At 38.2% G+C, this 57,671-nt stretch carries 50 protein-coding genes, 1 riboswitch and 1 other annotated feature (1 of these 52 only partly in view); of the genes, 33 read left to right on the top strand and 17 right to left on the bottom strand.

Annotation, left to right across the window (positions count from 1 at the left end):
* The 3 genes in view from NV349_RS17165 to NV349_RS17155 are tightly spaced (at most 24 nt apart) and all read right to left on the bottom strand, a layout consistent with a single transcriptional unit that may run on beyond the window.
* Positions 1 to 493: the 5' portion of an acetoin utilization protein AcuC gene (locus NV349_RS17165; protein ID WP_036118833.1), read on the bottom strand. 668 nt of this gene lie to the left of the window's left edge; only the first 493 of its 1,161 coding nucleotides appear in the window; its start codon is at positions 491 to 493; its stop codon lies beyond the left edge, outside the window.
* Entirely contained in the window at positions 493 to 1,140 is a 648-nt protein-coding gene (locus NV349_RS17160; protein WP_058843409.1) for an acetoin utilization AcuB family protein, read from the bottom strand. Before NV349_RS17160 ends, NV349_RS17165 begins: the two co-directional genes overlap by 1 nt.
* A 24-nt stretch (positions 1,141 to 1,164) precedes the next feature.
* Positions 1,165 to 1,797 (bottom strand): GNAT family N-acetyltransferase, encoded by a 633-nt coding sequence (locus NV349_RS17155; RefSeq protein WP_036118837.1) that lies wholly within the window; start codon positions 1,795 to 1,797, stop codon positions 1,165 to 1,167.
* Positions 1,798 to 2,118: 321 nt separating this feature from the next.
* Between NV349_RS17155 and acsA the strand changes: the two genes are divergently transcribed.
* The 5 genes from acsA (at position 2,119) to NV349_RS17130 (ending at position 8,358) form a co-directional block, all read left to right on the top strand.
* On the top strand, positions 2,119 to 3,846 hold the full coding sequence (acsA, locus tag NV349_RS17150; RefSeq protein ID WP_371327990.1) for an acetate--CoA ligase: 1,728 nt from the start codon (positions 2,119 to 2,121) through the stop codon (positions 3,844 to 3,846).
* A 235-nt stretch (positions 3,847 to 4,081) separates the two neighbouring features.
* Positions 4,082 to 5,116 carry an N-acetyl-gamma-glutamyl-phosphate reductase gene (gene argC / locus NV349_RS17145; RefSeq protein WP_271910723.1) on the top strand — a complete coding sequence of 345 codons (1,035 nt, stop codon included), beginning with the start codon at positions 4,082 to 4,084 and terminating at the stop codon, positions 5,114 to 5,116.
* A gap of 57 nt (positions 5,117 to 5,173) precedes the next feature.
* Complete coding sequence (gene argJ / locus NV349_RS17140; protein WP_271910721.1) at positions 5,174 to 6,406, top strand: bifunctional glutamate N-acetyltransferase/amino-acid acetyltransferase ArgJ; 1,233 nt, start codon at positions 5,174 to 5,176, stop codon at positions 6,404 to 6,406.
* Positions 6,369 to 7,154 (top strand): acetylglutamate kinase, encoded by a 786-nt coding sequence (argB, locus tag NV349_RS17135; RefSeq protein WP_271910719.1) that lies wholly within the window; start codon positions 6,369 to 6,371, stop codon positions 7,152 to 7,154. The genes argJ and argB overlap by 38 nt, the downstream gene beginning before the upstream one ends.
* A 73-nt stretch (positions 7,155 to 7,227) precedes the next feature.
* Complete coding sequence (locus NV349_RS17130; protein WP_271910718.1) at positions 7,228 to 8,358, top strand: acetylornithine transaminase; 1,131 nt, start codon at positions 7,228 to 7,230, stop codon at positions 8,356 to 8,358.
* A gap of 171 nt (positions 8,359 to 8,529) precedes the next feature.
* On the opposite strand, the gene NV349_RS17125 is transcribed toward NV349_RS17130, so the two are convergent.
* Positions 8,530 to 9,411, bottom strand: coding sequence for an NAD-dependent epimerase/dehydratase family protein (locus NV349_RS17125; protein WP_036118853.1), 882 nt, complete (start codon positions 9,409 to 9,411; stop codon positions 8,530 to 8,532).
* A gap of 137 nt (positions 9,412 to 9,548) precedes the next feature.
* Positions 9,549 to 12,557, bottom strand: coding sequence for a transglycosylase domain-containing protein (locus tag NV349_RS17120; RefSeq protein WP_271910716.1), 3,009 nt, complete (start codon positions 12,555 to 12,557; stop codon positions 9,549 to 9,551).
* Between the two features lie 102 nt (positions 12,558 to 12,659).
* Positions 12,660 to 12,868, top strand: a binding site (T-box leader).
* Between the two features lie 84 nt (positions 12,869 to 12,952).
* Here NV349_RS17120 and tyrS point away from each other — a divergent pair.
* Complete coding sequence (tyrS, locus tag NV349_RS17115; RefSeq protein ID WP_036118855.1) at positions 12,953 to 14,221, top strand: tyrosine--tRNA ligase; 1,269 nt, start codon at positions 12,953 to 12,955, stop codon at positions 14,219 to 14,221.
* Between the two features lie 57 nt (positions 14,222 to 14,278).
* On the opposite strand, the gene NV349_RS17110 is transcribed toward tyrS, so the two are convergent.
* Entirely contained in the window at positions 14,279 to 15,082 is an 804-nt protein-coding gene (locus tag NV349_RS17110) for a cobalamin-binding protein (RefSeq protein WP_036118857.1), read from the bottom strand.
* A gap of 144 nt (positions 15,083 to 15,226) precedes the next feature.
* A complete protein-coding gene (locus NV349_RS17105) occupies positions 15,227 to 16,432 on the bottom strand; it encodes an iron-containing alcohol dehydrogenase (protein ID WP_036118859.1) in 1,206 nt (401 codons plus the stop codon).
* A 540-nt stretch (positions 16,433 to 16,972) separates the two neighbouring features.
* On the opposite strand from NV349_RS17105, the gene NV349_RS17100 reads away from it, so the two are divergent.
* Both NV349_RS17100 and NV349_RS17095 read left to right on the top strand, forming a co-directional pair.
* Positions 16,973 to 17,521 (top strand): MarR family winged helix-turn-helix transcriptional regulator, encoded by a 549-nt coding sequence (locus NV349_RS17100; protein ID WP_058843400.1) that lies wholly within the window; start codon positions 16,973 to 16,975, stop codon positions 17,519 to 17,521.
* Positions 17,522 to 17,611: 90 nt separating this feature from the next.
* Complete coding sequence (locus tag NV349_RS17095) at positions 17,612 to 18,808, top strand: MFS transporter (protein ID WP_271910713.1); 1,197 nt, start codon at positions 17,612 to 17,614, stop codon at positions 18,806 to 18,808.
* A gap of 119 nt (positions 18,809 to 18,927) precedes the next feature.
* Here the strand turns inward: NV349_RS17095 and rpsD are convergent, their stop codons facing one another.
* A complete protein-coding gene (gene rpsD, locus NV349_RS17090) occupies positions 18,928 to 19,530 on the bottom strand; it encodes a 30S ribosomal protein S4 (RefSeq protein WP_036118865.1) in 603 nt (200 codons plus the stop codon).
* 473 nt (positions 19,531 to 20,003) lie between these two features.
* Here rpsD and NV349_RS17085 point away from each other — a divergent pair, with 473 nt between their 5' ends.
* Positions 20,004 to 21,887: a sensor domain-containing diguanylate cyclase gene (locus NV349_RS17085; protein WP_141904662.1), complete on the top strand. Its 1,884-nt coding sequence runs from the start codon at positions 20,004 to 20,006 to the stop codon at positions 21,885 to 21,887.
* 86 nt (positions 21,888 to 21,973) lie between these two features.
* On the opposite strand, the gene NV349_RS17080 is transcribed toward NV349_RS17085, so the two are convergent.
* The gene (locus tag NV349_RS17080; protein ID WP_036118867.1) at positions 21,974 to 22,453 is read right to left on the bottom strand and encodes a GAF domain-containing protein; all 480 of its coding nucleotides are present in this window, start codon (positions 22,451 to 22,453) and stop codon (positions 21,974 to 21,976) included.
* A gap of 24 nt (positions 22,454 to 22,477) precedes the next feature.
* Positions 22,478 to 23,272, bottom strand: a complete 795-nt coding sequence (hisJ, locus tag NV349_RS17075; protein ID WP_271910712.1) for a histidinol-phosphatase HisJ — start codon at positions 23,270 to 23,272, stop codon at positions 22,478 to 22,480.
* A gap of 163 nt (positions 23,273 to 23,435) precedes the next feature.
* Between hisJ and ezrA the strand changes: the two genes are divergently transcribed.
* The 5 genes from ezrA (at position 23,436) to NV349_RS17050 (ending at position 28,523) form a co-directional block, all read left to right on the top strand.
* On the top strand, positions 23,436 to 25,136 hold the full coding sequence (ezrA, locus tag NV349_RS17070) for a septation ring formation regulator EzrA (RefSeq protein WP_036118869.1): 1,701 nt from the start codon (positions 23,436 to 23,438) through the stop codon (positions 25,134 to 25,136).
* An 87-nt stretch (positions 25,137 to 25,223) separates the two neighbouring features.
* Positions 25,224 to 25,691, top strand: a complete 468-nt coding sequence (locus NV349_RS17065) for a GNAT family N-acetyltransferase (protein WP_089934181.1) — start codon at positions 25,224 to 25,226, stop codon at positions 25,689 to 25,691.
* A gap of 106 nt (positions 25,692 to 25,797) precedes the next feature.
* Positions 25,798 to 26,952, top strand: a complete 1,155-nt coding sequence (locus NV349_RS17060; RefSeq protein WP_036118871.1) for a cysteine desulfurase family protein — start codon at positions 25,798 to 25,800, stop codon at positions 26,950 to 26,952.
* Positions 26,952 to 28,163 (top strand): tRNA uracil 4-sulfurtransferase ThiI, encoded by a 1,212-nt coding sequence (thiI, locus tag NV349_RS17055; protein ID WP_036118873.1) that lies wholly within the window; start codon positions 26,952 to 26,954, stop codon positions 28,161 to 28,163. Before NV349_RS17060 ends, thiI begins: the two co-directional genes overlap by 1 nt.
* 144 nt (positions 28,164 to 28,307) lie before the next feature.
* Positions 28,308 to 28,523: an alpha/beta-type small acid-soluble spore protein gene (locus tag NV349_RS17050; RefSeq protein WP_036118875.1), complete on the top strand. Its 216-nt coding sequence runs from the start codon at positions 28,308 to 28,310 to the stop codon at positions 28,521 to 28,523.
* 70 nt (positions 28,524 to 28,593) lie between these two features.
* Here the strand turns inward: NV349_RS17050 and thiE are convergent, their stop codons facing one another.
* The 3 genes from thiE to thiM are packed head-to-tail and all read right to left on the bottom strand — an operon-like array spanning position 28,594 to position 30,804.
* The gene (thiE, locus tag NV349_RS17045) at positions 28,594 to 29,235 is read right to left on the bottom strand and encodes a thiamine phosphate synthase (RefSeq protein WP_036118877.1); all 642 of its coding nucleotides are present in this window, start codon (positions 29,233 to 29,235) and stop codon (positions 28,594 to 28,596) included.
* The gene (gene thiD / locus NV349_RS17040) at positions 29,225 to 30,049 is read right to left on the bottom strand and encodes a bifunctional hydroxymethylpyrimidine kinase/phosphomethylpyrimidine kinase (RefSeq protein ID WP_036118890.1); all 825 of its coding nucleotides are present in this window, start codon (positions 30,047 to 30,049) and stop codon (positions 29,225 to 29,227) included. Before thiD ends, thiE begins: the two co-directional genes overlap by 11 nt.
* Entirely contained in the window at positions 30,037 to 30,804 is a 768-nt protein-coding gene (gene thiM, locus NV349_RS17035) for a hydroxyethylthiazole kinase (RefSeq protein ID WP_036118892.1), read from the bottom strand. Before thiM ends, thiD begins: the two co-directional genes overlap by 13 nt.
* A gap of 92 nt (positions 30,805 to 30,896) precedes the next feature.
* A riboswitch (TPP riboswitch) is annotated at positions 30,897 to 30,994 on the bottom strand.
* Positions 30,995 to 31,184: 190 nt separating this feature from the next.
* Between thiM and mbcS the strand changes: the two genes are divergently transcribed.
* The 5 genes from mbcS (at position 31,185) to NV349_RS17010 (ending at position 36,263) form a co-directional block, all read left to right on the top strand.
* Positions 31,185 to 32,786, top strand: a complete 1,602-nt coding sequence (mbcS, locus tag NV349_RS17030; RefSeq protein WP_036118894.1) for an acyl-CoA synthetase MbcS — start codon at positions 31,185 to 31,187, stop codon at positions 32,784 to 32,786.
* Positions 32,787 to 32,952: 166 nt separating this feature from the next.
* Positions 32,953 to 33,966: a signal peptide peptidase SppA gene (sppA, locus tag NV349_RS17025; protein WP_036118896.1), complete on the top strand. Its 1,014-nt coding sequence runs from the start codon at positions 32,953 to 32,955 to the stop codon at positions 33,964 to 33,966.
* A 12-nt stretch (positions 33,967 to 33,978) separates the two neighbouring features.
* The gene (locus NV349_RS17020) at positions 33,979 to 34,605 is read left to right on the top strand and encodes an RDD family protein (RefSeq protein ID WP_271910711.1); all 627 of its coding nucleotides are present in this window, start codon (positions 33,979 to 33,981) and stop codon (positions 34,603 to 34,605) included.
* 134 nt (positions 34,606 to 34,739) lie between these two features.
* Positions 34,740 to 35,243: a thiol peroxidase gene (gene tpx, locus NV349_RS17015; RefSeq protein WP_004226187.1), complete on the top strand. Its 504-nt coding sequence runs from the start codon at positions 34,740 to 34,742 to the stop codon at positions 35,241 to 35,243.
* A gap of 90 nt (positions 35,244 to 35,333) precedes the next feature.
* Positions 35,334 to 36,263, top strand: coding sequence for a class I SAM-dependent methyltransferase (locus NV349_RS17010; protein ID WP_271910709.1), 930 nt, complete (start codon positions 35,334 to 35,336; stop codon positions 36,261 to 36,263).
* A 209-nt stretch (positions 36,264 to 36,472) separates the two neighbouring features.
* Here the strand turns inward: NV349_RS17010 and NV349_RS17005 are convergent, their stop codons facing one another.
* On the bottom strand, positions 36,473 to 36,922 hold the full coding sequence (locus NV349_RS17005) for a universal stress protein (RefSeq protein ID WP_036118901.1): 450 nt from the start codon (positions 36,920 to 36,922) through the stop codon (positions 36,473 to 36,475).
* 425 nt (positions 36,923 to 37,347) lie between these two features.
* Between NV349_RS17005 and ald the strand changes: the two genes are divergently transcribed.
* The gene (gene ald, locus NV349_RS17000) at positions 37,348 to 38,463 is read left to right on the top strand and encodes an alanine dehydrogenase (RefSeq protein ID WP_036118902.1); all 1,116 of its coding nucleotides are present in this window, start codon (positions 37,348 to 37,350) and stop codon (positions 38,461 to 38,463) included.
* A gap of 48 nt (positions 38,464 to 38,511) precedes the next feature.
* Here ald and NV349_RS16995 read toward each other — a convergent pair whose 3' ends face one another.
* The gene (locus NV349_RS16995; protein WP_271910706.1) at positions 38,512 to 39,600 is read right to left on the bottom strand and encodes a M24 family metallopeptidase; all 1,089 of its coding nucleotides are present in this window, start codon (positions 39,598 to 39,600) and stop codon (positions 38,512 to 38,514) included.
* 233 nt (positions 39,601 to 39,833) lie between these two features.
* Here NV349_RS16995 and NV349_RS16990 point away from each other — a divergent pair, with 233 nt between their 5' ends.
* Positions 39,834 to 40,517 (top strand): metal-dependent hydrolase, encoded by a 684-nt coding sequence (locus NV349_RS16990; RefSeq protein WP_089934174.1) that lies wholly within the window; start codon positions 39,834 to 39,836, stop codon positions 40,515 to 40,517.
* A 152-nt stretch (positions 40,518 to 40,669) separates the two neighbouring features.
* On the top strand, positions 40,670 to 41,977 hold the full coding sequence (locus tag NV349_RS16985) for a DRTGG domain-containing protein (protein WP_036118907.1): 1,308 nt from the start codon (positions 40,670 to 40,672) through the stop codon (positions 41,975 to 41,977).
* Positions 41,978 to 42,033: 56 nt separating this feature from the next.
* Here NV349_RS16985 and NV349_RS16980 read toward each other — a convergent pair whose 3' ends face one another.
* Positions 42,034 to 42,339, bottom strand: coding sequence for a YtpI family protein (locus NV349_RS16980; protein WP_036118909.1), 306 nt, complete (start codon positions 42,337 to 42,339; stop codon positions 42,034 to 42,036).
* Between the two features lie 90 nt (positions 42,340 to 42,429).
* On the opposite strand from NV349_RS16980, the gene NV349_RS16975 reads away from it, so the two are divergent.
* The 8 genes from NV349_RS16975 to NV349_RS16940 all read left to right on the top strand — a co-directional run bounded on the left by NV349_RS16975 (position 42,430) and on the right by NV349_RS16940 (position 52,745).
* Positions 42,430 to 43,374, top strand: coding sequence for a DHH family phosphoesterase (locus tag NV349_RS16975; RefSeq protein ID WP_036118911.1), 945 nt, complete (start codon positions 42,430 to 42,432; stop codon positions 43,372 to 43,374).
* A 22-nt stretch (positions 43,375 to 43,396) separates the two neighbouring features.
* Positions 43,397 to 46,480 carry a DNA polymerase III subunit alpha gene (gene dnaE / locus NV349_RS16970; RefSeq protein WP_271910705.1) on the top strand — a complete coding sequence of 1,028 codons (3,084 nt, stop codon included), beginning with the start codon at positions 43,397 to 43,399 and terminating at the stop codon, positions 46,478 to 46,480.
* Between the two features lie 131 nt (positions 46,481 to 46,611).
* The gene (locus NV349_RS16965; RefSeq protein ID WP_036118914.1) at positions 46,612 to 47,253 is read left to right on the top strand and encodes a FadR/GntR family transcriptional regulator; all 642 of its coding nucleotides are present in this window, start codon (positions 46,612 to 46,614) and stop codon (positions 47,251 to 47,253) included.
* A 24-nt stretch (positions 47,254 to 47,277) separates the two neighbouring features.
* On the top strand, positions 47,278 to 48,135 hold the full coding sequence (gene accD / locus NV349_RS16960) for an acetyl-CoA carboxylase, carboxyltransferase subunit beta (protein ID WP_036118916.1): 858 nt from the start codon (positions 47,278 to 47,280) through the stop codon (positions 48,133 to 48,135).
* Positions 48,128 to 49,084: an acetyl-CoA carboxylase carboxyltransferase subunit alpha gene (locus NV349_RS16955; RefSeq protein WP_036118918.1), complete on the top strand. Its 957-nt coding sequence runs from the start codon at positions 48,128 to 48,130 to the stop codon at positions 49,082 to 49,084. Before accD ends, NV349_RS16955 begins: the two co-directional genes overlap by 8 nt.
* A 323-nt stretch (positions 49,085 to 49,407) precedes the next feature.
* Positions 49,408 to 50,367: a 6-phosphofructokinase gene (pfkA, locus tag NV349_RS16950; RefSeq protein ID WP_036118919.1), complete on the top strand. Its 960-nt coding sequence runs from the start codon at positions 49,408 to 49,410 to the stop codon at positions 50,365 to 50,367.
* A 26-nt stretch (positions 50,368 to 50,393) separates the two neighbouring features.
* Complete coding sequence (gene pyk, locus NV349_RS16945; protein ID WP_271910704.1) at positions 50,394 to 52,154, top strand: pyruvate kinase; 1,761 nt, start codon at positions 50,394 to 50,396, stop codon at positions 52,152 to 52,154.
* Positions 52,155 to 52,355: 201 nt separating this feature from the next.
* Positions 52,356 to 52,745: an FxsA family protein gene (locus NV349_RS16940; protein WP_051891590.1), complete on the top strand. Its 390-nt coding sequence runs from the start codon at positions 52,356 to 52,358 to the stop codon at positions 52,743 to 52,745.
* On the opposite strand, the gene NV349_RS16935 is transcribed toward NV349_RS16940, so the two are convergent.
* Complete coding sequence (locus NV349_RS16935; RefSeq protein WP_082673687.1) at positions 52,729 to 53,694, bottom strand: AI-2E family transporter; 966 nt, start codon at positions 53,692 to 53,694, stop codon at positions 52,729 to 52,731. The genes NV349_RS16940 and NV349_RS16935 overlap by 17 nt on opposite strands.
* Positions 53,695 to 53,944: 250 nt before the next feature.
* Here NV349_RS16935 and citZ point away from each other — a divergent pair, with 250 nt between their 5' ends.
* The 3 genes from citZ to mdh all read left to right on the top strand — a co-directional run bounded on the left by citZ (position 53,945) and on the right by mdh (position 57,520).
* Positions 53,945 to 55,060: a citrate synthase gene (citZ, locus tag NV349_RS16930; RefSeq protein ID WP_036118926.1), complete on the top strand. Its 1,116-nt coding sequence runs from the start codon at positions 53,945 to 53,947 to the stop codon at positions 55,058 to 55,060.
* Positions 55,061 to 55,139: 79 nt separating this feature from the next.
* Positions 55,140 to 56,402: an NADP-dependent isocitrate dehydrogenase gene (gene icd, locus NV349_RS16925; RefSeq protein ID WP_036118927.1), complete on the top strand. Its 1,263-nt coding sequence runs from the start codon at positions 55,140 to 55,142 to the stop codon at positions 56,400 to 56,402.
* 179 nt (positions 56,403 to 56,581) lie between these two features.
* Positions 56,582 to 57,520 carry a malate dehydrogenase gene (gene mdh / locus NV349_RS16920; RefSeq protein ID WP_036118928.1) on the top strand — a complete coding sequence of 313 codons (939 nt, stop codon included), beginning with the start codon at positions 56,582 to 56,584 and terminating at the stop codon, positions 57,518 to 57,520.
* The last annotated feature ends 151 nt before the right edge of the window (positions 57,521 to 57,671 follow it).

Below are 57,671 nucleotides of genomic sequence, written 5' to 3'. Positions count from 1 at the left end.
AAAGTACACGAGCATTGTATTTTTCCTGCAAGTAACGAATAGCAACCGTACTATCATTGTAAATACAAAATCCTGATGCACGACCACGGAAACCATGATGTAGCCCTCCGCCAAGGTTGAGGGCATGTTCGGCTTTACCTTCCATTACATAATCAACAGCGGTTAACGTTCCACCAACGAGCTGTGCACTTGCTTCATGCATATTGGCAAAAATAGGTGTATCTTCAGTGCCAATACCATAGCTTTCACATTGTGCTTCCGATAATTCACCATGTCCAGCTCTTTTCACGATGTCTATATATTTTGGATCATGTGCAAGCAATAACTCTTCTTCCGTTGCAACACGAGCAGGCACAATATCCACATCATCAAGAGCATTGATATTTTTTAATAAATCCATAGTTAGCGTCAAGCGTTTATGATTGAAAGGATGTGTATCTGAAAATTTATATCCGAGTTGTTCAGGCGAGTAAACGAATACGGCCTTTTTCATTATAATGAAACACCTGGTAAATTGGGCCAGAGAACATCAAAGCCCTCTTTGCGAAGGTCTTCAATCATGGCTAAAGGATTCAGTGTTTTTACTCGGACACTTAAAATTTTATTTTGTGTATTTTCAGAATCAGGATAAACTAAGACGCTTTGGACATTGGCATGATGTTGATGAAATATTTTGGTGATTTCAAATAAAACCCCTGGCGTATCTGATACTCGGATCTCGATTTTTGAGCCAGGCTCCGTAGCACCGGTCAGCTCTATATATGTATAGAGTAAGTCTGTTGTTGTCACAATCCCTACTAATTTTCCACCAGAGACAATCGGTAAACAGCCTATTTTCGTTTCATAAAATGTAAGAGCTACCTCTTCAACGAAATCTAGTGGATGACCGATAAGCGGGTCTTTCACCATAATTTCCTCTACTTTTGCATTAAAAACAGGAGAGTGAGGTTCATCCTGTAATGATGACGGTAAAACCTCTTTAATATCTCGTTCAGTAATTACACCTAAAACATGACGTTCCTCATCTATAACTGGTAAATGACGAACTTTTTTTTCACGCATTAGTTTTAGTGCTTCATGCACGGTATTAGTAGGCGCTAATGTGTAAGGCTCATCATTCATAATTTCTTCTACGATCATATACGCATCCCCTTTGTGTTGGTTTTAATACATGAAACGATTTCTAAAACGAAGCCTATCAAATCTTTCCATTGTCTCAGGAGGCACACGTTTTCCTTCACGTGCCATAAGGCAATTTGCTGGATGTGAAGTAATTTCGGGATCATCCGTAGCGAAATATTCAAAGCCGACGGAGCTCATCATTTTCTCCATCATTTTGCGGTAGTCCCAAACATTTAAACCCGTTCCTTTTAAATCCCAATGCCAATAATACTCGGTAGTAATCACCAGATAGTCTTCCATTTCATCTCCCATAAATGAAACGGCTAGCAGAGCCTTACCTGAACCCGTTCCACGATAGTCTGGAATGACTTCAATGGCTCCCAATTCAATCATGTCATCGATTCGATCTTCTGCCCATCGTTCAAGTGGATCAGGATAAAGATAGGTAACATAGCCTACGATAATATCTTCGTTTCGAATAATAATAATACGACCTTCTGGGAGCCCTGCAATTTCGATGATGGCCTGCTGCTGCTGTTTTGGAGGTCTGAAGGCAACCAAGCCCTCATGGAATGAATATGTAGCTAATTTTTCTGGAGGTACAGGTCCTTCCACATACACAGTACCATGCTTAGTTTCCTTTGTGACAGAAAAAAAAGTTTTTTTATGTTCCATAATTACACCACCTGAGTTTAATAATTCCATTATAGCTGATTTCTTGCGGAAAAACGCTTATTTTTGCAAAATATACCTGTATTTTTTGAAAAGTGAAAATATTAAGACAATCCATCAAAATTCGTGTAAAATAAAAATATAATGCTTCTGTTATTTAACAGATGAAAGTAGTGTGATTAAGAATTCTATCATTATTACAGTAGTAAACTGTTATATAACAAAGGCTGTATATCAAATTTGCTTTTACGATTATTTCTACATTTCAACAGGGGGGATTGTTGAAATTTAGACAAATGCAAAAGCAAAGAAAGGGGTAGTTTTATGGGGATGAAAATGAAGGAGAAGCTAATGGCTTTACCTGGTCAACACCATTTAACGAATTACGAAGAAGTAGCAAAGTCTCATAATTGGACGAATACGGAAAAGGCATTTAGCTGGTACGAAACAGGTTTAGTAAATATGGCGTATGAGGCAATTGATCGTCATACAGAAACACAACGTAAAAATAAGGTGGCACTTTATTTTAATGATGGTAAACGAAAAGAGGCTTACTCTTTTAATGAAATGAAGAGATTAACAAATAAAGCGGCAAACGTTTTTAAATCAGCTACTAGCCTGCAAAAGGGTGATCGTTTATTTATTTTTATGCCACGTTCACCTGAGCTTTACTTTTCATTGTTAGGTGCACTGAAAATGGGTGTTATTGTTGGACCATTGTTTGAAGCTTTTATGGAAGGAGCTGTGTATGATCGTCTGGCAGATAGTGAGGCGAAAGTATTAGTCACAACACCAGCGTTGCTTGAACGTGTGCCATTAGCCAAATTGCCTCAGCTAGAACATGTTTTTTTAGTTGGGGAGGATATTGAGGAAACAGCTCAAATTCTAGACTTTAATAAACATTTAAAAGAGGCTTCGGCACGATTTGAAGTGGAGTGGGTTGAGAGAGAAGATGGGATGATTCTTCATTATACTTCAGGTTCAACAGGTGCTCCAAAGGGTGTGTTGCATGTCCATAATGCAATGATTCAGCAATATCAATCAACACAGTGGGTGCTTGATTTACGGGAAGACGATATCTATTGGTGTACAGCCGATCCTGGATGGGTTACTGGAACAGCCTATGGTATTTTTGGGCCTTGGTTAAACGGTGTGACAATGCTAATTGTTGGCGGAAGATTTTCACCGCAAGCATGGTATCAAGCCATTGAGGATTATGGTGTAACAGTTTGGTATAGTGCGCCAACTGCGTTCCGTATGCTCATGGGGGCAGGTAGTGGTTTACTCGAAAGCTATGATTTATCCTCTTTACGACATGTGTTATCTGTCGGTGAGCCTTTGAATCCAGAAGTTATTCGTTGGGGAATGGAGGAATTAGGACATCGTATACATGACACATGGTGGATGACCGAGACAGGAGCTCATATGATTTGTAATTATCCTTCGATGGATATTAAGCCGGGTTCGATGGGGAAACCTCTTCCAGGTATTCATGCAACGATTGTTGATGATGCTGGCAATGAAGTGCCACCCTTTACAATGGGTAATCTAGCTATTCAACGTGGTTGGCCAGCCATGATGCGCCAAATTTGGGGCAACCCAGAGCGCTATGAATCTTATTTCCTAAAAGGACAATGGTATGTATCCGGTGATTCGGCTTATATGGATGATGATGGTTACTTCTGGTTTCAAGGACGTGTGGATGATGTCATCATGACAGCTGGTGAACGTGTAGGACCGTTTGAAGTAGAAAGCAAGCTACTTGAGCATCCAGATGTAATCGAAGCAGGTGTTATCGGGAAGCCAGACCCAGTGCGGGGGGAAATCATTAAAGCCTTTGTATCTTTACGAGAAGGGGTTGAACCTTCTGATGCATTGATTGAAGATATCCGTGATTTTGTTAAGAAAGGTTTATCTGCACATGCAGCACCGCGTGAAATTGAATTTAAGGATAAATTGCCAAAAACACGTAGTGGTAAAATTATGCGTCGCGTATTGAAAGCATGGGAATTAAATTTGCCAACTGGTGATTTATCGACGATGGAAGATTAAACAAGTAAGCTAACAACAATTGATATTTATACAACATATGCATAAAAGGAAGGCAAGGATTCATTCGATGAACGAAAGGATTCTTGCCTTCTTTTTTCTGACTTTACAATGTTACATAAGCATTCTAAAGATGAAGTAAAGTCTACAGAGAAAATATATAATTTTATAAAAATTCAGTTGACTTAATAAATATGCAGACGTATACTATTTTTAACTTATTTCAGAGGTGAGTGCATTGAAAGTAGGTATTGTTGGAGCAACTGGATATGGTGGACTAGAGCTTATTCGATTTTTACATAACCATCCGGCTGTGGATCAGATTGATTTATTTACCTCATCAGAAGAGGGTGTACTTTTTTCTTCAAAATTTGGTCATCTTATTACGATAGTAGATACGCCATTACAAAAAATAGAGTATGACACTTTAGAAAAATTTGATGTTTTGTTTACGAGTACACCATCTGGGGTGACTAGTGAGCTTTTACCGCCATTGATTGGAAAAGGACCAAGATTAATCGATTTATCTGGTGATTATCGCTTAAAAAATCTCGCAAGCTATGAAGCATGGTATGGCAAAAAAGCGGCACCATCCCATAGTGTGCAACAGAGTGTGTATGGCTTAACGGAATGGAATACAGAACTTATCCAGCAAGCAACACTTATTGCTAATCCAGGCTGTTACCCAACAGCGGTTTTGTTATCCTTATTGCCACTTGTAAAAGAGCGGTTGATTGATCCGAGCTTTTTAGTGATTGATGCTAAGAGCGGTATTTCGGGAGCTGGCAATAAGCCATCACAAACGACCCACTTTAGTGAGGCGAATGAGAGCTTTTCAATCTATAAAGTAAATACACATCAGCATATACCAGAAATCGAACAGGCACTTTCCATGTTTGCTCATGTAGATACAACGATTACTTTTAATACGCATTTGGTGCCAATGACACGGGGGATTTTGGCGACATCCTATGCACCTGTTATGCCTGGCATTACAGAGGCACAATTGATCACTTGTTTACAGACAACCTATGAAAAGCATCCATTTGTTCGAGTAGTTACGGATGCAAACGGTTTAGGGACAAATCGTGTGAAAGGATCAAACTATTGTGATATTTTGGTAAAAGTTGATTCCCGTACGAATCGTGCCACGATTGTCAGTGTAATTGACAATCTTGTCAAAGGGGCAGCAGGGCAAGCCATTCAAAATATGAATGTGCAATTTGATTTACCACAAACGACAGGGCTAGATGTTGTACCGTTCTTTATTTAACAGCATGCAGGGAACTGTATGCTTGTCTTATTTTATCCATCAAAGGAGGAATTTCAAATGACAGTCACTACGTTAACAACTGTAATGAAGAAATTATCAAGTAAAAATATCGTTTCACCAAAAGGCTTTAAAGCGGCAGGATTACATTGCGGTTTAAAGCATAAGAAAAAAGACTTAGCACTTTTAGTAAGCGAAGTACCCGCAAGTGTAGCTGGTGTTTTTACAACAAACGCTGTCCAAGCAGCACCATTAAAAGTCACGAAAGAAGTTGTCTATACAACAAAGAAAATGCAAGCAATCGTTGTGAATTCTGGCAATGCGAATGCCTGCACTGGTAAACAAGGGGTTAAGGATGCCCAAACGATGCAGGCGTTAGCTGCTGAAAAGCTAGGAATTGCACCGAATTTGATAGGTGTTTGTTCAACGGGTGTTATTGGCGAAATAATGAAATTGGAGCCAGTTGCTAATGGTATTCAACAGCTAGAGCCAAAGGATAATTTAGAAAATGCCATTGACTTTGCACAAGCTATTTTGACGACAGATACGGTTATGAAAAACACAAGCTATAGTACAACGGTGGATGGCAAGGAAGTCATTATCGCTGGTGTTGCAAAAGGTTCAGGCATGATCGAACCGAATATGGCAACAATGCTTGGTTTTATTACAACTGATGCCAACATTGAATCTGATGTGTTACAAGCGGCTTTTTCAGCTATTACAAATTTGACATTTAACGCTATTACAGTGGATGGGGATACATCCACTAATGACACAGTGGTTGTATTGGCAAACGGTTTAGCGGGAAATGATACTCTAACGCCTGAGCATCCAGACTGGCAAAATTTTTATTACACGTTGCAAACAGTGGCGGAAGATTTAGCAAAAATGATTGCCAAAGATGGAGAAGGGGCAACAAAGCTCATAGAAGTGGAAGTTGTTGGGGCAATTTCAGATGAAGAGGCACGAAAAATTGCTAAAACTGTCGTGGGTTCACCACTTGTGAAGACGGCCGTTTTTGGCTGTGATGCTAACTGGGGGCGTATTATTGCTGCGGTAGGGTATAGTGGAGCAACTATAGATCCAGATAAAATTACTATTCAAATTGGTGGTGCCATAATGGTTGAAAACGGTGAGCCAATTGCTTTCTCTGAAGATGCGTTAATTCAAATATTAAAAATGCATGAAGTAAAAATCTATGTGTCTCTTGGTCTGGGTGAAGGCAAGGGGCATGCTTGGGGATGTGACTTAACATATGACTACGTCCAAATCAATGCCTCATACCGCTCGTAAACGTATGGTGATTAAGCTTGGAGGCAGTACACTGGAAGGGTTAAATGAAGCTTTCTTTGATAATTTTAAAAGGTTACAAGAAAGTGGGGTAGAACTGATTATCACCCATGGTGGTGGTCCAGCCATTAATCGTGAACTGGCTGCTCGAGGTATACAATCACATACATTAAATGGCATACGTGTTACGAATGAGACGGCTATGAAAGTTGTCCAATCGACTTTAATCGGTCAAGTGAATCCTGCGCTAGTTCATGAATTAACACATGCAGGTATAGCTGCTCTTGGGTTAAATGGCTTTGATGGTCAATTGATGGTCGCAGACTTTTTAGATCAAGCTATTTATGGCTATGTTGGAGCTATCAAAACCATCAATACATCATTATTGGAAATGTTAATGAGTGGGGGCATTGTTCCAGTTATTGCTTGTGTAGGTGCTAACGAAGCAGGTCAGGCTCTCAATATAAATGGTGATACAGTGGCAAGTGAAATTGCGCTAGCGATAGGGGCAGATAGCTTATTACTCGTAACGGATGTGAGTGGTATTCGTATTCAGGATGAATATCAATCAATAGCTACACCTGCTCTCATCGATCAGTGGACAGAGCAGGGGCATATATACGGAGGAATGATTCCGAAAGTACAAGGGGCTATTGACGGTTTACGTGCAGGTATTCCTTCTGTGCAAATTGTGGGAGAAACATTAATAGGGACAACGATTATCGCTTCGAGTAAACTTCATTCGCCCTAGAGTTCTAATAAGATAATGTGATAAGTATAGTTGTTGAAAGAAGACTATTTCTAATGATAGTGGAGATGATAACATGAGTGCTTTATTTGGGAACTACGGTAAGCGCCGCGCACAAATTGTCAAAGGACATGGGACCGTTGTGGAAGATTCTACAGGGAAACAATATTTAGATTTTACTAGTGGAATTGCTGTAGTGAGCCTTGGTCATGCCCATCCAGCCATTGTGCAGGCACTGCAAGAGCAAAGTGAAAAGCTGTGGCATATATCAAACCTTTTTGATATATCGGGTCAGGAGAAGGTAGCACAAAAATTAATCGCCCATACGCACTTTGCTCATGCCTTTTTCTGTAATAGTGGAGCAGAGGCTAATGAGGCGGCTATTAAATTAGCGCGGAAGCATACAGGAAAACATCATATTATTACATTTGAAAAATCCTTTCATGGTCGTACCTTTGGCGCCATGTCTGCAACAGGTCAAGGCAAAGTACATAATGGCTTTGGACCACTCGTAGAAAAGTTTACGATTTTGCCATTCAATGACGTGGCCGCACTTGAAGCAACCATTGATGATTCGGTAGCAGCTATTATGCTGGAAATGATTCAGGGAGAGGGCGGTGTCAATAGCGTATCAGCAGAATTTGCAGCAGCTATTACAAAAGCTTGTGATGACAAAGGGATACTGCTAATTATTGATGAAGTACAAACAGGTATTGGACGAACGGGCACACGCTATGCCTTTGAACAAACGGTATTAAAACCACATATTATGACATTGGCAAAAGGATTAGGCGGTGGTTTCCCTGTTGGCGCCATGCTAGGAACTGCCGAGCTTCATGCGACATTTAGCCCTGGAACACATGGTACAACGTTTGGTGGAAACCCTCTTGCAATGAATGTAGCACAAGCTGTTTTGAGCCATGTATTTGAGCCGGAATTTTTACAGCAGGTACGAGAAGTATCGGCTTATTTTGTGGCTCAGCTAAAAGCAAATTTACCTTCTAGCTATACCATTCAGGGACAGGGTCTGTTGTTAGGGATTGGTTGTGGTAATACAGAGGTAGCACCTTATATTGCCGCAGCAGAAGAGCGTGGTCTTTTATTAGTGGGGGCAGGACCAACTGTTATTCGCCTCTTGCCACCATTAACGGTCACAAAGGAAGAGATAGACAAAGCAGTAGCTATTTTAAAGACGATTTTACATTGAACGAATAGAGGATGGGTTATAATTAATTGTCCATGATGAAGGCTAGACATTTTCTTATATAAATAGATAACCCGAACTATTACGAAACACTAGATGAGCGTTTCGTTAAATAGTTTGGGTTTTTCATTGGATAAAATCCTTTTGTACCAGCCGCCTTGTGTTGTTAAAGAGTTATTGGAGCTGTTTTACTAAAGTGCTCACTAATTCGGGTAGCCACTTTTCAAGCTGACTAAATGTAAATCCTGCTTTCTCTGCTTTCTCATTCGACATATACCAGTCTGCAGGAACTCCGTAGGGTGACTGTGATTCCTCATTTCCGCCAATAAGTGAAATTTTTGCACGCTTACCACTTATCTCTTCAATCATAGCTATTAGATCCTTAAGTGATATAGTACCAGACGCAGTAGCGTTGTATGGACCTTCTATAGGAGTAACACCAGTAAAATATAAAAATGCAGCTGCTTCCTCATCTGTAATATAGCTCATTTTTGCATCTATGTTTGGTAGAGTGATCGGTTGATCCTGTAAAATACGTTCAACATGGAAATGTAAACGATGTGTATAGTCATGTTCCCCCATCACAATCGGAAAACGTACAGCGACAACTGGGAACGAAGCCTCTTTAAATAAGACAGCCTCTGCTTGTCGTTTGCCCTCGCCATAAGAAAATTCCTCTTGTTGACCCATGCGAATTTGATACTGGAATGGGTCAAAGTCTTCTTCCTTTTTCATCTTTCCATCTACTTCATAGGTTGAAAGAGTAGAGGTGAAAACCAGTTTTTTAGTTTTCCCCTTTAATAGCTCACAAATTGCTTGTGCCTCGTTGGGAGAATAGCAAATATTATCATAAACAATATCCCATGTAGTATTAGCTAGTGCCTGTGCTAAAGCGTCACGATCATTACGATTGGCCACTAATTGCTTAACATTTGTACCAAAGGGATTACCGCTTTGACCACGTGTTAAAATCGTTACATCATGTCCATTTTGAATACAAAGTTCCACCAGCTTTTTACCAAAAAAACGTGTGCCTCCTAAAACTAATATGTTCATATTTTTCCACCCCTTCAAAATAGTAGTCCTCTTTATAATGACAAAAAAACAGACTTACTACAATTCATAAGTAATGATGTAGTAAGTCTGTTTAGCTAGATTGTTTTATTCGATTGCTTTATGCTAAGCAACATAGATTAGCGTCTTGTTGTTGATGTGTCAGGAGGAGGGGTGTTGCCATTGTCTCCTCCATTTGAGCCATCTTCCGGGTTTTCAGTTCCATTGCCATTGTTACCAGAGCCCTCGCCGTTATTAGAGCCGTTGCCGTTATTACCAGAGCCGTTGCCATTATTAGAGCCATTCCCATTATTAGAACCATTACCGTTACTACCAGAGCCATTGCCATTTGTAGGTGGCGTTGTTGGTGGAATTGGTTCTTGCTCGTTTTCCTCTGGGTCAGGTTCATTTTCGCTACCACCAGTAGAAACAACATTAGACTGTGGTGATGTTAGACCTGTAATGTCTACAGCGACCACAACATATGCTTGTCCACTAGCAACAGAGATACTTTGTGTTGACTCTAGCACAGACGTTACAAGTGTGTTACCACCATTCGTAACGTTGTAGATACGATAACCAACAACATCATTTGATGACTCTGACCATGATAATGTCGAGCCATTTACTGTAGCTGTTACAGCTGCTGGTGGGCTATCGTCCGCTGGGAAATCAACTGCTGATACAGATGAATTCGACAATGTTGAATTCTTTGGTAATAGACTAGCTGGGTTACCACCAAGTCTTCCTAGCATTCGTTTGATAAATGCTTGATTAATGCCTGCACCACCTGATTTAACAAATTCTGCTGGTGTATTTGGCAGAGCATTATAGGTTTTTCCTTTAATCGTTACAACACTTGAAGATGCTAAGCTATCATCAGGTTGTGACGGTAGAAATACTTTCGCATTAAATAAATCTGAACGTACAAGACCTGCGTTTGCACAAGCGGCAGAAGGTGCCATACCTGAAATACCACAGAATGAAGCAGTCACAACATTTTTAGGCGCCTTAAAGCTTGTCGGCGGATCAATTAATTGAGGGTCTGCATCATAAACAGCATTCATTAAAGTGCCCCATAGCTTATTGACACGAACACTTGGCTGTAAATACGTATTGTTAAATGCATAAAGTGTACGAGGCTGATCGTACCCCATCCAAACACCAAGGGATACATTTGGATTATAGCCAACTAACCAAACATCTTTATACTCTTGAGAAGTCCCTGTTTTTGCAGCGAAATCAGAAGAGAATTTTAACGTATTTCGTGCCATTGTCCCTGTTCCCTTCGTTAGAACATCACGTAACATATCTGTCACGATATAAGATGTTTCGGGACTGAACACTTGGACAGGTTCCACTTCATGTTGATAAACAATATTTCCTTCTTGGTCTTCAATTCGATCAATCATATAAGCATCAATGAATTGTCCACCATTTGCAAAAGTTGCAAAGGCATTTGTGTTTTCTTCAACAGTAGTCCCTTCACTTAAAGCACCGATACCCGTTGCTAAGTTTGTAAAATCATCAGGATGTAATTTTGTGAATCCCATTTTTACTAATAAATCAGCAGGGCGTCTATTAATAATGTCATTATATAAACGGAGCGCTGAAATATTTTGAGAGTCTGCTAATGCCTCACGAGCTGGAATAAGACCTCGTTCATCACTCGTAATATAGTTACTTGGACTCCAGGAACCAATCGAGAATTTCACATCAACGAGTGGGCTACCTGCACCGATTACCCCATATTCTATAGCAGGAGCGTAAACAAGTAATGGCTTCATAGTAGAACCGTTAGAGCGAAAAGCCTGTGTAGCGTGGTTTACTTGTGTTGTTTTAAAGTCTCGACCACCGACAAAGCTTAAAATTTTCCCTGTAGTATTTTCTATTAAAATACTGCCCACTTGTACAGGCATCTCAATATCTATTTCTTCACCAGTGACAGGATCTTTTCCTTTACCAGTATACGTATGACCGTAATACTGGAAGTCCTTCGCGGCCTTTTGCATGGAATCATACATATCTTTATTAATGGTTGAGTAAATACGATAGCCCTTTGAACGAACATCACGATCTGCTAAAATTGTGTATTTATCCTTTAGTTTTTTTTCTGCTTTTAATCGTTCTGGGTCAACCCCATCTTCTTTTGCTAGTTTCTCTGCAATAATTTCTTTTGCACGAGCTTCAAGCTCATATGTTAGCCATGGGTAACGATCCTCCGCACGCATTTCTGGTCCGCGGAAATCTGCCGCTATCTCATAATCTAAAGCTTCTTTGTATTGCGCGTCGTCAATATAACCAGCTTCTTTCATACGATATAGTACCGTTTTCATACGATCAATACCCGGTTTTAAAGCTTCTTCACTTTTCAGTTCACCTGTATTCGTAAAAGGTGTGTAGGCAAATGGTGCCTGTGGAATACCAGCTATGTAAGCAGCTTGTGGAAGAGATAATTCTTTAGCTTTCACACCAAAAATCCCTTCAGCGGCTGTTTCAACACCAGCAATATTTCGACCTGAAGAGTTACGACCGTACGGAATAATATTTAAGTAAGCCTCTAATATTTCTTCCTTCGTCATAAAATGTTCTAAACGCATTGCCAGTAAGATTTCCTTAGCTTTACGTTCATAGGATACTTCGTTTGTTAGTACTTGGTTTTTAATAAGCTGTTGAGTAAGGGTAGATCCACCTGTTTGCGTAGCAGAGTTAGTGACATCTTGTAATAAACCACGAACAACCGCCTTTGGTACTATGCCGTTATGATCGCGGAAATATTCATCTTCTGTTGCTAGAACAGCATTCACAACATCTGGTGCTACATTGCTAAGTGATGTTTCACGGCGATCCAAATCTGTCCGTAACTTCCCAATATAAATATCGTTGGCAAAATAAATTTCACTGGTTTCTTCATAACTAAAAATTTGATTGCGCAACTCTTCTTTTGAGCGTAATGGCTCTTCTTTTACGAGAGAAGCGAAATACCCAGCTCCAACTGATCCGACAAATACAGTGCCCACCAATGCAAAGACTAAAAATAGTAAAAATAAGTTCCAGGTAACACTACCTGAAATACGTAATTTCTTCATCCATTTTTGTTCAAGTAATTCATCGATCTTCGCATTGATTTTTTCAATCCAATCTTTCAATGTATCGACCTCCTAAAATCTTGTCTATTATAGCACATAATGTTTTAGCTCGAACATAGTTATTGACTTTGAAATAGATTCATATAGAATTATGTTTATAGTTTTCTAGTGATGAAGAGTTTGCAGTAGTATCTATATTCCCTGTTTAGAGAGCCAGTGGTTGGTGAAAACTGGTCATAGTGTAGAGACGAATTACGTGCTTGGAGCTTAGACGTGCGCGCCTGCGATAAAGGCGGTTGAATGAAGTGGAAGATGGATGACATCTTCAAGCCGGGTGGTACCGCGTTAGTTTGTAACTTAACGTCCCTGCATGCAATTATTTGCGTGTAGGGACTTTTTTATTTAAATAAGCCCATACACGTAACGCATTTCAACCATTTTTAGGAGGAATTAATATGACAAACGAATTATTACAAGATTTAGAATGGCGTGGTTTGCTATACCAACAAACAGATGCAGAAGGCATGGCAAAATTATTAGATGAGCAATCAGTATCCTTGTACTGTGGAGTAGATCCAACAGCAGACTCCATGCATATAGGACATATTGTTCCATTGTTAACACTTCGTCGATTCCAAAAAGCTGGTCACCGTCCAATTTTACTTGTTGGTGGTGCAACAGGGATGATAGGTGACCCATCTGGTCGTTCAGAAGAGCGCCAATTACAAACAGTAGAGCAAATCGATAAAAATGTCCAAGGAATCCGTAGCCAATTAGAACGTATTTTTGATTTTGCAGAAGATGGCAACGGTGCACAGCTTGTGAACAACCGCGACTGGATTGGCAATATCAATACAATTGAATTTTTACGTGATTACGGTAAATTAATTAACGTAAACTACATGTTAGCAAAGGATACGATTGCTTCTCGTCTAGACACAGGAATCTCTTTTACAGAGTTTGCATACACGTTAATCCAAGGTATTGATTACAATCATTTATACAATCACTACAATTGTCGTATACAAGTAGGTGGCTCTGACCAATGGGGTAATATTACAACAGGCTTAGAAGTTATTCGTAAAACACATGAGGAAGAAACGAAAGCATTCGGGATTACGATTCCTTTAGTAACGAAAGCAGACGGCACAAAATTCGGTAAAACAGCAGGTGGTGCTGTATGGTTAGATAGTAAGAAAACATCTCCATATGAGTTCTACCAATTCTGGATCAATGCTGCTGATGCAGATGTGATCAAATACTTAAAAATCTTTACGTTCCTTTCTCGTGAAGAAATTGAAGCATTAGCAGTCTCTGTAGAAGAAGAACCACATTTACGTAAGGCTCAAAAAGCACTTGCAGAAGAAATGACTCGTTTAATTCATGGTCAAGAGGCATTAGAGCAAGCCATTCGTATTACAGCAGCTTTATTCTCAGGGGATTTAAAAGCACTTTCAGCTGAAGAAATGAAGGATGCATTTAAAGATGTTCCTTCTATTGAAATGGCTAAAGAGGACAAAAATATTGTAGACCTTCTTGTGGAAGCGGGGATCTCATCCTCAAAACGTCAAGCCCGTGAGGACGTATCGAATGGTGCGATTAGTGTAAATGGTGAGAAGGTGACGGACTTAGAATATGTATTCGATGCCAAGGACCGTTTAGAGGATGCATTCAGCATTGTGCGTCGTGGGAAGAAAAAATATCATATGGTGAAGTTCGTTTAATTTCTATAAATGAAAAAGCAACATCCTCTTGTTCAGGGGGATATTGCTTTTTTTCATTTATAAGAAACTTGGAGGTTTTATCTGTTTATATTCTTTAGGATGCAATAGGTTCGCAAGCTTTATGGCACCTTCGATCAGCCGTGGAGAGGGGCGGCAATACAGCCATTCTTCCATTACGTGAAGCTGTTTCATTTGAACGGCATGTAGCTCTTTAGCATGTGGACGTTTTAATAAATTAGCAGGCTGTATACGCTCAAATGCTACACCTACCCAAGCCATCATAATGTAGTCGGGCTTTCGCTCAACGACATCTGCCCAATCCGTTTGAACACTGGCAAGATCTACATCTTGAAATAAATTAACCCCACCTGCAATAGCACTAATTTCCGTAAGCCAGTTTATTTTTCCTGGTGTAAAAATAGGATTGGGCCACCATTCCCAATAAAGAGTAGGTTTCTTTTGGATAGTCTGTGCAATGGAACGCATCTTTTCGATAGAATCCATGTATTGTTCGGCGATGGCCTGTGCATGTTTTTCCACATGACAAGCTCTTCCAAGTGTCAGAAGGTCCTGAGCAATCTCCTCTAGTGAGTTTGCATTAAAAATGATGTGGGGAATCTTTCTTTCTTTCAATGCTTCAATATTTCTTTCCATCCCAGGCACACTTAAGGAAGCTAGGACAAGATCAGGCTGTAATGCCTCTAATGCATCCATATTAATGGATAAATCTGGTCCAAGCTGTGGTAAATCTTTAACCGTAGCTGGCCAATCAGAAAAATCATCGACACCAACGAGCTGGTCTGTCAGCCCTAAATAAGCGACTAATTCTGTATTGCTAGGACAAATTGAAATTAAACGCATATCGTTTTTCTCCTATTCTTTTTAAGAAAAGTATAGCGAGAGTTTCTAGTATAGACAATGTATGTATACTGAACCTATAAAAAAGTGGAGAAAACAAGCGTTTTCTCCATCTATTGTCATGGTAGGCTTATATGAATTCCTCGATTAAGAAAGGACAACCGCTTCGAGTGACTCCTCTTTTTTCGCAAGAGGCCCCATTGCATTAGTAATGATTTGTTTAATATCCTCTAGTGTTGCTTTACGAGGGTTGGTCTCAGCACAAACATCCAACATTGCATTTTTCGCTAAGATTTCGATATCCTCATCTTTTGCACCCAATGCACGGAAGCCGCTAGGAATATTTAAATCTTGTGATAGCTTTTCAATAGCTGTAATAGCCTTTTCAGCGGCATCACGTTTACTTAATCCTTCCACATTCTCTCCTAATAATTCAGCGATACGAGCAAAGCGTTCTGTACGTGCTGTTACATTGTAGCGGCAAACATGTGGCAATAAAATAGCATTGCACACGCCATGTGGTAAATTATAGTAGCCACCTAATTGATGAGCAATCGCATGCACGTAGCCAAGCGATGCATTATTAAAGGCCATTCCTGCTAAAAATTGAGCATACACCATTTGCTCCCGCGCTTCTAAATCAGCACCGTTCGCATAAGCACGCGGTAAAAATTCAGGAACGAGTTGAAGTACCTTTTCAGCACATGCATCTGTAATTGGCGTAGCATTAGTAGAAACAAAGGATTCAATCGCATGTGTTAATGCATCTACGCCAGTAGCCGCAGTTAGAGCCGGTGGTAAGCCAATCATAAGCTCGGGGTCATTAATGGATAATAACGGTGTTACATGTTTGTCAACAATGGCCATTTTCACTTTACGTGCTGTATCTGTAATAATTGTGAATCGAGTCATTTCACTTGCTGTCCCAGCAGTTGTATTGATCGCAATTAATGGCACCAATGGATTTTGTGATTTGTCAACGCCTTCATAGTCATGAATGCGTCCACCATTCGAAGCAATAAGTCCGATACCTTTTGCTGCATCGTGTGCGCTGCCTCCTCCAAGAGAAACAATGGAATCGCAGTTTTCAGCATGATATACTGCTACACCATCTTCAATATTCTGATCTGTTGGATTTGGTTCTGCTTTAGGGAAAATTGCTACATCGATTCCAGCAGCTGTAATGATGTTTGCAATTTGTTCTGAGAGACCTAATTTGTGTAATCCCTCATCTGTTACGATTAATGTCTTTTTCACTTCTAAATCGTTTAAGCGTTTACCAACTTCTTGAATTGCTCCAGGTCCAAATAAGTTTGTTTTCGGCATAACAAATTGCTTTAGAACGTCTGACATATTTCCAACCCCTTTTAAAAAATTATTATTGCTTGAATGATGGTGAACCACCTTTCGGAATTCATCGTATTCTATTTTTTGTAAAAGTTCAACTCGTATTTTTATTAAAATTGTTCATTTTATTCATGTTATTATTTCACAAAAAAGTTAAGGTGTTGAAAGGGTGTTTAGAAAGTAGTTTTGTATAAGAATATTGAATTTAATGTAGTTTGAAAAATATTTTACTATGAAAGTAAAATATATTTTTTAGAAAATGGTTCTATTTTTATGAGTAGTTGAATAGTAAATAACTGATATTTTGTTTTTATTATTAAGGTAGTGATTATGTTATTTTGAAACGGTGTAATTACTATTTTAAAGTACATAAGATTGTCATCATATGAGAGGGGAATAATTATTGTTCGTTATAATGAAATACGTCTGCGCTAAAAAATAGTGGCTTTATTTTGAAGAAATTTGTGGAAATAAAAGTGCTTGCATTAGATTAATTTTATAGTTAGAATGGTTAATAGTTAGATAATCTAATTAAAAGGTGATTCAATGACAAAACTTAAGAAAACGTACACGAATGAAGATGATTTACCAGTGTTAGGGGTAGAGCCATATATTGAACTGATTCAGGCGTCCTCTTCAAGTGAGACAAATCAAGAAGATGCAAAATTGGGATTAATGTTGTTATGGTTAAGTGATCATGTTTTAGATGTAACAGACAATGAGTTAGCTCCTTTTGGAATTACAGAAAGTAAATTGGACTTATTACTATTGCTGACACTACATGAAGAGAGACGTGCGACTCCGTCTGCTTTAGCTAAACGATTGGGAATTACGAGGGCATCAGCAACATCAATGCTGGATTGGCTAGAAAAGAGAAATCTTGTTGTACGGAATCATAGTAAAGAAGATCGGAGGAAGATCTATGTAAGTTTAACTGATGAAGGGCGTACTTTTATCGCTGAGGTTTTACCGACTTATTGGTCGTCATGTGCTTCTAATTTAATCGATTTGGAACCTGATGAACGAAAAGTATTCGAGAAATTAGTGAGTAAATTATTAAAATCTATACAAAGAAAACTAAAGGTGGAACGTTAAACTGTAGCTATATTGATACAGTTTAATTTTTAGTTGTTTAATTAGATTATCTAACTATAAGCTAATCAAACTAAAAGGGTGATTTATTTAATGAACATTGTAATTTCAGGAAATCGCGCAAATTATACTTTAATGACAACTATTTTAGCCTGGACAGGTATGGTGGTGATGTCGAGCCTCTATTTAACAATACCTCTTATTAGTTTATTCAGTGATTATTTTCATATTTCATTGTCTAAAGCAGGTTTTACATCAAGTGTTTTTTCACTTGGATTTGCGCTAGGGTGTTTTTTCTATGGTGCAATATCAGAAAAATATGGACGTAAAAATGTCATCGTATTTGGGCTTTTTTCATTAAGTGTGATAACGTTACTTCTAGGTTTAGTTAATGATTTTTCTTTTATTCTTCTAATGAGAGGATTACAAGGGCTTGCGGCAGCTACATTTTCACCAGTAGCGCTTGCTTATACTCTTGAGGTTTTTCCAAATGATCGAAAAGTTGGGACAGTTGGTTTTATTAGTACGGGATTTCTTGTAGCGGGTATAGTTGGTCAGGTATTTAGTGGATATGTAAGTGAACATAGTCATTGGCACGTCATCTTTTATGTGCTTGCAGTAGTGTATGCTATGACTGCTTTGTTAGTCGTGTGGATCTTACCGAAGGGAATCGTTCACAATGAAACCAAAAATATATGGGCTCCCTTGAAGAGAATTGGTAGTATTTTCACCAATAGAAATTTGATATTTAGTTATATCATTGCATTTGTTTTATTAATGTCATTTGTCAGTATGTACATTATTTTGGGGGCATATTTAACGAGTGATTCCTTTGGTATGAAAAGTCAGAACCTCATTTACATTCGTGCCTTTGGGATAGTAGGAATGGTGATGTCACCATTTGCAGGTAAATTAGCAAAGCGCTTTAATGAGCTGTTTGTACTGAAAATGGCCTTGTCATTTTCGATTATCGCACTAATCATGATGAGCTTTCTTTCAACCATAGCTGGTTTAACGATCGTTAGTATTTTATTTGTTAGTGGGATTGCTCTTGCGGTTCCTTCATTAGTGACAATTGTTAGCCAGTTAGGCTGGAATATGGGAGGGATTGCAATCTCTATGTATACAGTCATTTTATTTGCTGGAACAAGTGTTGCGCCATTCATATCTGTTTATTTGATACAATCTGGTAGCTTTGCTGTAGCCTTTCTTCTTCTAGCTATCACACTTAGTATCGGATTCGTTTCCGCACTAATGATTACAATTGGAAACAACAAAAGTTTAAATTGATTGTTTAGGGGTGTTAGGATGAAGCTCTAAGTAAAAATTATTATTACAATTATATGGTGAAGACAATAAAAAGGCCCTGAAACCTTGATATACAAGGGATTTCAGGGCTTTTGTTGTCATTAACGAGAGTAGTACTCTACGATGAATGATTCGTTGATTTCAGCTGATAATTCAGAACGCTCAGGAAGGCGAGTGAATGTACCTTCTTTTTTGTCAGCGTCGAATGTTAAGTAGTCAGGTACGAAGTTGTTTACTTCGATAGCTTCTGCTACAACAGCAAGGTTTTGAGATTTTTCACGAAGAGAAATCGTTTGACCTGGTTTTACGCTGTATGATGGGATATCAACGCGTTTGCCATCTACTAAAATGTGACCATGGTTAACTAATTGACGAGAACCACGACGAGTACGAGCTAAACCTAAACGGTAAACTAAGTTGTCAAGGCGAGTTTCAAGAAGGATCATGAAGTTTTCACCGTGAACACCTTTCATTTTACCAGCACGGTCAAATAGTGTACGGAATTGACGTTCGTTCATACCATACATATGACGAAGTTTTTGCTTCTCTTGAAGTTGTAAACCGTATTCTGATAATTTTTTACGTTGGTTTGGACCGTGTTGACCTGGTGCGTAAGGGCGTTTTTCGATTTCTTTACCTGTACCGCTTAGTGAGATACCAAGACGACGTGATAATTTCCAAGATGGACCTGTATAACGAGACATATTGTTGTCTCCTCCTTTAAATTTGGTTTTTTTGTTGTAAAACAAAAACCAGTAGTACCCATTCTTACACGCATTTTATTTTCATGTATTTTCGCCTATGCAGCCGTTAGGTTACGCAATACACCATCTAATTTCCGTTGCTAGAAGAATCTAAGTAGTTGTACATATGAAAATAGAGGAATAAAATACAGTTATAAGCTTATACCACTGCTGCGTTTATTTTACACAAACTCCATTGTAACTGCTCAGGACAAGGACGTCAATTATTAACATATAAAATTTCATCATGAGTTTTCATAGTAGGAAATTCCTTAAGACCTATTTCAAATGATGTGAAAATAGTTAATGATACGCTGTGTAATGTAAAATGTAAAAGTAAGGGATAATTACATAGTCAAAATGACACAAATTATGTATAATATATTATAAGTTAATAGTAATTGATTTGGACGTTATATAGAAAAGGTGATTTCATGACAGACCATTTACAAACGCTAAAATATATAAAATCTGATGTTTTGAGCTTTTGGGTGAGTTCTAATGAAGAACAAGCTAGTTTTAATGGGTATTTTTATTCATTAAAACAGTGTCTAAAGAAGCACTTGAAAATTGATAATGCAGCTTTTCTCAGCTTTGAAGGTAATTCATTAATACCTATTGAGGAGATGGCTTCATTAACAATTGAAACAAAGCTAAATGCTGTGTCATGGCTGATGATCGAAGCTAGTTTTTATCAACAAAAAGTAGTGAAAATTCCTTATATAATAAAAGCAAGACAGGCCTATTCAATGATGACAGATATGGTGCTTTTCCAAGCAGAGGGCAAACATCCCATTGGTGTATTACTTGTGGAGGCATCAGAGTCTTGGAATGACTTTATGACCTCGGATTATGGTGAAGAGTGTATAGAAATACTTTCGAAAGTTCTTCAAATGATGAGGGACAATTTAGATGTCAAAATAAACGAAGATCAATATAGAAAACTCTATAATATGACTGATTTATTTCATTCAACAATGGATATTGATTTAATTTTAGAAAATGTATTGAAAAATATAAGGGATAATTTCCCTGAGTTTAATGTAGAGCTTATATTATCGAATGATCAAGATCGACATACGACCATCGATATTAAGCTTTTTGATTATTTATCAGAAAGACCTGCTACAATTGAGGCTTTTGTATCAGGAGAGTTAACAACAGAACTAGCAAGTGATTTAAATTGTCGATTGTTAAATGCGCCGATAAAGGGCAGGCAAGCTATCTATGGCATCTTGCAAGTAAGTGCACCAACGACTTATCTTTTTTCAACGACTGAAAAAGACTTCGTACGAATGCTTGCACAAGCGTCAGGAAATGCACTTGAAAATGCAAAATTATATCATCAATCGCATCGTCTTGTAAGCGATTTACAACTCATCAATGAAACATCACATCGTTTAAATATGCGGATTGACATTCATGAAATGTTACTTTTCCTACAAAAGCAGTTACTGAAATCTTTTCAACCAATGGAAGTTTGTTTCGCATTTAAAAAAAATGATACGTTTGAAGTGACGGGCGCAAGTACATCTTTGTTCAATGCAGAAGAGGGGCAGACCTATATAAAACATGTTGAGCAGCATTTTGCTCAAACGAATGATCCACTGTTTATTGCCGATTTCAGTCGTTTAACAACGAATCAAATTGAGTACCGTTCCATTATGGCGATCCCTATATTAATGGAAGAAAAGATCAATGGTTTTAGTATTGTCTTACATAAAGAGCCATATTTCTTTTCGTTCGATAGTTTTAAATTAATGCAATCGTTAATTCATCACTCCTCTTTAGCCATTGCAAATTCAATTTTACGAACACAACTTCAGGAAATGGTCGATTTGGATCATTTGACAAAACTATATGCACGCAGTTATCTCGATCAATTTGTAGAAAAGTCGCTTGAATACGACCAGTCTGGGATGTTCTTATTAATTGACATTGATAATTTTAAGCGCATCAATGACACGTACGGTCACCAAGTAGGGGATAAAATTCTTGTGCAAATTGCACTCCAATTGAAAGAGACGATTGGTAGTCGTGGGATTTGTGCAAGATGGGGCGGAGAAGAGATGTCTGTTTATGTACCAAATATTAAGGAGCAGGAAGCATTAGAATTAGCATCCGCCATTGTGGAGGTTATTCCGAGTACTACAGATCCACAAGTAACTATTTCTGCGGGCCTCATAACATGGGATGAACGAGACCGACCAGCATTCCAATCTGTTTTTTTACATGCTGATACAGCCTTATATGAAGCGAAAAATAGTGGGAAAAATCGTTTTTGCATTCATGACGGCTCTTATCAAACTAATGTATAGGCGAATAAGGCGAAATGTCTATGGCTGTACAAATAATTTGCCCTGAAATGACAATATAAAACATTTCAGGGCAATTTTTTAATATTTTATAAATGAAGAAGTAATGTTTGGACAAATTGTTCTAAGCCATTGCGGTCTTCCTCTGAAAAACGGCTCACAATGGGGCTATCAATGTCAAGGACACCAATGATCTTGCCTTGTTTTATCAATGGAATCACAATTTCGGACTGTGAAGCAGCATCACAGGCAATATGTCCTGGAAATTCGTGCACATCTTTGACAACAATCGTTTCTTTCGTTGCCACGGATGTTCCACAAACGCCACGACCAATGGGGATTCTCACGCAGGCTGGAAGACCTTGAAATGGTCCGAGTACAAGCTCATTTTCTTGTAGGATATAAAAGCCAACCCAGTTAATGTCAGTTAAAAACTGATTTAAAAGTGCTGAGGCATTACTTAAATTGGCGATCAAATCTGTTTCGCCAGTCAGTAGTGCATCTAATTGTTTGGATAATGTCAGATATTGGCCAGCAATTGATCCTTCGTAATTAATTTTTGTAAACATATAAGCACCTCGTTTAAAAATTATTTATATTGGTAATATAACATTATGATGTTGATGTAAGTCCGTTGTGCTATGTGCATCCGAACCAAATACATATGGCAGTTCAATAGCTTGACTATACTTGATAAAAGTAAATGGAGGGTAAGGCTCCTGACAATATTGTTTGCTTAAACCAGCACTATTTATATCTAGCTCATAGCCCCCACATTTCATGCTGTCTAATACTTCTTTGATGCGTGAGGCATCATTGATTTTTTCATTATGCACTAGCTGAAATTTATGAACAAGAGATGGATGCCCAATCCGCTTCGGCTTGTATGGACCAAGATCGGCCTTAATGGATTGTAGGACAGTATCATAATATAAATCATAAACCTGTTTAACAGAGCCAACTTTTTTTGAAAAATCAATAAAGCACTCAGGAGAAAAGTCGATACATACAAAGGAATCTTGCCATTGTAAAAAATGGACAGACAAGATCGCATCATCTAAAAAATGTCCATATGTATCAAGGAATTGCCGAGTTTCTTGTTCAAAACCTTGGATATAGTCAACTTCTAACCCAATTCGGATGCGAATATCTTGTGCATACTGTTTTTGTAGGTGTTGCAATTCCTCAAAGTAGGGCATGAGATCATGTGGATTCATTCCGCTATCTTTTTGCGGGGTAGGATCGACAAAATTTTTTGGTAATGGGGCATGTTCAGTAAAGGTGATATCAGTGAAATGGTGAGAAATTGCTTTTTCAATATATTGCACGAAAGAGTCTGAACTGCCATGTGGACAAAAAGGACTATGTATATGCCCATCACGTTTCATAATTTACCACTCCTTTAGCTCTATAGATGCGCTATTTAAGTATTTCACAATAGCGAAAATACAGTTTTCTGAAAAACACTTAAATTTTAGTACAAAAGGCGAAAACATAGTATATAATAAAGACAACTAGCCAATTCGTTTATTGTAGAATAGGAGGCTTACGATGGAGTATATCATCATTCCGATTATCCTACTATTAATTTTAGCCATAGTAGGATTTATGATGCGAAGAAAACATGTTGCAATCATTGCAAAACTTGAAAATGAAAAATTACAAATTCAACATAATCCTATAAATGAAGAAATTTCAAAAGTAAAATCTTTAAACATGAACGGTGAAACGGAAGAAATGTTTGAACGATGGCGCAATACTTGGGATGAGGTCATCGATGTACATATGACTAAAATTGATTCATTGCTATTTGATGCTGAGGATCAAATTAATCGACTTCGTTTTAAAAAAGCGACGTTTATAGAACGTGAAATTGAAGATTATATTGAGAAATGCGAACAAGATAAAGATAAAATTTTAGAAGAACTGAATGAATTAATTGGCAGCGAAGAAAAAAATCGAATTGAAATTGAACAATTAAAGGAATATTATCGCTCAGCAAGAAAGACTTTGCTTGCTCACCAACATTCATTTGGTGTAGCGTTACCTGCACTTGAGAAAAAGCTAGAAACATTTGTACAAAAGTTTGAAGAGTTTGATGTATTGACAAATGATGGGAATTATTTGCAAGCACGCGAAATTGTCATTAGTTTAAATCAAGAATCACAGCAGACCTTTGAATTTATTAATGATGTCCCAACTATTTTAACGGAATTACAAGTGAAGCTACCAGGAGCGGTTCAGGAATTGCGGAATGGTCAACGTGAAATGGAAGATCAATCTTACTATTTACAGCATTTAGAATTGACTGAGGCATTAAATAAGTATGAAAAAGAGTTTGATGAATTAAAAAAAGACTTAGCAGCGCTTAATTTAACAGTAGTTAAACCTCGTGTGACAGAAATAAATGAAGAAATCGATCATTTTTATGATTTACTTGAAAAAGAGGTTATTGCTAAAAATTACGTTGATCAAAATTGTGAGCGTCTATTAAGCTCCATCACTAATGTTATTTCTTCAACAAAATTAGTGAATGATGAAGCGACCTATGTGCAGCAAAGTTATCATTTGAACGAAAAGGATGCAGAAATTCCGAAAGCTGCATTAAAGCAATTGGAAGCATTACAACGTCGCTACGACTTATTAGCTATGCGTGTGAGAGAAGAAAAATCGGCTTATTCTAGTTTACAGGAAGAATTAATCGAAATTAGTGAAGAGCTTGAACGAATTCATGAGGAGCAAGGACATTTATCAAATACAATGAAGAAGCTTCGAATTGATGAAAATAAAGCCCGCGCTCAAGTTGAAAATTTAAAGAAAATATTACAAGATACAGATCGCTTATTGAACAAGGCCAATATCCCAGGAATCCCTGAGGAAATGGATGCACGTCTTGATGAGGCTGCAGAGCACATCTACATTGTTATGCAAAGCCTGCAAGAAGTACCATTAAATATGGGGACTGTTCATAATAATTTAAATGCTGCCACACTGTGCGTAGAGGATGTAAAAGTCAAAGCACATGAGTTAATAGAAAATGTTATGCTTATTGAACGTATTATTCAGTATGGAAATCGTCATCGTGCTTCGAATCCAACATTGAATGCGCGTTTAAAAGAAGCTGAAGAGGCATTCCATCAATTCCGTTATGCGAAAGCATTAGAAGAAGCAGGAACAGCTGTTGAAGAGATGGAGCCAGGTGCTTTAAAACGTATTCAAGAAATGGTTGCAGAAGAGTCTATGTCAAATTAATTCAAATAACTGTTAGCTGTCTAAAAAGTATAGCGATTACTTTTTAGACAGCTTTCTTTATTAAATAGAGGGAAAGGTGTGATACGGTTGAAGCTGTCGCTACGAGAAATGAATGAGAAGTATGCGAGTGAAATTTTACAATGGCATTATGCAGCACCATACGATTTTTATAATAATGATTTATCAGATGAAACCTTACAAGAAATGCTCGAAAATCCCTACTATGCTATCTTTAATGAGCGGGAGGAGTTAATCGGCTATTATTGCACAGGAACAGCCGCACAAGTACCGAAAGGACATGACATTGGGGCATATGCAGAATGCTATGTAGATATCGGCATCGGTATGAAGCCCAATCTAACTGGTCAAGGCTTAGGGACGGCATTTTTTTCGTTTATTGTCAAAACAATTCAACAAGAGCATCAACTACCGCTTCGTTTAACTGTGGCCCGATTTAATAAGAGAGCCATTTGTCTTTATGAAAAATTCGGCTTTGTCAAAGATAGTGAATTTAGTACACCAACAGTCTTTATTACAATGTTGAAAAAAGTGTAATATGCTATTTAAAATTTGAAGAATCGTGAAAGTTAGTGGTCAATCGCCAAAGATTGCGTTATGATAAATACCGTTAAATCAACGTTTTGAAAGTGTGTGAAAAGTGATGGTTAAGACAATTTATTTAGATAATAGTGCAACAACAAAACCTTTAACAGAGGTTATGCAGACATTTATGGTAGTGAATGAGCAGTATTATGCCAATCCTGCATCCATCCATGCCATGGGAGTTGAAGCAAATGATTTATTAATGCGTGCACGTGAGCAAGTAGCAGATATTTTGCAGACAGAGGCAAAAAATGTGCTATTTACTTCAGGTGGGACCGAGTCAAATAATGCAGCTATTTTTGGTATAGCACGTAGTAATACACATATAGGAAAGCATATTTTAACGACTGAAATAGAACATCCATCGGTTTTAGAAACAGTTAAACAGCTTACAAAAGAGGGCTATGAGGTTGACTATCTTCGAGTTGATCAACATGGAGTCATTTCTTTAGAGGAGCTGCGTGCTAAAATACGTAAAGATACAATTTTAGTCAGCATTATGCATGTGAATAATGAAATGGGTGCTATCCAGCCTATTAAGGAAGCAGCAGCAATGATTCATGAAATGAGTAGAGCAGCTCTTCATGTTGATGCTGTTCAAAGCTTTGGGAAATTAGCTGTGTCCTTTAATGGAGAAGAAGGTCCAGACAGTATTGCTATTTCTGGTCATAAAATTCATGGCTTTAAAGGCTCAGGTGTATTAGCCTTTCGTAAAAGCATGAGATGGCAGCCTTATGCACTTGGTGGAGGTCAGGAATTTGGTTTGCGAAGTGGTACTGTAGCGGTACCGCAAGCAGCTGCATTAGCAAAAGCGGCTCGATTAGCAGTAGAAACATTGAATGACCGTGCAATGAAATACCGTCAATGGCAAGATGAAATTCGTACGCAACTAAAAGGATACGGAGAGGCAGTGCATATTTTATCGACTCCACAAGGAGCTGCACATATTTTATCGTTCAGTGTTCGTGATTTAAAAGGGGAAGTCATTATTAATGCTATGCAAAAACGTGGCATCATCGTGTCAACATCAAGTGCTTGTTCATCGAAGCAAACGAAAACAAGCCATGTTGTCGAGGCTCTGCACCTCGATGAGCATTATAAAAAAGGTGTAATTCGTATGAGCTTTGGTGCGCATAACACAGCACAAGATATAGAAAAGTTTAAACAAGTACTAGCAGAAGTCATGCTGGAACTCAAAGGAGAAATTAAGTAATGATTTGGAAAGAAATTTTAATTCGATATGGTGAGCTTTCTACAAAAGGTCGCAACAAAATGGATTTTATCCGTCGCTTACGTGAAAATATTCGTCATGCTTTTGCCGATCTAGGACAGCTGCATATTCGTACAGAGCGTGATCGTATGTTTATTGCTATAGAAAACGAAACACAAATGCAGGCACTCGTAACAGGCTTACCTAAAATTTTTGGTATTCAATCTTTTAGCCCTGTGGCTGCATGTGAAAAAGATATAGAAAGTATGAAGAAACTTGCCATCACTATAATGGAGACATTTAAAGATGAGCAGCATACATTTAAAGTAGAAGTGAAACGTACCGATAAAACATTTCCTTTAGAATCTCATGCCATCCAACGTGAGATTGGTGGCTATGTTTTACCGCAATTTCAAAATTTATCAGTCAAAGTGAAGCAGCCTGATATTGAACTACGTGTAGAAGTTCGTCATGATGCAACATATATGATGGCACAAGTTATTCCTGGCGCAGGTGGAATGCCTGTAGGGTCTAATGGAAAATCTTTATTAATGTTATCTGGTGGTATTGATAGCCCTGTTGCAGGTTATTTAATGATGAAGCGAGGCGTGCGATTAGAAGCGATTCACTTCTTTAGTCCACCATATACAAGCGAAAATTCATTAGAAAAAGTAAAGGTACTTGCCAATGAACTAACGAAATTTGGTGCTAGTATTCGTTTACATGTCATTCCATTTACTGAAATACAAGTTCTTATTAAAGAGAAAGTGCCTTCTAATGTATCGATGACAACAACACGCCGTATGATGTTGAAAGTAGCTGATCAGGTGCGTGAGGAAATTGGGGCACTTGCCATTGTAACAGGTGAAAGTCTTGGGCAGGTAGCGAGTCAAACGCTTGAAAGTTTAACAGCGATTAATGCTGTAACGAATACACCTATTTTGCGTCCGTTAATTTCATCAGATAAACTCGAAATCATTGATATTGCAGAAAAAATCGGCACATACGAAACATCTATTCAGCCATTTGAAGATTGCTGTACGATTTTTACACCTACAAGTCCAAAAACAAAGCCGAAGCTTGAAAAGGTCGAGCATTATGAAAGCTTCTCTGATTTTGATGAGCTAATCGAGCGAGCAGTAAAAAATCGAGAGGTCTATATTTTCCCTAAGAAAGAAGAGCAACAACAAGATAAGTTTGCAGAACTATTATAAGGATTCAAAGCCGTCTCAAAGTCCATTTTGAGACGGCTTTTTTATATTACTGGCTAGATGCCATTAGAGGTACAATTTACCTTTAAAATTTTCGTATTAAAAATCGAATATCGCACATTCTATATTCACAAGGAGGTGAGACACATGACTTCAAACAACAACCGCAGTTCAAACAAGCTTGCAGTACCTGGTGTACAACAAGCACTAGATCAAATGAAATACGAAATTGCACAAGAATTTGGTGTTCAATTAGGAGCTGAAGCTTCAGCTCGTGCTAACGGTTCCGTTGGTGGTGAAATCACTAAACGTCTTGTACAAATGGCAGAATCTCAATTAAAAGGTATGCCAAACAACCAATAAATGCTGACTAAGCATTTATAAACTTAAAACCAGTGACCGTAAAAGGCACTGGTTTTAGTTTGTTTATAGATCATTTTTTTATGCGAGATAATGACGTAAATGTAGATACAGTGTGTGCAATGTCTTGACTTTCACAGATAGCAGAAATAACGGCAACACCATCAGCACCTGCTTGAAAAACAGAATGTGCATTTGTACAAGTAATCCCACCAATCGCTACAATCGGTAATTCAGGATAAAGATGATAAGCTTGCTGTAAAAAATTTGTACCGCATGGTGGTTGTGCATCACTTTTAGATGTTGTTGCAAAGATTGGACCAATTCCTACATAATCAGCATGATGGTCTATAGCTGTTTGTAATTCTTCCTGTGAATGTACAGAAACACCAAGTATCATGTTCCCGATTTTTTTACGTGCTATTTCAACATCTAAATCATCTTGTCCAATATGAACGCCATCGGCACCAATTCGCAAAGCGAGCTCTATATCATCGTTAACGATAAACGGTACATTATACTGCTGACAAAGTTTTTGACATTGGCGTGCAAATTGTTCATAGGCTAATCCAGTTAAGGCAAGAGACCCTTTCTCGCGAAATTGAAACATCGTAATGCCAGCTTGCAATGCCTTTTCGAGGAGATGGATGGGATTTTGTTGAAAAACATTGCCTGTCCCCATAATAAAATAAAGCTGTAAATCCTCACGTTTCATGAATAATTACCTCACAGGCTTCCTTATGCTGTTGATAAGCGAAATGATTTGTAGGTCCGTGCCCGTTGCCGATGGCTAAATCATGCATAATCGCTAATTGAATAAATTTTTTAGCTTCGATAATAGCCTCTTCCATCGCTAAACCTCGTCCAAGAAAAGCAGTGAGTGCTGCTGAAAATGTACAGCCAGTACCATGTGTATTTTTGGTTTGGATTCGTGGAGACTGCATCGAAAAAGATTGTCCATTTTTGAAAAATACATAATCAATGGCATAAAGTGGTTCTGCTAAATGCCCACCCTTTACAATGACGCATTGTACACCTAGCTGTAAAAAGCTTTGAGCCACTTGTTTCATATCCTCAAAATGGCGAATGGTTCTCCCCGTGAGAGCCTCTGCTTCGGGTATATTTGGCGTAACAATCGTAGCTAGTGGTAGTAAAGATGAGCGTAACGCCTCAATAGCTTCTTGCTGTAATAAGCTTTCTCCACCTTTTGCAATCATCACGGGATCCACAATTAGTGGTATGTTTAATTCACCGATCATGCGTGCGATGGCTTGGATAATACCAGAGGAATAAAGCATGCCTGTTTTCATTGCAGCAATCGGAAAATCTTCGACTAACGCTTGAAATTGTTTTTCCACAAACGAAATGTCAATGGGGAAAACACCTGTCACGCCTGTTGTATTTTGTGCAGTTAAAGCTGTAATAACGGAAGTGCCGAACACCTCTAATTCCTGAAATGTTTTTAAATCAGCCTGTATACCAGCACCGCCACCACTATCTGATCCAGCAATCGTCGTTACAATATGCATGATGCTTCACCATCCTTTGATAAACGATGTATAGCATTAAGCAAAGCTATTTGAAAATCACCGATATCTGCAGTGAATGCAGAAGCTAGTACTGCTGCCTTTTTATAGTAAGTGAGTGTTTCTGCTAATTGGTTGTATGGCTTGTTACCTGCGACATAGGCAGCACCACAAAGCGCACTAAGTAAACAGCCAGTACCAGTGACCTCTGTCATTTGTGGGTGGCCACCAGCTATCCACTGGCTATGCTCACCATTTGTTATAAGATCACGTTCACCTGTTACAATAACGATACAATTATATCGTTGTGCCACTAGTAATGCTTCCGTCTCCAGTGACATGGAGCCATGACCACTATCTACACCTTTCTGTTGCCAATCTACATTGGCTATAGCCGCAAGCTCACCGATATTACAGCGAATTACGGCAAATTGTATGTTTTCAAGTAAGTATTGAACGGTTTCCTTGCGATAAGTTGTAGCCCCTGCCCCAACTGGATCTAATATAACTGGAATGCCAAGTGCATTAGCTTTTTTTCCTGCTAACAGCATGGCGTTTTTGGTGCGAGTATTGAGTGTCCCGATATTAATTAATAATGCTTGTGCCATTGCTACCATTTCCTCAACCTCTTGGCTATCGTCAGCCATAACGGGCGAAGCACCTAATGCTAATAAACCATTTGCTTGGAAATTTGCCACCACATAGTTTGTGATGCAATGAATAAGTGGTTGCTGTTGACGAATTGTTTGAAATATCATTTTAATTTTAGTCCTCCTTTGTGGATGGACGTAAGCATGCAAAAAGGCTCTTTTTATGTGAAAATACACGAAAAAGAGCCTTTCATCTGAAAAAATCGATGTCTGTTGCTCCCTACGTCAGTATTAACTAACAGGTTCAAAGGGTCAGGTTTTACCTTCTCAACTCTTTCGAGTCCCCCTGCAATTTTGCTTTTAGTTGACCAAAATGTACCATACTTTTCATTTGTGTTCAATAGCTAGTTTTCCTATCGACAAAACGTGACTGATGCCATATAGCTAGGTATGATAGTTGTCATGACTTTACCTAAATTAAGCGCAAACCATTGAAAATACTGAAAAAGGAGTTTTATAATGTGTCATAGCAAAAGGGGGCATCTGCCATGAAAAGACAAGATTTAGTTGCACCAGAATGGTATAACATAACAGAGGAAATTGAAAAATATGCTCAGGATGCAACGAAAAATGCTTTAATTATTTATGAAGAAAATCAAGCTGTACAATTTATTACATATGCACATTTGATGGAAAAAGCGAATCAAGCAGCACATGTTTTCACCTTACAAGGTTTAACGAAGGGTGATGTGATTTTAGTGATGGTACCACGCTCAGTGGAAGCATATATTGTTTATATTGCAGCATTAAAAGCAGGTTTAACCATCATTCCAAGCTCAGAAATGTTAAGAACAAAAGATATTGAGTATCGCATTCATCACGCCAATGCTAAAGGGGTTGTTGCCTATGAGCCCTATATTGAACAATTTGATGAAGTTGGAAATTTACAGGGCATACAGCAATTTGTCATAGGGAAAGCACATGAGCCTTGGCAGCCTTTACTAGAAAAAATGCACCATCAACCTACAACTTACATAAATCCGACCCCGACAAAAAGTACTGATAATGCATTTTTAGCCTATACAAGCGGCACAACAGGTAACCCAAAGGCAGCGGTACATACACACAGCTGGGGCTATGCTCATTTACGAACAACAGCACCACATTGGTTAGGTGTACAAGAAAATGATATTGTTTGGGCAACAGCAGCACCTGGATGGCAAAAATGGATATGGAGTCCCTTTCTCGCTACATTAGGCAGTGGTGCTACTGCATTTGTTTACAAAGGTAAATTTGATGCTGCTTCCTATTTGGCAATGCTTGAAAAATTCAAAATCAATGTATTATGCTGTACACCAACTGAATATCGTTTTATGGCATCACTTGAAAATTTACACGCATATGATTTACATGCAATTCGCCAAGCTGTATCAGCAGGTGAACCGTTAAATAGTGAGGTTATCAACGTATTTTCAGAAACATTCCATTTACAAGTGCGAGATGGCTATGGTCAAACGGAAAATACATTACTTGTTGGTACAATGGTAGGGATGGAGGCGCGAGTTGGCTCAATGGGAAAACCTACTCCTGGCAACACCGTTAATATTATTAACGATTTCGGCAATCCTGTTGCAGTGGGAGAGGTGGGTGATATTGCTGTTCATCGTGAAACACCAGCTCTCTTTAAAAAATATTTAAATGATCCTGAACGTACAAATTTACAATTCCGTGGTGATTGGTATATAACAGGAGATCGTGCCTACAAAGATGAAGATGGCTACTTTTGGTTTGAGGGTCGAGGAGATGATGTCATTATCTCCTCGGGTTATACAATTGGTCCCTTTGAAGTAGAGGATGCTTTGATGAAGCATCCAACTGTGAAAGAAGCTGCTGTCATTGCCAGTCCAGATAAAGTTCGAGGAAATATTGTAAAGGCATTTATTGTTCTTCGTAATGGTGAAATTGGTGATGAAACACTTATTCAAACACTTCAAAGTCATGTGAAATCATTGACTGCCCCATATAAATATCCACGTGCTATTGAATTTGTCGAAGAGCTACCCAAAACATCCTCTGGAAAAATTCGACGAGTTGAATTACGACAGCAAGAAACAAAGCAATGCCATTCATCATCATTTCCTAGGAAATAATGTCGAAAATCAAAGTTCATGCAAAGGTATGGACTTTGATTTTTTTTATTTTTTTAGGTAAGGTAATATGAGGAAATAAATAGCAACAAGCTTTTTGCATATTATTGCAAAAAAATGAAACAAATAAGCAAGTCATTCGTATTACGTGTTGAGGAGGCGGAAAGACATGAATGTAAAAAGGTGGGTTGCTTTAGTAGTCGCAGGTGTTCTTTTACTATTTTCATTAGGAATTAACACCATTTTTGCCCTATTTAAAGCAGATTTCCTAGGTAATTTTGATAGTTTGATGGCTGGGAATAATTTAGATGTATATGAAAATGTCATTGAAGGGGACAATTTTGATAAGCGAATTGCTTATTTAAAGGTAGATGGAGCGATTCAAGATATCGGCTCAAGTACATTATGGCAACCAGTTGCCTATGATCATACATTTTTCTTAGAGCAATTGGATAATATTTTGTATGATGATTCGATACAGGGCGTTGTTTTAAGCGTCAATTCACCAGGTGGTGGTGTGAAAGAATCTGCAGAAATCTATAAAAAGCTGCTAAAAATTAAAGAAGAACGACAAATTCCAATTTATGTATCGATGGATTCGATGGCAGCATCAGGTGGTTATTATATTTCAGCACCTGCAGATAAAATCTTTGCCCATCGTGATACAATAACAGGCTCAATTGGCGTCATTATGCAATCCATTAACTACCAAGCATTGGCTGAAAAAGTAGGTGTTAAATTTGAAACGTTTAAATCAGGGGAGCATAAGGATATGCTAAGCCCAATGCGTGAAGTGACACCAGAAGAACGTGCAATGATGCAGGATATGATTAATGAAACGTATGAAGAATTTGTAGACATTGTAGAGCAGGGACGTAATATGTCTGAAGCAGAAGTGAAGAAGGTTGCAGATGGTCGTATTCTTGGTGGCACAAAAGCGCTTGAAGCAGGTTTAATCGATGAAATTGGTGATGAAGAAGCAGCCATCGCTGCTCTACGTGCAGATTATGGACTGGAAGATGCTGCTTTATTTGAGTATGCGTACGATATGGGAGGCTGGCAATCATACGTTGGGATGAAAATTGGCTCCATGTTTGGTCCATCTGCAGAAGAAAAAATGCTAATGAAAATTATGACCGACTACAGTGCACCGAAAATGATGTATTTATACGGGGAATACTAAGGAGGGAGTACAATGACAAACAATGAATTTGTTATGCAAGGTTCACCCTCTATGGAAAATGGCTTTCTTATGAACGCTCCAGATGAGTCAGTAAAGCATAAAAACTATGCTTTAAAAACGGCTGGTTTTTGGATTCGGTTTTGGGCATTTTTATTAGATGGATTCATTATTTCTGCTGTAGTTGGAATACTTATCAATCCTATCTTTTATCTAATGGATTGGTCCTTATCAGAATCTGTTTGGTATGCACCGATTTCAATCATCACAGCGATCCTCTATTATAGCTATTTTGTACTGATGACAAAGTTCTTTGGGCAAACACTTGGAAAAATGGTTTTTGGCTTACGTGTTATTTCATTAAAGCATGATAAGCTTACTTGGTCAGATGTGTTATTCCGTGATTTGATTGGCCGCATTATCAATAATATTTTTATGCCTCTGTATATTTTGGTAGTCATTTTACCAGAAAATCAAGGGTTACATGATTATTTTGCAGATACAGCAGTGGTGCACGAAAAAGTCTTTGTTGAAAAGGATCCAGCACCAGCCGCTTTGCCAAAACAGCAAGAGCAGATAGAAACGACTGTGCAAGAGGAAAAAATAGAACTAGCCAAGCTAGAGGAAAAAAATGAACAATAAACAAAAGGCTGTCTCCTAATTCGAGACAGTCTTTCCTATTTCTAAGCTAGTTCTTCTAAAGTAAGCTATCTTAGTTGCAATTAATTCCCTTCATTTAGTAATATTATGTACATATGAAATAAGGAGGCGTTTATATGGCACAAGTAACATTTAAAAATGGTCCAGTAACACTAGTAGGAAATGAAGTAAAGGTGGGCGATCAAGCTCCAGATTTTACGGTATTAGCGAATGACCTATCACCTGTAACATTAAATGATTCAGAAGGCAAAATTCGTCTATTCAGTGTTGTACCATCATTAGATACTGGTGTATGTGATGCACAAACACGCCGTTTTAATGAAGAAGCAGCTAACCTGGGTGACAATGTAGTTATTTATACAGTATCTGTCGATCTTCCATTCGCTCAAAAGCGTTGGTGTGGTGCAGCAGGTATTGATGCAGTGCAAACTGTATCAGATCACCGCGATCTTTCATTTGGTGAAGCGTATGGCGTGTACATTCAAGAATTACGTCTTCTGACACGTGCAGTATTCGTTGTGGATGCAAATAATAAAGTAACATATGTTGAATATGTACCTGAAGCTACAGATCATCCAAACTATGAAGCGGCCATTGCAGCTGTTAAAGCACTAGCATAATGAGCTGCTTTTAGGCTAAGATAATACTAGACAAAGGGGCTGTGACGAGAGTTTGTCACGGCTCTTTTCTGCGTGAAAGGAAGTTTAAATATGGAAAACATCGAGAAATTATTTGGTCTGCTAAATGAGCATGCTGAAAAGATCGAAAAAGAACAAGATTTAACATTGTTAGAAGGGTTGCTAGATGGTCTCGAGGCATGGCTTGATGGCGAAGTGAATTTTTCACAAAAGGATGCAACAAAAGAGGATATTCGCAAAGCTATTCAAATCGCTATTTTAAAAGGAATGCGCAAAGGGTCGCAGCCAAACCATCAAATGACACCTGATACGTTAGGGTTACTAGTTGGCTATTTTGTGGAGCAAATATTTGAAGAGCGCCTTGCAAACGAAAAAATGTCAATTATGGACCCAGCCGTAGGTACGGGGAATTTACTACTAACAGTCATGAATTTATTAGATGGAAAAGTGGAAGCGACAGGCGTAGAGGTTGACGAGCTATTAATTCGTCTTGCTGCTGCTACTGCTGATTTAACAGAACAGCCTATTTCCTTATACCGTCAAGATGCCTTAGAAGATTTATTGGTAAACCCAGTGGATGCCGTTGTTTGTGATTTACCTGTAGGCTATTATCCTAATGAAGAAGTAGCACTCGATTATGAATTATGCGCAGCAGAGGGGATGAGTTATGCTCATCATCTATTCATTGAGCAATCGATGAATTATACAAAGGATGGCGGCTATTTATTTTTCCTTGCACCATCACATCTTTTTGACTCCGAGCAGTCTAAGCAACTACACAAGTACATTCAAAAGCATGCTTGGATTCAAGCCATTATTCAATTACCTGAGGCTATGTTTGCCAATAAGGCATTAGAAAAAAGTATTGTGATTTTGCAAAAGCAAGCAAAGGAATTGAAAGCACCTAAAGAAGTACTATTAGCAAAAGTACCGAATATGCAGAATAAGCAAGCTCTTGCGCTGTTCTTTGAAAAAGTGAGGATGTGGAAAGAGGGCAAATAATTGCTCTGGAAGCCGACATAAGTAAAAAGATGATGTTACTACTAGCAGAAAAAGACCTTTTGGTAAGGTGAGGGTGATTTCTGTTGGACCAGCGTCCTTTAGAATGAAAAGCCTTTTTCACCCTTCATAGAAATTCTAGTGATCGTTTTGTTTTTCAACACAATGTAAAAAGGTATCCTATGGAAGGATACCTTTTTATGTATTGCGAATTAGTTTTCTGGTGTACGGATAACAAGTACGTCACATTTAGCTGAACGTACAATTGCTTCAGATACTGAACCGATTAGGAAGCGTTCAACTGCATTTAGACCAGTTGCACCACAAATGATTAGATCTGCGTCTACGACTTTAGAAAGCTCTTTTGTAATGATATTTTTAGGAGAGCCGTACTCAATGATAAGATTAACGTTTGTTAAGCCTTCATCTTCAGCTTGTTTTTTGTAACCATTTAATAGCTCTTCAGAGAATGCTTGAGCACGTTCTGCAATGGAACGGTCATATGCTTCGATTGCAGCGAATGAACGTGTATCAATAACATTTACTAGATTTAAGACAGCACCTTCGTTTCGTTTTGCAACATCAATTGACTTACGAAATGCATATTCAGCTTCTTTTGAGCCGTCTACTGCAACAACAATGCTTTTATAATGATTAGCCATTTTGAAAAACCTCCCTGATTTGTATATGTTGATTATACCAAATGATTTTCTAAAGGAAATACTTTCCGAAAGAAAAATATGAAAAAGTGAAGACATTTCATTTCAAAATGTCAATTATATACACTTACTTAATTCCCACTATTTACAGCGTGTAAACGCCTTTTGATCGGTAGAACTTGTGGAAGTATTTACTTCGTTAGCAACTGTTATAGCCGTCTTTTTAGTTTTCAAATATAATAATTTATACCATTATTCATCGTTTAAATATTTAGTATTTTATAAATGTTAGAAATTTTATTTGTATTTGCTTTAGTTAAAGCTTTTTTTGCATTTGTTTGGTAATATGGAATGGCAAGGGGTGCATCAATTCTTAGTTACATAATAATGATGCTTATTTTTTATGCTATGGAAGGGGATAGGAAACAATGAAGATTGGTATTCCAAAGGAAATTAAAAACAATGAGAATCGTGTAGCCATGACACCAGCAGGAGTTGTAACTTTAACACACGCAGGTCATGAGGTATACATTGAAACTGGAGCAGGCTTAGGGTCAAGCTTTACGGATGCTGATTACATTGCAGCAGGAGCTCATATTGTTCAAACTGCTAAAGAAGCATGGTCACAAGAAATGATCATGAAGGTAAAAGAACCTGTAGCTTCTGAATATGATTATTTCTATGAAGGTCAAATTTTATTTACGTATTTACACTTAGCGCCAGAGGTTGAACTAACTCAGGCACTTTTAAATAAAAAGGTTGTAGGTATTGCCTACGAAACAGTGCAATTAGCAAACGGTTCATTACCATTGTTAACGCCTATGAGTGAAGTAGCTGGTAAAATGGCTACGCAAATCGGTGCACAGTTCTTAGAAAGAAACCATGCTGGTAAAGGTATTTTATTAGGTGGCGTTTCAGGTGTGCAGCGTGGCAAGGTGACAATAATCGGTGGTGGTATCGCAGGAACAAATGCTGCAAAAATCGCTGTTGGCATGGGTGCGGATGTGACAGTAATCGATTTAAGCCCAGAACGTTTACGTCAATTAGAAGATCTGTTTGGTCGTGATGTTCAAACATTAATTTCAAATCCTTATAATATTGCAGAATCAGTGAAAGATTCAGATTTAGTCATTGGTGCGGTGTTAATACCAGGCGCAAAAGCACCGAAACTTGTATCTGAAGAAATGATTCAGTCAATGCAAGCTGGCTCTGTTGTAGTCGATATTGCGATTGACCAAGGCGGTATTTTTGCTTCGTCTGATCGTGTGACAACTCATGATGACCCAACATACGTGAAACATGGCGTAGTACATTATGCAGTAGCAAATATGCCAGGAGCAGTACCGCGCACATCAACAATTGCTTTAACAAATAATACAATTCCATATGCACTTCAAATTGCAAACAAAGGCTATAAACAAGCTTGCCTAGATAATGCGGCACTGAAAAAAGGTGTGAATACATTAGATGGACAACTAGTCTATAAAGCAGTGGCAGATTCACAAGGTCTTCCATTTGTCGAAGTGGATGAGTTAATTCAATAAATCAAAAAAGGAAGCACTACACTAGTTGCTTCCTTTTTTTGTGTGTAATTATAGAACAATTAAATCTTTCGGGAATTTTGTTAATACTTCAACGCCATCTTTCGTTACAACTACATCATCCTCAATGCGTACGCCTGTCACATCTGATTTATAAATCCCTGGCTCAATTGTAAAGACCATGCCTTCTTCCATCGTCATTTCATTTGCACCTGTAACGGATGGGAATTCATGCACAGAAATTCCAAGGCCATGACCAAGACGGTGAGTGAAATATTCACCATAGCCAGCTTCTGTGATAGTATCACGTGCAATTTTATCTAAGTCCATCGCACGAATACCTGGTTTTACAGCTGCGACAGCATTTGTATTGGCAGCTAAAACAGCGTGATAAATTTCCTTCTGTGCTTCACTAGGCTCCCCAAAGGCAACAGTACGCGTAATATCTGAGCAATAGCCATCGTAAATAACCCCAAGGTCAAATAATACCATATCCCCTTTTTCAATTTTACGTGCACCTGGCTTGCCGTGAGGAGAGGCCGTTTTTGGACCACTTAATACCATTGTTTCAAAGGACATTTTGCAACCTTTATCTTGAATAGCACTTTCAATCGCTTTTAGAATTTCCATTTCTGTTTTCCCTTCAGCGATCTCCTTACAACCGATTTCAATTGCATAGTCTGCTAGCTCCGCAGCTTTACGTAATTTTTCTAATTCAGTCCCATCTTTGATGACGCGCATAGCATTAATCTTTTCATCAAGGCGAACAAAGTTAGCCTGTGGGAATGATTGCTGTAAAGCTTCTAAACGCTCGACGATTAGTTGCGCTTTTTCAATAGCAAACGTAGTCGGATTAACTTGGCGTGAAATGATTGCTTGCGCAAGAACGTCCATTGAGTTTTCAGTATCCTGATGGCCGATTACCTCATAAGACCAACCTGCTGCCTTCGCATCTGGAATCTCCATTTGTGGACAAATTAGAAAAGGCTCGGCATCTTTAAAAATCATGACTCCTAGTAATCTTTCATGTGGATCACTTTTAAAGCCTGAAACGTAAAAAACATTGTCAGGTGTTGTTACAAATGCTGCATCGATGTGATGTTGCTGTAAATAACTTTGGATTTCTTCGACCTTTGACATCAATATGTCCTCCTTTTAGTACATGGGAAATTTTACGTAAAAAAGCGTCGACTCTATAAAGCAATGTCGATGTTCCTTTTCTAGTACTGAATAATTGTGCGCTAACAGGGTATAAGGCTGTTAGAGAACACTACGATTATTCTCTGTACAAGCATATCAAAAAAAGGGAAAAAGCGCATGAGTAGCGAATTAAAATGATGAACTGTAATTTGGTTTTCGAGGAGGATTTTAAAATGGAAATTAGTTATCATGGACATTCAGTTGTCAAAATTCAAACAAACGGGAAAACAATTTTAATTGACCCTTTTATTAATGGCAATGGGCAAACAGACTTAACGGTGGCAGGAGAAGCACCAGATATTATTGTACTTACACATGGACATAATGATCATGTTGGGGACACAGTGGAGCTAGCGAAGAAAAAAGATGCGTTAGTCATTGCTCCAAATGAATTAGCTAATTGGATCTCTTGGCAAGGTGTAAAAGCACATCCAATGCATATTGGTGGTGCTAAGGAGTTTGACTTTGGTAAGGTGAAGTTTACACAAGCCTTTCACGGTTCATCTTATGTAACAGAAAATAATGAAATAATTTATATGGGTATGCCGGCAGGGGTTTTATTATTTGTTGAGGGATTAACGATTTATCATGCAGGTGATACAGCTCTATTTAGTGATATGAAATTAATTGGCGAACGACACCCTATTGATATTGCATTTTTACCGATTGGGGATAATTTTACAATGGGACCAGAGGATGCAGCTTGCGCGGTTTCATTCTTAAAGCCGAAAATTGTCGTACCAATTCATTACAATACATTCCCACCAATCGAGCAGGATCCACAAATTTTTGCAGATTTAGTGCAAAATACAGAGGTTCAAATTTTGAAAGCTGGCGAAAAAGTAAACTGTTTCTAATCGTTGATAGGGCTGTACTATATGAATTGACACCACGCTAGTAGTTGAAATGATGGGGAAAGTTAAACAATTTGATCACTTTATATTAAATATTTTTATAAAAAATATGGTACACTAAGAGCAGAATAGAAGCTTAGGAAATAGGTGATATTTTGTCTACAAAACATGAGAAAATTTTACAATACATCGAATCACTACCCGTGGGCGATAAAATTTCAGTACGTCAAATAGCGAAAGAAATGCAAGTGAGTGAAGGGACGGCTTATCGTGCCATAAAGGAAGCGGAAAATCGTCGCTTAGTAAGTTCGATTGAGCGTGTTGGAACAATTCGCATTGAGAAAAAAAAGAAAGAAAATATTGAACGCTTAACTTTTGCAGAAATTGTCAATATTGTCGATGGCCAAGTTTTAGGTGGAAAATCGGGTCTACATAAAACGTTAACGAAATTTGTCATTGGTGCAATGCAATTAGAAGACATGATGCGTTATACAGATGCAGGTAGCTTATTGATTGTTGGTAACCGGATTAAGGCACATGAAAATGCACTTCGAGCGGGTGCAGCTGTTTTAATCACTGGCGGTTTTGATACAACGGAAGATAATAAAATACTTGCGGATTCATTAGATTTACCCATTATTTCAACAAGCTATGATACGTTTACAGTAGCAACAATGATTAACCGAGCAATTTATGACCAATTAATCAAAAAAGATATTTTATTTATTGAAGATATTTATGTCCCAATGACTGACACGGCTGCCTTAAAAAATGATGAAACGATCCATCATTTTCATAAGTTAAATGAACGCACAACACATGGTGCATTTCCTGTTGTCACACATCAAAATAAATTAGTCGGGATGATTACCGTAAAAGACGTTATTGGTCGTGAAGAGAACGAGCTAGTTGAAAAAGTAATGACAAAAAATCCGATTGCTGGTTCCATGAAAATGAGTGTCGCTTCTGCTGGGCATCGTATGATTTGGGAAGGAATTGATCTTTTACCAATTGTTGATGATGACAATGTTTTGCAAGGTGTTATTAGTCGTCAGGATGTACTTAAGGCGCTGCAATTAGCACAAAGACAGCCTCAGCACGGTGAAACGATTGATGATTTAGTGAAAAATGAAATGAAGGTACTGGGTGATGAAGAACTAATAGTAGAGTTTAAAGTCACACCACAAATGACCAATCAATATGGGGCCATTTCATATGGTGCTTTTACAACTTTACTAGCTGAAGTTGGTTCATTTGCCTTAAAACGCCGTAAACGTGGTGATGCAGTGGCTGAGAATATGACTATTTATTTTATTAAGCCGGTTCAAATGGAAAGTACGCTTACGGTTAAGCCTCGCATTTTAGACATGAGTCGTAAGTTTGTGAAAATGGACTTCGAAGTGTATAATCAACAAATGCTTGTCGGTAAGGCAATGATGATGTTCCAACTATTAGAACGTTAAGTATTGAAAAAGGGATGGCCTAGCGCAATTGCTTGGTCATCCCTTTGTTACATATATTATTGATTAATGCGGAATTCTTCCTCAACAAATTGCCCATAATGGCGTGCTTTTTTTATATTTTCTATAACAACTAAGATGCCTAGTGCGACAAGAATTGCTACAATAATAAATGTAAATAAGCCTGGGAATAAATAAGCTTGATTTAAAGCGAAGGATAAAATTAAGGAACCTAAGCCGATATTCGCCTTACTTTTATACCAATTTTTGGCGATTGGTAATGGAGAACGGAATTGTTTTGTTTTAAAATAGAAGTAAAAAACAAAAGATATGATAATCGCAAATACAAATATTAAATTGAGCATAGTAAACCTCCTAGCATAACTAGACATTATTGTAACGATAATTATAAAAAAATGCTAACGGTTCTTACTATCATTTTGGAGGAATTTAAGGTGAAAAGACAAATCATCGACACAATTAAGGCCTTTGAAACAATCATTATTCATCGTCATGTACGTCCAGATCCGGATGCTTATGGTTCTCAGCAAGGTTTAAAAGAGATTATTTTAGCCAACTACCCTGAGAAAAAGGTCTTTGCTGTTGGTGAACATGACGCTTCCTTATCGTTTATGGCACAGCCTGATGAAATAGCAGATGATATGTACGACAATGCTTTAGTAATTGTCACAGACACAGCCAATACAGAGCGGGTTGACGATCAACGCTATACAAAAGGAAAAATGGTGATAAAAATTGATCACCACCCAAATGACGATGCATATGGTGACTTATTATGGGTAGATACGACAGCAAGCTCATGCAGTGAAATGATTTATGAATTGTATGAAGAAGGCAAGGCAGTTGCTAGCTGGCAACTTACAGATGCTGCTGCACGCTTATTATTTGCAGGAATTGTAGGGGATACAGGAAGATTCCAGTTCCCAAGCACGACAGCGAAAACATTTAAAGTGGCTTCAGAGCTGATTACATATGATTTTGATCGAAATCAAATTTTTGATGGTATGTATGAAATGGAGCAAAAGCTACTTAATTTACAAGGCTATATTTATCAAAACTTTACAATGGATGAGCATGGGGCTGCCTATGTAAAGCTAACAAAGGAATTGTTAGCGGAATATAATACAGTGCCATCTGAGGCCTCTTTATTAGTAGGATGCCTTGGCAGTGTCAAAGGGATATGCGCGTGGGTTGTTTTCATTGAAGAAGTAGATCAAATACGAGTACGTCTACGTTCGAAGGGACCTGTTATTAATACATTAGCAAAAGAATTTAATGGTGGAGGACATCCGCTTGCATCTGGTGCGACAGCTTATTCATGGGAGGAAGCTGACCACGTTATTTCAAGATTACAAGAAATGTGTAAGGCGTATCATTAACAGAGAAAAGGAAGGGATTCATTTGACACATGTATATACGAAAATGTATACGAGCGCGGATTTATTGAAAAGCACAATTCGGCTTGAGCAATTGATTCCTTTTTTACAAGAGCAAAAGACACAGGCCTGTGCAATCGTTAATACGAAATTGTACGGGCTTTTGCCTTTTTGTAAAGCATTGCAGCAAGCAAGTATCCACGCTGTCATTGGGCTTTCCGTTAACGTACAGTGGCATGAGAAAACCATCCCTCTTGTTCTGTATGCACAAACGCAGGAGGGCTATCAACAGCTATTAAAGATTAGTAGTGCTATATCCATTAGACAAGACGAAGTGTTGCCTTGGAAGTGGCTTGAGGGATACGCAGCGGGTTGTATAGCTCTGCTTTCCACAAATGATTTTGCAGATTTAGAGGATTGGCATACTGCGGTCACTGCTTTAATTCAGCTATTTCAACAGCAATTATATGTGGGCATCGCTAGACCAGATGGAGTAAAAACAGCGAATGAAGAAGAAATAGTGATTTGGTGCGAAGAACAGTCTATTCCGCTTGTTGCCACTCAAAGCTGTTATTTTTTACGTCCAGAAGATCATTTTGCTTATGAAGTAGCAAGAGCAATTGATACAGGTGATAAGCTAGGAAACACTATGCTAACGGCCGATGTGCAAGGCTATTTTGCACCGACAGCAGATGAATGGCAAAATTGGTTTGCTGATCATCCACAGTGGCTTGAAGCAAGTGTACAAATGCTTGCTAGCTGTAAAGCTGTTGTACCTGAAATGTCTGTGCAAATGCCTAAATTTCCTGTACCTGTAGATGAAACAGCTGAAAGCTTGCTGATGAAGGAAGCATTTACAGGATTAGAAGAAAGATTTCAGCAAATGACGATACCTACAGCCTATCGGGAACGGCTACAATATGAGCTTGAAATTATTTGTTCCATGGGCTTTGCTGACTATTTTTTAGTTGTCGCGGATTTTATGCACTATGCGAAAGAAAATCGCATTTTGACTGGACCTGGTCGTGGTTCGTCCGCAGGTTCCCTTGTGGCATATAGCCTCGCCATTACACAAGTAGATCCACTTGCCTATGGTTTATTATTTGAACGTTTTTTAAACCCTGAAAGAATTACTTTACCTGATATTGATATTGATTTTGTTGATAGTAAAAGACATCAAGTGATTCAGTATGTTGCCCAAAAATATGGCAAAGCCAATGTTGCGCAAATTATTACATTTGGCACACTGTCTGCAAAGGCAGTTGCGAGGGATGTTGCAAGGGTTTTTGGTTTTGAGGCAGAGACATTAGAAAAAATTTCGAAGATGATTCCAAATAAGCCTGGTATTACATTGCAAAGAGCTATGGCAGAATCACATGACTTTCAAAACTGGCTTGCAGACAATGAAAAGCATCAGCGATGGTTCGAGGTAGCGCTAAAATTAGAAGGTCTGCCTAGAAATTCCTCTACACATGCAGCTGGTATTGTCATCGCCCCTTCGCCATTAGTGAATACGGTACCAATTGAAGAAGGGCATGATGGTATTTATAGTACGCAATGGCCGATGGGAGATATTGAAGCGTGCGGTCTCGTCAAAATGGATTTTTTAGGCTTGCGTAATCTCACCATTTTAGAGCAAATACGTTGGTCTATTTATAAAGTGGGAGGACCTTGGATAGAATTTGAACGAATCCCTATGCATGATGAAAAGACGTTTCAACTTTTACAAAAAGGGGATACGCTAGGGATTTTTCAATTAGAATCAGACGGAATGAAACAAGCTTTACGTGATATCCATCCTACGAACTTTTTAGATATTGTAGCTATAAATGCACTTTATCGTCCTGGTCCAATGGATTTTATTCCGGTCTATGCAAGAAGAAAAGCTGGCAAAGAAATGGTTACGATGCCCCATCCAGTGTTAGAGCCTATTTTACAAGAGACATTTGGTGTAATTGTCTATCAAGAGCAGATTATTAAAATTGCCTCAGTTCTCGCAGGATTTACAATGGGACAAGCCGATTTACTGCGCCGTGCAGTGAGTAAAAAAGATCGTCAAGTTTTAGAGGAGCAACGTGCTGCATTTATTCAAGGGGCATTACAGCAAGGCTTTGATCAGCAAGTAGCGGAAGAAGTCTATGAACTGATTGTGCGTTTTGCGGATTATGGTTTCCCTAAAAGTCATGCGGTTGCCTATAGTGTCATTTCTTATCAAATGGCCTATTTAAAGGCGCATTTCCCTCGAAGCTTTTATGCAGCGTTATTATCTAATGCAACAGGTAATGTCGATAAGATTCAACAACTTGTCCATGAGGCAAAGGATAAAGGCATCCCATTTTATCCACCTTCTTTAAAAAACAGTACAAAGTATTTTACAGTAGAAAATGAAGGTATTCGCTACAGCTTATCTGGCATCAAAGGTGTGCCCCATACTCTGATAGAAAAAGTGAATACGCTACGTCAAACAAGTCCAGAAGTACTGAATAATATGTTTGATTTTGCTGTTGCCTTAAGTGCACAGCATTTTAAAGCCAAAGTGATGGAAGCATTAATCTATGCTGGAGCGCTTGATTATCTTGAGAAGGACAGGGCTGTTCTTCTCATGACAGTAGACGCAGCCTTAAAACATGCGGAGTTATTAAGACCTACTGAAGATATAGATCTGGCATCAGCTATGACACTTAGTTTTGGTAAGCCAAAATATATGCAGGCAGAAGAGATGTCTCAAAAGGAAAAATTAGTACATGAGAAGGAAAGCTTAGGTTTTTATATTTCTACCCATCCAGTAGCACAAGAAAGACTACACTGGCATGATGTCAATAGTACTTGTCGCGAGTTAAAGCAACTTCGTGACGGTAGTTATGTAAAAATGATTGGTATGATTGAAGAAGTGAAAAAAATTCGTACAAAAAAAGGGGAGCAAATGGCCTTCGTTCAGCTACAGGATGAGTATGGAGCTGTTTCGATTACATTATTCCCTCAAGTTTTTCAACTTGTCCAAGATTTATTGTTAGAGGATGAAATGCTAGTAATTGATGGTGTGTTGGAGAGGCGTTTTGGTAAGCTACAAATCAAAGTAAAACATGCACAAGCGACAAAAAAGATATGAAATGAAACAAGAATATAGAAACTGCATAAATTTTATGCAGTTTTTCCTTTACTTTTGAACGGTTCTTTTGTAAGCTAGAATCAACGTTAAAAAGTGGTCAGACCACTTTTTTGATAAGGGGAGTTAGTCGTATGGATAAAAAAACCGAACAAAAAAAAGTGTTTTTAGAAATCGTCCAACAACTACGTCAACTCATTAAAATGGAAAAAATCCAAGCAGGTGAAAAACTACCCTCCGAACGAGTTCTATCAGAGCGTCTAGGTGTCGGGCGATCCTCTGTGAGAGAGGCTTTGCGAAGCTTAGAATTGCTAGGGCTTATTGAAACAAGACACGGTGGTGGTACTTTTCTTGCGTCCACACATAAGCATCAGCTCGTAGAAATACTGTCGATGTTTATATTAGAAGATGAAAAATCGAAGAAAGATGTCGCATTAACGCGACAAATTCATGAAATGGAAGCAATCCGCGTAATAAGTTGTACAGAGATTCTTCGCACACTACCTGTGTGGGATAGTTTTTTTGTGAAACTAGAAATAGAGGGAGCGGTTAATTGTCGAGATATTTTACGAGAGTTATTGATTACGACAGGGAATCGTCTTTCTTTAAAAATCTGGTTTCAATTAGCAGCTTATGATGGCGACCGTTTAAATCGAAACTCAACAGAAGATGAAAAATTAATCATTCAAACGATGTTAAAATCGATGCAGCTTGGGTACGAAAAAGAAGCATTGAAAGCTTATGAACAGTGGATGAGTACTGTACAAAGCATTTAGCTAACAACAAAGGGGGAGTCGAACATGGCAATACGCAGCTTATTTAGTGGTAATCGAAAAAAGAAAGAGGACGGACAAGAAAAGACATTTCCAGAAGGGTTAATGACGAAATGTCCTGAATGTCGTCACATTCAACTGACAAAGGAATTAGAAAAAAACGATAAAGTATGTACAAAATGTAGTCACCATTTCAAAATGACAGCACAAGAGCGTGTGGACTATTTTTTAGATGAAGGCTCATTCGAATCAATGGATGATCATTTACAAACAAGTAATCCCCTTAATTTCCCAGCCTATGTAGAAAAAATTTCAGCCGACCAAGAGAAAACAGGTTTAAATGAGGCTGTCCTAACGGGTGTCGGAACGTTAGATGGCGAAGAAATCGTCGTAGCAATTATGGATTCTCATTTCCGCATGGGTTCAATGGGCTCCGTTGTGGGTGAAAAAATCACGCGAGCAATAGAAAAGGCAACAGCATTAGGTGTGCCATTTATCATCTTTACTGCTAGTGGTGGTGCTCGTATGCAAGAGGGCGTATTGTCATTAATGCAGATGGCTAAAACAAGTGTGGCTTTAAAGCGTCACAGTGATCATGGTTTATTGTTCATTTCTATTTTAACGCATCCAACAACGGGTGGAGTTTCCGCAAGCTTTGCTTCTGTTGGTGATATAAATATTGCCGAGCCACAAGCATTAATTGGCTTTGCAGGTCGTCGTGTTATTGAAGAAACAGTAAGAGAAAAATTGCCAAGCGATTTCCAAACAGCAGAATTTTTATTAGAGCATGGTCAGCTTGATGCTATCTTCCCTCGCAAGGATTTACGTAAGCAAGTTTCATTACTTGTAAAAATGCATACGAAAGGTGGCGTCCAACATGCCTAAAAATTTAGCATTTGAAGAACCAGTCGTACAATTACGAGAGAAAATTGATGAATTAAAAACAATTGCTGCTGAAGCAGATGTAGATATGTCAGGAGAAATCGAAAAGCTTGAAACACGTTTATCGCAATTAGAGCAATCGATTTATGCCAATATGAAGCCTTGGGATCGTGTGCAGGTAGCAAGACACCCAGAAAGACCAACAACTTTACAATATATTGAAGCGATGTGTGAAGACTTTATTGAACTGCATGGTGACCGTACGTTTGGTGACGATGCAGCTATTCTAGGTGGGATTGCCATTTTTGAAGGGCAGCCAGTAACGATTATTGGTCATCAGCGTGGTAAATCGACAAAAGAAAATATACGCCGTAATTTTGGTATGCCGCATCCAGAGGGCTATCGTAAAGCGCTACGTTTGATGAAGCAAGCTGAAAAATTTAAGCGACCGATTATTTGTTTTATTGATACAAAAGGTGCTTACCCAGGTAAAGCTGCTGAAGAACGAGGACAAAGTGAAGCAATTGCTAGAAATCTTGTTGAAATGGCAGGCTTAACTGTACCTGTTATTAGTATCGTCATTGGTGAAGGAGGAAGTGGTGGTGCACTAGCACTAGGTGTAGCAAACCGTGTCTTTATGCTAGAGAACTCAACATATTCCGTTATTTCTCCTGAAGGCGCAGCTTCAATTCTATGGCGTGATGGTAGCCTTGCTAAGCAAGCGGCAGAAGCTATGCGCATTACAGCACCAGATTTAAAAGAACTTGGTGTAATAGATGGCATTATCCCTGAAATAATCGGTGGTGCCCATCGCAATGTGGCAAAACAGGCTCTTTCTATTAAAGAATGCATTAGCGACACACTTCATACATTAAATTCTCTAAATGGAGAACAATTAATTGAAGATCGTTATGAAAAATTCAAAAAAATAGGACAATATACAGAAGCGTAAACATAGTTGTTCATAACAAATGAATGCTCTTATCTGATCGTGTATAAAAAATCTAAGCGTATAAATTTGCTCGTAAAGAGACAAAATTTGTATCTTAACATATTAAAAGGCTATAAAAATTAAAGAAGATAATAGCGCATGATAAACGCCAGACTTCTTGAAGAAATGTTAGATTTAGGATGTTTTGGAATGGAAAGAGTGTGTGAAAGCGCATTCTTTTCATTTTTTATGTAAAAGTTATGTTTTTGTATCCTCAGAGCCCTTACATAGTTTGTTTTTTCATGTTAATGTGAATAATAATAGTAACTGCAGGAGGTTCGACAATGAAAAAAATTGCTGTATTAACTAGTGGTGGAGATGCGCCTGGAATGAACGCGGCTATTCGAGCGGTCGTTCGTAAGGCAGCGTTTCATGGGATTGATGTTGTCGGAATTAAGCATGGTTATGAAGGCTTAATAAAAGGATATATGGAAGAACTTGATTTAGGTGCAGTTGGTGGTATTATTCAGCGTGGTGGTACGCATTTAAATTCGGCCAGATGTCCAGAGTTTAAAGAGGATGCTATCCAACAACAAGGTATTGACAATTTAAGAGCTGCTGGAATTGAAGGACTTGTTGTCATTGGTGGTGACGGGTCTTATCGAGGTGCAATGGATTTAGTAAAAAAAGGTTTCCCTGTTGTAGGGGTGCCAGGAACAATCGACAACGATATTCCAGGAACGGAATATACAATCGGTTTTGATACGGCTCTTAATACAGTCGTAGAATCCATCGATAAAATCCGAGATACAGCTACATCTCATGAAAATTCTTTCATTGTTGAGGTCATGGGGCGTGATGCAGGTGATATCGCCTTGTGGGCAGGCCTTGCTGCTGGTGCTGAAACAGTGTTAATTCCAGAGGAAGATTATAATTTAGATGATATTGTAGCACGCTTAGACCGTGGAGCTGCACGTGGTAAAAAACATAGCATTATTATTGTAGCAGAAGGGGTCATGTCTGGCAGTGAGCTGGCAAAGTTGTTAAATGAAAAAACAGGAAAAGAAACACGCGTTTCAGTGCTAGGTCATATTCAACGAGGCGGTTCACCGACCGCACGAGATCGAGTATTGGCAAGTCAATTTGGTGCACATGCAGTTGAATTGCTAATGGAAGGCAAGGCTGGTCGAGCAGTAGGTATTCGTAATCACCAAGTCATTGATTATGATATGCCAGAAGCTTTTGAAAAAAATCATGAGGCAGATGTAAGCCTTTATACACTAATGAAAGAACTATCAATATAATTTGTTATAAAACGGAGTGGGCAAAAATGAGAAAAACAAAAATCGTATGTACAATCGGACCTGCAAGTGAGTCGGCAGAAACTTTAGAAAAATTAATGGAAGCAGGTATGAATGTAGCCCGCTTGAATTTTTCACACGGATCTCATGAAGAACATGCAGGGCGTATTCAATTAATTCGTGAAGTGGCACAAAAGTTAAACAAACCAGTAGGAATTTTACTTGATACAAAAGGACCTGAAATTCGTACACATAATATGAAAAATGGTGAGCTACATTTAGCAGCAGGCCAAGTGATTGATATTTCAATGACTGAAGTAGAAGGTACTGAGACAAGCTTCTCTGTCACATATGAGCGTTTAATTGAAGATGTTGAGCAAAACTCAATTATTTTACTTGATGATGGTCTTATTCAGTTACGCGTATTAGCAACTGATCTGGAAAAAGGTTTAATTCATACGATTGTTGAAAATGCTGGCGTCCTAAAAAATAAAAAAGGTGTAAATGTACCAGGTGTTTCTGTACAGCTACCAGGGATCACAGAAAAAGACGCGCAAGATATTCTATTCGGTATTGAGCAAGGTGTAGACTTTATTGCTGCTTCATTTGTTCGTCGTGCAAAGGATGTGCTTGAAATCCGTGAATTGCTTGAACAAAATGGTGGTAGTCATATTCAAATTATCCCGAAAATCGAGAACCAAGAGGGTGTCGATAATATCGACGAAATCATCCTAGTATCTGATGGATTAATGGTTGCTCGTGGAGATCTTGGTGTTGAAATTCCAGCAGAAGAAGTACCACTTGTTCAAAAGAAATTGATTTTAAAATGTAATCAAGTAGGTAAACCAGTTATTACGGCAACACAAATGTTAGATTCTATGCAGCGTAACCCACGTCCAACACGTGCAGAAGCAAGTGATGTAGCGAACGCAATCATCGATGGAACAGATGCCATCATGCTATCAGGTGAAACTGCTGCGGGTCTTTATCCAGTAGAATCAGTTCAAACAATGAATAAAATTGCACAGCATACTGAAAATTCTTTAGACTATCGAAAAATTGTTTCTGCCCGTAGTCGTGAAAAAGAAGCGAATATGACGGAGGCTATCTCTCAAGCAGTAGCATATACATCTATCAATTTAGGGGTAAAAGCCGTATTAGCACCAACTGAAAGTGGTAATACAGCAAGAATGATCGCCAAGTATCGACCAGGTGTGCAAATTGTTGCAGTGACAGGCTCTCCAAATACAGCCAATACTTTAACATTAGTATGGGGTGTGTATCCAATTGTTTGTCAACGAGTGACAACAACAGATGAAATTTTAGAGCTAGCTGTAGATGAAAGCTTGAAACATGGTTTCGTTACGCACGGAGATGCTGTTGTCATTACAGCAGGTGTGCCAGTAGGTGAAGCAGGTACAACAAACTTAATGAAAGTACACATTATCGGAGATTTACTAGCTCGTGGTCAAGGGATTGGCAAAGCCTCTGTTGTAGGGAAGACAGTCGTTGCCAAAAATGCTGCTGAGGCACTTGCTTACGATACAGAAGGATGCATCCTTGTAACAGTTGGATCTGATCGAGATATGATGCCAGCTATAGAAAATTGTATTGGTCTGATTACTGAAGAAGGTGGTCTAACGAGTCATGCAGCAGTTGTTGGTCTAAGCCTTGGTATTCCAGTAATTGTGGGCGTAAAAGAAGCCACAACATTAATACGTCATGATCAAGAGATTACAATGGACGCTGAAACAGGAGTTATTTACAAAGGACATGCGAGTGTTCTTTAACAAGTAACGAAAAGCTCTAGTGCGATTTTTTGTACTAGAGCTTTTAAATAAGGTTGTACACATTTTGTGGTAACTTCTTTTCTCTATCAATACTAAGGAATAGACATTCTCTTTGAATGAGGGTATTCATTTTTTTATGAAACTAAATGGGCTATAATAACGTATAAAAGGTATAGCTTTTCATGTAGAAAGGAGAAAAATATGCGTAAAATTTTTCTTGGTTTCGTTGTCTACGCTTTAGCCGAATTGGCGTTATTAATAGTCATTGGACAAAATATTGGTGTTTTAAGTACTTTATTGCTCATTATTGCAACGAGCGTTATTGGCATTTATGTCATGAAGAATAAGGGTATGAATTCTGTCCAAAATGTAAAAAATACGTTGGCACGCGGAGAGGCACCAGGTGCTGCTTTAGTGGATGCATTATTAACGTTTAGTGGTGGTTTGCTTTTAGCATTACCAGGATTTTTAACAGATCTGATTGGTCTACTATTGCTCATGCCATTTTCTCGAAAAATGTTCCAACCAGTTGTCTATTACTGGATGCGTAAAAAAATGAAAAAAGGCCAATTCATTATCGTTCAAAGATAGAGTTTTCCTTTAGCTTTACTGCTAAAAATAAAAAGATAGGGCTAAGCAAGATCCCATAAAAGCCAAACAATAGAATAGAGGCAGCACTGATAAAAAATGTATGGAATGTACGTAATTGTAGCGTATTGGACCAAAGCATTGAATCAGCTAGCTGCCTTGTTAATTGAACAAATAAATACAGTAGTAAAATGGCTACACATAAAAAGGTGTTGCCGTTGAAATAAAAATAAATGCTCATTGGTACAAGAAAAACACCGATTCCGAAAAATGGTAATACATCTGCAAATGCTACAATAAAAGCTTTAATGATGGCTTGTTCAAACTGGAGGATCATAAACCCTGCACAAAGAATTAGTAGGGTAATGGTGAATAATTGAAACTCCACGAATAAGAAGTAATGAAAGAGTTGCATGATTTTTGCAAAATGAGATTGCCACTCATGGCGATATTTCTTAGGGACATATTGAAAAAACCAATAGCGTGATTTCCGTGTTTCTAATAAAGCGAAATAATAAGCGACTAAAAAAATAAACACCTCGATAACATGCTTCATTAATACTTGGAAAAGATCTGCTGTGTAAATGATGATAGAATCAAATATGGACAGTGACTTTTCTTTTAATACTTGTACAAACATGGATTCATATTCACTAAAAAGCGGGAAATTTTGTAATGTCTCTCGAATTTCTGGAAAGATAACAATGATACTGTTAATGGATATGACGACAAGAAGAAAAATACAAGTTAATATGAGTACTTCCACAATAATTGCTGCGATCCAATAGGCAATCCTACAATATTTATGTAAGAAATTTATAACAGGATACGTCGAAAAGGATAAAAAAATTGCAAGTGAAACAGGTAATACAAACCAAAGTATTACTAAATAAAAAATAAAAAGTAAAACACTTGTAGTTCTTTCATATGAAAAATACTTTAAATTCCTCATTTTTACAAATTCACCTCAAATCAATTGATAATACGATTGTCAAAATATACAAAAAAATCTCTTTGGAACAAATATATAGTCGTTCGGACGTCTTTTTCTTTATTTGGAGGATTTTCATTCACAAAGCTGTCAAAAATGATTATAATAGCAATGTAAGCGATTTACTTAATGGTTCATATGAGCAAAAACCGTAAATGCAACAAAAAAAACGCATTTATAACAAAGTTTAAATATGAGGGAGCGATAATTTATGTCAGCAACTAAAGGTTTAGAAGGTATCGTAGCAGCGGAATCTAAAATCAGTTCAATTATCGATGACACACTTACATATGTTGGTTACAACATTGATGATTTAGCAGAAAATGCGTCATTCGAAGAGGTAATTTACTTGTTATGGCATACTCGTTTACCAAAAGAGGACGAGCTAGCTGAATTAAAACAACAATTGGCAGACAATATGTCAATTCCGCAAGCGATTGTCGACCAATTCAAAACATACCCACTTTCAACTGTACATCCAATGGCTGCATTGCGTACTGCAGTATCTTTACTTGGTGTATTCGATGAAGAAGCGGATGTTATGGATCCAGAAGCAAACTACCGTAAAGCAATTCGTCTACAAGCTAAAATTGCTACAGCAGTAACTGCATTTGCACGTGTTCGTAAAGGTTTAGAGCCAGTTGAGCCAAAACCTGAATTAGGATATGCTGCAAACTTCTTATACATGCTAAAAGGCGAAGAGCCAGCAGCTATTGAAATTGAAGCATTTGACAAAGCATTAGTATTACATGCTGACCATGAATTAAACGCATCTACATTTACAGCACGTGTATGTGTAGCTACTTTATCAGACGTTTATTCAGGTGTAACAGCAGCAATCGGTGCATTAAAAGGACCACTTCATGGTGGAGCAAATGAGCAAGTGATGAAAATGTTATCTGAAATCGGCTCACTTGAAAATGTTGAATCTTACATTCAAAATAAATTAGACAACAAAGAAAAAATCATGGGCTTCGGTCACCGCGTATATCGTAAAGGCGACCCTCGTGCACCACATTTACGTGTAATGTCTAAAAAATTAACTGAGCTAACTGGTAAACCAGAGCTATATGAGATGTCAGTTAAAATCCATGACATGATCGTGGAACAAAAGAAATTACCTGCAAACGTAGATTTCTTCTCTGCGTCAGTGTATGATTCTTTAGGTATTGATCATGACCTGTTCACACCAATTTTCGCAGTATCTCGTACTTCAGGTTGGGTGGCACACATCCTTGAGCAATATGCAAACAACCGCCTAATCCGTCCACGTGCTGAATATGTTGGACCAGGCATGCAAAAATATATTCCAATCAGCGAGCGCTAATTTGGAAAATATGCTAGAATGTTTGGGACTGTGTTATCACTAACACAGTCCTATGATTATGAATTTAGGAGGCAACAGAATGTCAAACAAAATTGTAGTTGAAAATGGCGTACTTAATGTACCAAATAATCCAGTAATTCCTTTCATCGAAGGTGATGGAATTGGTCCAGATATCTGGGCAGCAGCATCACGCGTAATCGACGCAGCTGTAGAAAAAGCTTATAACGGTGAAAAGAAAATCGAATGGTTAGAAGTTTTAGCTGGTGAAAAAGCATTTAACCAAACTGGTGAATGGTTACCACAAGAAACTTTAGACAAAATTAACGAATACTTAATTGCAATCAAAGGTCCTCTTACTACACCAATCGGTGGTGGTATCCGCTCTCTAAACGTAGCATTACGTCAACAACTTGACTTATATGTATGCTTACGTCCAGTACGTCACTTTGATGGAGTGCCTTCTCCAGTTAAACGCCCAGAAGACGTTGACATGGTTATCTTCCGCGAAAACACAGAAGACATCTATGCTGGTATTGAATTCGAATCTGGCTCTGAACAAGCTCAAAAAATCATCAACTTCCTACAAACTGAATTTGGTGTAAACCAAATCCGTTTCCCAGAAACTTCTGGTATTGGTGTAAAACCTGTATCTAAAGAAGGTACTGAGCGTTTAGTACGTTCTGCTATCGAATATGCAATTAAACATAAACGCCCATCTGTTACTTTAGTTCATAAAGGTAACATCATGAAATTCACTGAAGGTGGATTCAAAAAATGGGGTTATGAATTAGCTGAAAAAGAATTTGCTGATCAAACATTCACTTGGAATCAATATGATGCAATCAAAGCTGAACAAGGTGAAGAAGCAGCAAACAAAGCGCAAGCTGACGCTTTAGCAGCTGGTAAAATCTTAGTGAAAGATTCTATCGCTGATATCTTCTTACAACAAATTTTAACTCGTCCAACTGAGTTCGATGTAGTAGCTACAATGAACTTAAACGGTGACTATATTTCTGATGCTCTAGCTGCACAAGTTGGTGGTATCGGTATCGCTCCAGGCGCGAACATCAACTATGTAACTGGACATGCAATCTTCGAAGCTACTCACGGCACAGCTCCAAAATATGCTGGCCAAGATAAAGTAAACCCATCATCAGTTTTACTTTCAGGTGTATTAATGCTTGAACACTTAGGATGGCAAGAAGCTGCTGACATGATCACTAAATCTGTTGAGAAAACAATTTCTTCTAAAGTTGTAACTTATGACTTCGCACGTTTAATGGACGGCGCTACAGAAGTGAAATGTTCAGAATTCGCGAACGAGTTAATCAAAAACCTATAATTTTCTATTCTAAAATAGGAATTATCACTAAAGCGGATAGTTTATTCTGCCGATATAATTAGGGTGAAAGTAAATTTAAATTGAATATTTACGATAAACTTGTTTAAACGAGGGAGTGAGATGTATGTCTCCTCCCTCTTTTAAAATATATAACCTAATTTTAAAGGAGCGTATTCAAAATGTCTCTGAAACGTAAAAAAATCTCAGTAATCGGTGGCGGCTTTACAGGCGCTACGGCAGCATTTTTAGCAGCTCAGAAAGAACTTGGTGATGTCGTATTAGTGGATATTCCACAAGCAGAAAATCCAACAAAGGGAAAGGCACTAGATATGTGGGAAGCAGCACCAATACAAGGGTTTGATTCTTATGTACAAGGCACTTCCAATTATGCAGATACGGCTGATTCGGATGTAGTCATCATTACTGCTGGTGTTGCGCGTAAACCAGGTATGAGTCGTGATGATCTCGTTCAAATCAATCAAGGTGTCATGAAAACTGTTTCAAAAGAAATTGCTACGCATTCACCAAATGCTACAATCCTTGTACTGACAAATCCAGTTGATGCCATGACTTATACAGTATACAAAGAAACTGGCTTCCCGAAAAATCGTGTTATCGGTCAATCGGGTGTTCTTGATACAGCTCGTTTCTGTGCATTTGTAGCACAAGAGCTCAATATTTCAGTGAAAGACATTACTGGCTTTGTATTGGGTGGTCATGGTGACACAATGGTGCCATTAACACGCTATTCATTTGCAGGTGGCATTCCGTTAGAAACATTAATTTCTGCCGAACGTTTGGAAGAGATTGTTGATCGTACACGCAATGGTGGAGCAGAAATTGTCAACTTACTTGGCAATGGTTCTGCCTATTATGCGCCAGCTGCGGCACTGATTGAAATGGCTGAAGCCATTATTAAAGATCAGAAACGTATTTTGCCATCTATCGCTTATTTAGAAGGTGAATATGGCTACCATGATTTATACTTAGGCGTTCCTACTTTACTTGGAGCCAATGGTATTGAAAAAATCTTTGAGCTTGAGTTAACGGACAAAGAAAAGGCAGCTTTAGACCAATCGGCAGATGCAGTCCGTAATGTGATGAAAATTTTAGTGTAAATGAATAATGCATCAGCGTTATTAAACAGATTTTTTCGAGCTTACTCGAAAACGAGCAGGATAATTCCTGCTCGTTTTTTATGTTCAAGTGTTAGGAAGCTTAAGGTCCTTCTGCTTTTCATTGTACTTTTAGCATAAAATTGATACTATG

This window comes from Lysinibacillus sp. OF-1, from assembly GCF_028356935.1.
In the GTDB taxonomy this organism is placed as follows: domain Bacteria; phylum Bacillota; class Bacilli; order Bacillales_A; family Planococcaceae; genus Lysinibacillus; species Lysinibacillus fusiformis_D.
The sequence above is the reverse complement of the archived record's forward strand: the minus strand, read 5'-3'. Positions and strand labels throughout refer to the sequence as shown.

Bases quoted from the DNA above. Each gene is read 5' to 3' on its own strand.
- NV349_RS17160 (WP_058843409.1), bottom strand. From the start codon at position 1,140: ATGATCGTAGAAGAAATTATGAATGATGAGCCTTACACATTAGCGCCT.
- NV349_RS17155 (WP_036118837.1), bottom strand. From the start codon at position 1,797: ATGGAACATAAAAAAACTTTTTTTTCTGTCACAAAGGAAACTAAGCAT.
- acsA (WP_371327990.1), top strand. From the start codon at position 2,119: ATGGGGATGAAAATGAAGGAGAAGCTAATGGCTTTACCTGGTCAACAC.
- argJ (WP_271910721.1), top strand. From the start codon at position 5,174: ATGACAGTCACTACGTTAACAACTGTAATGAAGAAATTATCAAGTAAA.
- argB (WP_271910719.1), top strand. From the start codon at position 6,369: ATGACTACGTCCAAATCAATGCCTCATACCGCTCGTAAACGTATGGTG.
- NV349_RS17130 (WP_271910718.1), top strand. From the start codon at position 7,228: ATGAGTGCTTTATTTGGGAACTACGGTAAGCGCCGCGCACAAATTGTC.
- NV349_RS17125 (WP_036118853.1), bottom strand. From the start codon at position 9,411: ATGAACATATTAGTTTTAGGAGGCACACGTTTTTTTGGTAAAAAGCTG.
- tyrS (WP_036118855.1), top strand. From the start codon at position 12,953: ATGACAAACGAATTATTACAAGATTTAGAATGGCGTGGTTTGCTATAC.
- NV349_RS17110 (WP_036118857.1), bottom strand. From the start codon at position 15,082: ATGCGTTTAATTTCAATTTGTCCTAGCAATACAGAATTAGTCGCTTAT.
- NV349_RS17105 (WP_036118859.1), bottom strand. From the start codon at position 16,432: ATGTCAGACGTTCTAAAGCAATTTGTTATGCCGAAAACAAACTTATTT.
- NV349_RS17100 (WP_058843400.1), top strand. From the start codon at position 16,973: ATGACAAAACTTAAGAAAACGTACACGAATGAAGATGATTTACCAGTG.
- NV349_RS17095 (WP_271910713.1), top strand. From the start codon at position 17,612: ATGAACATTGTAATTTCAGGAAATCGCGCAAATTATACTTTAATGACA.
- rpsD (WP_036118865.1), bottom strand. From the start codon at position 19,530: ATGTCTCGTTATACAGGTCCATCTTGGAAATTATCACGTCGTCTTGGT.
- NV349_RS17085 (WP_141904662.1), top strand. From the start codon at position 20,004: ATGACAGACCATTTACAAACGCTAAAATATATAAAATCTGATGTTTTG.
- NV349_RS17080 (WP_036118867.1), bottom strand. From the start codon at position 22,453: ATGTTTACAAAAATTAATTACGAAGGATCAATTGCTGGCCAATATCTG.
- hisJ (WP_271910712.1), bottom strand. From the start codon at position 23,272: ATGAAACGTGATGGGCATATACATAGTCCTTTTTGTCCACATGGCAGT.
- ezrA (WP_036118869.1), top strand. From the start codon at position 23,436: ATGGAGTATATCATCATTCCGATTATCCTACTATTAATTTTAGCCATA.
- NV349_RS17060 (WP_036118871.1), top strand. From the start codon at position 25,798: ATGGTTAAGACAATTTATTTAGATAATAGTGCAACAACAAAACCTTTA.
- thiI (WP_036118873.1), top strand. From the start codon at position 26,952: ATGATTTGGAAAGAAATTTTAATTCGATATGGTGAGCTTTCTACAAAA.
- NV349_RS17050 (WP_036118875.1), top strand. From the start codon at position 28,308: ATGACTTCAAACAACAACCGCAGTTCAAACAAGCTTGCAGTACCTGGT.
- thiE (WP_036118877.1), bottom strand. From the start codon at position 29,235: ATGAAACGTGAGGATTTACAGCTTTATTTTATTATGGGGACAGGCAAT.
- thiD (WP_036118890.1), bottom strand. From the start codon at position 30,049: ATGCATATTGTAACGACGATTGCTGGATCAGATAGTGGTGGCGGTGCT.
- thiM (WP_036118892.1), bottom strand. From the start codon at position 30,804: ATGATATTTCAAACAATTCGTCAACAGCAACCACTTATTCATTGCATC.
- mbcS (WP_036118894.1), top strand. From the start codon at position 31,185: ATGAAAAGACAAGATTTAGTTGCACCAGAATGGTATAACATAACAGAG.
- sppA (WP_036118896.1), top strand. From the start codon at position 32,953: ATGAATGTAAAAAGGTGGGTTGCTTTAGTAGTCGCAGGTGTTCTTTTA.
- NV349_RS17020 (WP_271910711.1), top strand. From the start codon at position 33,979: ATGACAAACAATGAATTTGTTATGCAAGGTTCACCCTCTATGGAAAAT.
- tpx (WP_004226187.1), top strand. From the start codon at position 34,740: ATGGCACAAGTAACATTTAAAAATGGTCCAGTAACACTAGTAGGAAAT.
- NV349_RS17010 (WP_271910709.1), top strand. From the start codon at position 35,334: ATGGAAAACATCGAGAAATTATTTGGTCTGCTAAATGAGCATGCTGAA.
- NV349_RS17005 (WP_036118901.1), bottom strand. From the start codon at position 36,922: ATGGCTAATCATTATAAAAGCATTGTTGTTGCAGTAGACGGCTCAAAA.
- ald (WP_036118902.1), top strand. From the start codon at position 37,348: ATGAAGATTGGTATTCCAAAGGAAATTAAAAACAATGAGAATCGTGTA.
- NV349_RS16995 (WP_271910706.1), bottom strand. From the start codon at position 39,600: ATGTCAAAGGTCGAAGAAATCCAAAGTTATTTACAGCAACATCACATC.
- NV349_RS16990 (WP_089934174.1), top strand. From the start codon at position 39,834: ATGGAAATTAGTTATCATGGACATTCAGTTGTCAAAATTCAAACAAAC.
- NV349_RS16980 (WP_036118909.1), bottom strand. From the start codon at position 42,339: ATGCTCAATTTAATATTTGTATTTGCGATTATCATATCTTTTGTTTTT.
- NV349_RS16965 (WP_036118914.1), top strand. From the start codon at position 46,612: ATGGATAAAAAAACCGAACAAAAAAAAGTGTTTTTAGAAATCGTCCAA.
- accD (WP_036118916.1), top strand. From the start codon at position 47,278: ATGGCAATACGCAGCTTATTTAGTGGTAATCGAAAAAAGAAAGAGGAC.
- NV349_RS16955 (WP_036118918.1), top strand. From the start codon at position 48,128: ATGCCTAAAAATTTAGCATTTGAAGAACCAGTCGTACAATTACGAGAG.
- pfkA (WP_036118919.1), top strand. From the start codon at position 49,408: ATGAAAAAAATTGCTGTATTAACTAGTGGTGGAGATGCGCCTGGAATG.
- pyk (WP_271910704.1), top strand. From the start codon at position 50,394: ATGAGAAAAACAAAAATCGTATGTACAATCGGACCTGCAAGTGAGTCG.
- NV349_RS16940 (WP_051891590.1), top strand. From the start codon at position 52,356: ATGCGTAAAATTTTTCTTGGTTTCGTTGTCTACGCTTTAGCCGAATTG.
- NV349_RS16935 (WP_082673687.1), bottom strand. From the start codon at position 53,694: ATGAGGAATTTAAAGTATTTTTCATATGAAAGAACTACAAGTGTTTTA.
- citZ (WP_036118926.1), top strand. From the start codon at position 53,945: ATGTCAGCAACTAAAGGTTTAGAAGGTATCGTAGCAGCGGAATCTAAA.
- icd (WP_036118927.1), top strand. From the start codon at position 55,140: ATGTCAAACAAAATTGTAGTTGAAAATGGCGTACTTAATGTACCAAAT.
- mdh (WP_036118928.1), top strand. From the start codon at position 56,582: ATGTCTCTGAAACGTAAAAAAATCTCAGTAATCGGTGGCGGCTTTACA.